Here is a 56146-nt window from a genome sequence, read left to right on the forward strand (position 1 = left end):
CACCCGGTTCTTCGCCTCCGCCAGGACGGCGAGCGCGATCTGCCGGTGCGCGAGCTCGGGCCAGACCTCTTCGGGCTTGGTCTTGGCCAGCCGGTCGCAGGCCGCGCCGAGCTCCTGCCGGGCGGTGTCGATCGCGCCGAGGTCTTCGTACTTGGCCCGCAGCTCCTGCTGCGCCGCCTCGCCGTAGGTGTCGTACCGGGCGATGGCACTGGCGAGCGCCCGCACGTACTCGGTCTGCTGCCGGGCCTCCGGCGGTTGCGGGTCGCCGCCGGCGCCCGCCTTCAGCTGGGCGAGGCTGTCCCGGTAGCGGACGATGTCGGCGTCCTCGAACCGGATCGTCCGGGTCGAGGAGCCGCCGGCGACCGCCATCGGGTCCAGGTAGTGCCCGAGCCGCTGGCTCAGCAGGCGGACCTGCTCGTAGGCGTTCTTGCCCCCGATCCGCGCGAGCAGCTTGGTGGCCGGGTTGTACCGGTGGTCGTCGGTCGTGTCGCACTTGACGACGAACCGGAAGCCCTCCTCGACGCGGGACGGCACGCACCCCGGAGCCGGGCACGGCTCCTCGGTGGCGAACGGCGCGACCGGGCCGGTCATGCTCTCCTCGTACCGCACGAAGAGCCCGAAGTGGCGCTGGTCGTCGTCGCACGGGTCACCGCAGTGCACCCCCGGCGACGACACCCGCAGCTCGCGCACGAGCGCCTGCACGTCGACCTTCTCGCTGCAGGACAGCACGATGTCGTTGCCGCAGCAGTCGAGGGCGTGCCCGGGGTGTACGAGCACCGTGCCGCCCGCGCACGAGTCGCAGGACACCTCGAGCCCGCACACGACGCCCGGGCCGGACAGCGTCCGGTTGTGCAGCCGGTCCTTCCCGGCCACGTAGTCGGTCAGCAGCGTGAGGTCGTCCTCGGTGAGCAGCTGCCCCGCGAAGAACCGCGGCCGGACGAACGCGGCGGGGAAGGCCGGCGCCCCGCCGCACCCGCACCCGCAATCGGTCTTGCTCATGAACGCTCCTCGGTGATGAAGAACCAGCTCTCGAAGACGTCGCCGCCCGCGCCGGTGCCGGACGTCCACGGCCCGATACCGGTCGGCGGCACGAGGCAGCCGGTCGGGTCGGGCTCGGGCTTCGGGTCGTGGCCGTGGTCGGTCTCGGTTTCGACGTCGGCGTCCGCCTTCGCGTGGCCGATGAACGGGACGCGGCCGCCGACGTTGGTGCCGTCGACGGGACGGCAGCAGTGGTCGAGGATGAACGCGGCGCGGACGGTGATCAGCACGCGGTCGCCGTCCTGCAGGGTCTCGCGGGTCGTCTGGCGGTAGCGGAAGTGGTCGGTGAATTCGCCGTCCTTGTCGGTGGGCTCTTCGAACTTGCCGCCCATGTACCAGGTGTCGGCGTTGCGGCCGGCGCCGCCTTCGATCACCTGGATCTCCACCACGCCGCGGCGCAGGCTGTCGACGCGGACGCCGTCGGAGAACTCGACGACCAGGCCGCCCGAGTTCTTCTGCGTGCCGAGCAGCTCCTTGGCCTCGTTGACCGTGTAGGTGTGGCCGTGCTTCCAGTTGACGCCGGTGATCACGGTCGGCACGCGGCGGCCGAAGAACCGGCGGACGTCGAGGTGGATCTGCTCTTCGCGGACCGGCTTCGCGAAGTCGACGTCGTCGATCCTGGCCAGCCACAGGACTTTGTGCTCGCACCGGGTGCAGCAGGTCTCGCAGCGCTCGTCCTTCGGCGGCGTCCTGGTGGTGACGCGGACGCAGTAGCTTTCCTCGGTGTAGCCGAAGTCGCAGTCCGAAGTGTCCGCGCAGGCGGAGTTGAACACCGTGCGGGTCGGCTCGACCGGGCGCTCGGTGTACTCGACGCCGACCCACACCGTCGTCCCGGTGCGCTCGTCCTCGGGCAGCGCGTCCCACAGGTCGATCGCGCAGCTGCCGGGCACGAGCACTTCGTTGCCGTCGCAGTCGACGCCGAGCCCGCTGGTGATGTGCACCTTGGCGTGGTGCTCGTGCTTCTCCTTATCGTCCGACGGCGGCGCGGGTTCCACGAACAGCCCGCACACCACGCCGTAGCCGAGCAGGCAGCGCATCCGCAGCTTCAGCTTCTCGCGGAAGTACTCCTGCTCCCGCTGGAAGTCGCGGGCGGTGAGCAGCTGGCCGTGGAAGTACCGCAACCGGCGGAAGGGCTGTTCCTCTGTCGTTGCCTCGGTCATCTCTTCCCTGTCCTCTCAAGACACTCGCGTGTGGACCCCGACCGCGGACACCACGCCGACGCTCACCCCGTGGCGGGCGCCCCGTGGCCCGGGCCTCAGTACTCCGTCGTGGTTCAAGCGCACGCCGCCCACCACCGGCGGCGGCAGCGGGACGAACGCCGTGTCGACCCCGACCGCCGACCGCGTGCCGACCACGAACCCCGTCCCGCCGGCGCGCACCGATCCCCTCGTGTGCGCGGGCGCCTGCCGGACCACCAGGCGCCGCACCGCTTCCTCGTCGGCCGCGCCGGCCGGCAGCAGGACCCGGAACCGGTGGGCGTGCTCGGTGAGGGGGTCGGTGTCCGGGTCGCCGAACGCCCGCAGCGGCGTCGCGCCCAGCGTCGAGGTGTCCAGCCGCAGCCGTGACGACGAGCGGCCGAACAACCGCACCGAGCCCAGGCCGCGAGCCGTCGGCGGCGCCGCGGTCGCGCGCACCTGCGCCCAGTGGCGGTCGCCGGCCAGTTCGTCGATGACCGGGGTGGTGGCGAAGACGATCTCGATCGCGTCCTTCAGCGCGCCCGGCGTCCCGCGCCGCCGGTACAGCCCGGGCGCGGCGGTGATCAGCCGCCGGCGTGTTTCCGCGTCCCAGCCCGCTTCGAACGACAGGCCGAGCAGCCCGGCCAGCCACGGCAGCGCCCCGTCCGGCACGCCGTCCGGGTCGAGCAGCGCCGGGTAGCGCTCGACGACCCGGTCGATCTCGGCCGTGGTCGCGTCGAACAGGGACAGGAACCGCTCGGTGAAGTCGTCCGCCGCCGGGTCCTGCCGGAACGCCGCGGGCAGCAGGTCCGCGCTGGTGGACCGCGGGAAGTCGAGCCGGATCCGGTGCAGGACCGGCGTCGCCGACGAGTCGCCCGACAACCGCGCGCGGACCGTGAGGTAGCGCCCGGGCGGCTGGTCGACGAGGAAGTCGGTGACCCCCGCGGGCGCGGTCTGCCAGTCGCTGTCGGCGAACTTCTCGTCTTCGGAGACCACGATCGACACCGACACCGCGGTGCCCGCCGGCACGTCCGCGTCGACCCGGACCCGGTGCCAGCGGCAGCGCGAGATCCCGCTGTCGATCCGGGAGGTGGTGAACTCGCCCCGGGTGACGAACGGCCCGGCCTCCGGCGCCTGCTCTTCCCACGGCTGCCCGTCCCAGTCGTAGCAGGAGGTCACCTCGCCGTCGGGACCCGGCTCGCGCAGGCAGAAGCCGTCGTCGTCCGCTCGGACGAGACCGCTGGGCGGCAGCGCGGCCGCCAGCTCGTCCACTGTGGACTCGTGGCCGTCGCGGTAGATCCGGAACTCCCCGGCTTCCTCGGTGAGCAGCCAGATCGTGCGGCCGGGGCCGGTGCGGACGCCGATGATCTCGCCCCGGACGTGCGTGCGCACGACCTCGCAGAGCCGCCCGTCGGCGCCGTAGCGCCACAGCCGGTCGCTGCCCGCGCGGGACACGAGCACCTGCTCGTCCTGCGCGAGCGCGACGACCTTCGCGCGCCGGAGCCCGATCACCGCGACCAGGTGGTCGCCTTCGTTGCGCCACACGAAGACCCGGCCGGCGTCGACCACGGCGATCCGGTGCCCGCGCGCGGCCACGGCCGTCGGCGCGCGCAGCAGCCGGGGGTCGCAGTAAGGCGCCCAGACGGGCAGCCAGCCACCCGCGCAGGTGTCCCGGCGCAGCAGCCGCGCCCCGGACAGGAGGTACCACGCGCACGGCTGGCAGCCGGGCGCCAGCCGGGGATCGGGGAACCACGGCAGCAGTTGCGCCCGGGTCGGGCCGTCCGGGGACGCACCTTCGTAGGCGAGCCGGACGCCGGCCTCGTCCTCGAACCCGACGAGGTTCGCGACGACGTCCTGGTCCCACCCGACGACGTCGTCGAGCAGCCGGAAGGTGACGGTGGTCGGTGTGCACGTCATGCGGACTCCTCCACCGGGATCAGCAGCGGGCGCTCCGGCCACACCAGGTCGTCCGGCGGGATCGCGTGGTCGGTGCACGGCGGCAGCCGCAGCCCGTCGGCGGTCAGCGCAAGCCCGGACACCGCGAGCACGCCGTCCACCGCGAGGAGCCGGCGCACGAGCGCGGTGTGGCGCACCGCGCCGCCGAACGGCCAGCCGCCGCCGTTCTCCCCGCCCCGCAGGGGATCCAGGTAGGTGGTCACCGCGTCCGCCGCCCGGGCCAGGACGGCGGCCCGGTCCTGGCCGGTGTCGAGCACGACCCGGGCCTCGACGCCGATCCGCCGGTACGCGACCGGGCCGGTGACCACCGTGACGCCGGCGGGCGCCACCTCCCGGGAGAGGTAGCCGGCCACCGCGCGCAGGGTCTCGGCGGTCGGTACCGGCGGTTCGGTGCCGCCCGCTTCGAACGGCGGCACCACGAGGACTCCGACGACACCGGGGATGGGCGTGCCGGCGAAGTCCGGGTGCAGGCCGGGCACCCCGTTCGCGCGGGCGATCGACGCTCCCGGCGCGCGCAGCGCCAGCAGGCCGTAGTCGGCCGGGGCGACGGCCCGACCGCGGGAGCGCAGCTCCCCGACCCCGCGGCGCATGACGTCTTCGTCCGGCTCGGCGTCCGCGCCGCCGGTGGCGGGGAACGGGTTGCCGACGCCGGTCACGAACGGCCGCGCGGTGACGACGCCGTTGACCGCACCGGCCCCCACCGCGCCCGCCGCGCCGCCGCCGACGCGGTAGCGCACCGCCCGGACGTTGCGGAAGCCCGGCGGCACGGCCGCGCCGTTCACGCCGTCGCCGAAGGTGACGACACCGGTGTCGTAGTCGACGACGAACACGTGGTCGTCCGGGCCGTAGGCGGCGAGGCTCGGCACTTCCTGCCACGGCGAAGCGCCCTCTTCGGTGGTGCCGAACAGATCCATCCCGGGGTCGTCGTCGACCTCGATGACGACCGTGCCGGCCAGGATCGGGACCTGGCTCAGCCGCAGCCGCCGCCGTTCGGACGGGTTCGCGGGGTCCTGGATCGGCTCCAGCGGCTCGTCGAAGATCGTGCGGGCGGCGGTCGCGGCCACGGTGTTCAGCCGCAGTCCCGACACCAGCGGTGGCGCGACCGTGAACATGCCCTGCGCGACCTGCAGCCGCAGCCAGCGCAGCGGGGGGCTGGGGCGCGCGGTCGGCGGGGTGCCGGGGGCCCAGGTGCGGGGCAGCCGCAGCTCCACCGTGCCGCTCGCGCGCAGTCCCCGCGTCTCGTCCCGGACGACTTCGGCGGGCCGGAACCGGCCGCCGTCCAGCACGTCCCAGCGCAGCAGCGGCTGGGGCGCCAGTGGCAGCGGGGTGAGCCCGCCGGCGGCCGCGGGCACCGGCGGCGCGGCCGCGACCACGAACCCGAGCGACAGCGACGGGAACGGGCTCGCGGTGCCGTCGAGGCCGAGCCACAGCGCGTTGCCCGGCCGGGGCTCGGTGCCGAACGGCGCGAACGGGCGCCCGGGCCCGTTCGGGCCGAGCGGCACCGGTTCGAGCGCCCCGCCCCGCTGCACCGCGAGCACGCTCAGGGTGGCGGGGGTGGCGTAGAGGTCCTGGTCGGTTTCGTAGACGACGTCGCCGCCGGTACCGGTCGCGGCGGCCTGGAACCCGGCGGGGACGAGCACCGAAGCGCCGTCCGGCGGGGTCACGGTGAACTCGAGCAGCGCGGCCGCCGCGGTGGCGGGACGGCGGCGCACGCCCGCGGTGTTCAGGTGCTCGGCGAGGATCTTCTCCGGCAGCCGGTTGACCCGCAGCAGCACGGGTTCGGCCTGGGTGCCGAAGAGCCGCACGAGCGCGACCCCGGCGTCCTGCCGGTCGAAGCTGGTCCAATCCGGGGTGTAGCCGGGGATGCGATCGCGCACGGCGGCCCGCACCGCTTCCCGCGTCGCGTCGACGAGCTCCGGCTGCACCCCGGACGGCCCGGGGCCGGGGACCATGCGCGCTTCTTCGTCCGAGTCGCGCGCCCACCAGACGTCGGTCATCGCACCCCACCCCCCGGTTCGCCCGAGCGCCCCAATGTGGCGTTGGGTGCGTCCAGCGCACCCAATGTGGCGTTCGGTGCGTCTGACGCACCGAATGCCACATTGGGGGCATGTGACCCGCCCGATCCGCGAAACTTCACAGCAACCCCTCCCCCGGTTCCACGGCGGGCACCACGCGCGTGCGGACCTCGCGGGCGACCGGGAGGTCGCCGGGCCGCAGCGGTACGTCGTCGCACGTCTCCGCGGGCTCGGCGCCGTCGAGGCCGATCGCGACGGCGGTGACGGCCGCCAGGTCGCCGAGCGCCTGCTGCGCCGCGCGCAGCAGCGCCGAGGGCCGCAGGGGCTCGCCGAACGGCCAGCCCGTCTCGTCGTCCCCGCCTGCGAGGGGGTCGAGGAACCGGCGCAGTGCGGTACCGGCCACAGTGGACACCCGGACGCGGTCGGCCGGCGTGCCGGACAGGTCCACCCGCAGCCGGACGTCCCGGTACACCGGCGGCCGCACGAACACTTCGGCCGTGAGCAACCGGGCTTGGCCGAGCCGGTCCGCGACCGCGCACAGCATGCCCGGGTCCGGTTCCGGGGCGGGCACGACGTCGTCGCCGTCGCGGGGCACCGACGGGACGATGTGGACGGTCACCGCGCCGGGCACCCGCGCGCACGGGAAGCCGGGGTGCTCGCCGACCGCGGCGTGCGCGCGGCCGACCGAAACGCCCGGCGTCGTGGTGGCCAGGGTGACGAAGTCTTCGGCCGTGACGGCCCGGGTCACCTCGCCGAGCGCGCCCGCGGCCCGGTCGCGGGCCTGGGCCACCGTTTCCGGGTCCGACCCGCCGGCGGCCTGGACCGGGTTCGCCGCCCGCACCGGCACCGCGAGCTCGACCGGCAGCCAGTTGTCCGTCAGGCCGCCGTTGCCGTCGCGGCCGCCGCCGATCGTGTAGTCGACCCGGACGGTGCCGCCCGGGCGCGGGATCCGCCCGGTGAGCCCGTCGCCGAACACGAGCGCGCCTTCGTGGCGGTCCGGCACGAAGATCCGGTCCCGGCCCGAGCCGAAGGCGAAGCCGGCCGCCGCTTCCCACTTCTCGCCGGCCAGGTGCAGGGTCGCGGCGAGCAGCCGGCCGGCCGCGTCCGGCAGCTCGAGCCGCTGGCCGGGCAGCTTCAGCCACTCGCCGGTCTGGTCTTCGAGCCCGGTCACCGTGCGGTGCTCGGCGTGGCGGGCACCCGAGGCGTTGACCGCCAGGCGCCGCAGCCGCGGCGGTGCGGAATAGGTCGCGGCGCGGGTGGCCACGAGCAGCCCGGAGTCCATTGTGGACCACTCGGCCGGCGGCCGCAGCCGGACCACGCCGGAGCGCCGCAGGCCGCCGGTGCCGTCCTCGACCTCGGCGAACTCGCCCGAGGCGTCGCCGCTGGGCCGGAACCACGACCACGTCAGCTCGGCCGGCGGCCGGACGACGGGGAGCGGGGGTGGCGCCCAGGACGGCGGCAGCGGCGAGTCCAGCTCGAACAGCAGGGACAGCCAGCCGTCCGTGGGGTGCGAGCCGGCCAGCGGCAGCGTGAACCGGGCCGACGCCGGGGAGCCGTCGCTCGCCAGCAGCGGCACCCCGCGCCCGGCCAGCAGGTCGGCGGTGCGGTCGCGGTCGGTGAACACTGTCGCCTCGCCGTCCAGCGGGAAGGCGGTCACCTCGTCGTCGAGGGTGAAGCGGATGGCTGCGGCCGGGTCGCGGGCCAGCACGGTGCCCGCGGGCACTACCGTCGGCGTGTCCTCGCCGGTGGTCAGCGCGAGGACCGTGGCCGCCGCCCGCGCGGGGCGGGGTGGCTCGACACCCAGCAGCTTCAGGATCGCGACGACGAGCTCGTCCGGGGCCTGGTCCAGCCAGTAGAGCCGCTGCTCCAGCAGGTAGGCGAACAGTTCCAGCAGCGTGACGCCGGGGTCGGCGGGCGCGTGCAGCGTCCACGTGCCGTCCGACTCCGCCGGGATGCGGCGGGTGATGGCCGCCATCATGTCGGCCCAGGTGAGGTCGTCCAGCTCCGGCACGGGCAGCGTCATGGCGTCCCCGTCAGGCCGAGGTAGAACGGGAACACCAGGTTGGCCTTGGTGTTGGTGCGCCGGATCCGGTACTCGACCGAGATCGTCACGTGGGACTCGTCGGCCGGGTCGGCCTCGGCGAGGACGCTCGCCAGCTCCACCCGCGGCTCGAAGGTCTTGACGGCGTCGGCGATCGACCGTTCCAGCCCGCGCAGGTTCTGCGCGCTGCCGGGTGCGAAGACCGACTCCGGCACCGTGGTCCCGAAGTCCGGCCGCATCACGCGCTCGCCGGTGGCGGTGAGCAGCAACGCGCGCAGGCAGTGCTCGATGCTCGTCTCGCCGTCGGCGTAGGACAGCCGGCCGGCCTCGTCGGGCAGGATCGGGAACCGCCAGCCGGTGCCGAGGAAGGGTTCGCTCACTTCGCGAACACCTCCTTCGCGAGCACCGTCGGCGAGAGCGGCGTCGCGGGCCCCGTGTTGGCGCCCACCACCGGGTGGGTGTGGTTGATGAACGCTTCCAGGAGCGCGTTGCCGAGGACGACGGGCTCGGACGCGCCGCCGCCGAGGTCGACGTGGCTCGCGTCGACCGTCACCGTTTCGGCCGTCAGCGTGATCTCGCCGCTGTCCTTCAGCACCACCGTCGCACCCGACGCGGTGCTGATCGTGATCTCCTTTTCCTTGTCGTCGAACAGGATCCGGTGCCCGGCCTTGGTGCGGATGATCTTCTGGTCGCGGCCGTCCTTGTGCGCCACCGGCGGTTTCTTCTTGCCGTTGTAGAGCCCGCCCAGCACGTACGGCTGGCGCATGTCGCCCTGGAAGAACGCGACCAGCACCTCGTCGCCGACCTCGGGCACGAACACCGAGCCGTAGCCGGCGCCCGCGTAGAGCTGGCTGACCCGGATCCACGGGCTGATCGACGCGCCGCCGTCCAGCCAGTAGTACTTGACCCGGACCCGGCCCTCGTCGTCCCCGTCGTTCTGCACGACTTCCGCCGGCGCGACGCCGTAGAAGCGCTGGTCGGTAGCCATGGCCCGGGGCGTGGTCGCCGTCATCGCTTGTCCCCCTGGAAGATCCGCCGTCCGGTGAAGGTGGTGAAGAAGCCGCTCGAGTTGAGGGCGTGCTCCACCCGTTTGACGAAGTAGGTGCCGGAAAACCGGGTGCCGAGGCCGAAGATCTCCAGGTTGTCCCCGGGACGCAGCTCCGGCAGCCCGGCCACCCGGCCGGTCGCGGTGATGAACTCGTAGGCCCGTTCCCGCAGCAGCGAGATGGCCAGTTCCTTGGCTTCTTCCTGGCTGAGCACCGGCGCGTCGACGATCACCTCTTGCCGTCCGCCCGCCGCGGTTTCCGCCGCCTCGGGCCCGCTCTGCCCGTCGGCCGAGTTCTGCCCGCCGGGCAGGTCCTTCTCGGTCGCGACGTACTCGATCGGCTCCGCCTTGACCGGGTCCCAGCCGTGCACGGTGAGCTTGCTGACCTGATCGGACAGCGTCATCGTCGGGGTGAAGTCGAGGAGGTTGGGCACCAGGCCGGGCGGCTGCCCGCTGGGCCCGGAGGACAGGCCGGGTGCGTAGGCCAGCCGGAACAGCCGGATCGGGCGGCTGTCGCGCCCGTCGGTGGGCTTGATGAAGTACAGCGTCTGCACGCCCGTCGCCGGGTCCGGCAGGAGGTAGCAGTCGAAGTCGATCCGCTTCGCCCGCTCCATCAGGAACTGCGCGTCGGACTGGTTCTTCTGCACCACGAGGTCGTGCCGCGGCCCCTCGTGGGTCGTCTCGAAGGCGAGGTGGTTGCGCCGGGCGATCTGCTCGGCGATCTCCCAGTCGGTCTTGTTGACGAAGTTCTTGTCCTCTTCCTTGGTGGGCTTGCGGTCCTTGAGGTCGAGCATCCCGTCCACGCAGGTGATGGAGACGGTCGGCGACGCGGAGTCCGGGAACTTGGGCGCGAGCGAGCTGATCTTCCCGGTGCCGACGGTCAGCAGCTTGTCCGCGTAGCCGAGCCGGACGGACACGAGCGTGCCGATCTGCAGGTCCTTGGAGTCGCTGTGCTTGAACTTCAGCGCGACGTCGTCCCAGTTGTTCAGCTCGAGGTCGAAGCCGGACATCTCGTCGAGGTCGCGGTGCACCTTGATGTCGAGGATGTCGTTCTTCGTCGAGGGGTCCAGCGTCAGTCCTTCGACGACGACCTCGAACTCCGGCGCGTAGCCGTCCGGGTCGGCGATTTCGGGCTGGGTGCCCGCGGGCACGGTCATCGGCGGTCCCCCCTCACGGCAGCCGGGGCACGGTCAGCACCAGCCCCGGCCGCAGGTCGCGTGGATCGGAGATGCCGTTGGCGCGCGCCAGTTCCCGCCACGCGTCCGGGCGCCGGTACACCGCGGCGGAGATGCGGTCCCAGGTGTCGCCGCGGCGCACGACGTAGCTCTTCTCCACCGTCGGCGAGGACCGCGGCGGGTCCACGGCCTGGTCCTTCGCCAGCCGGTACTCCTTGAGCGTGATGTCCAGCTGGGCCCGCAGCGGGACCCCGTTCTTGGCGAACAGCACGTAGTTCACGTCCAGCTTCTCCAGCACGCCCTTGAAGACCGGGCCGTTCCAGTGGAACCGGACGATCGGCGGCGCGTGCTCGGTGCTGTCGATCCGCATCAGGTCGCGGACGGCGTCCACGTAGGCCGTCCGGACGTCGTTGAGCGTGTCGGAGGTGTCGACCAGCGCCTGCAGGGTCAGCGTTTCGGTGCCGCCGCGGATGAACTGGATCGGCGGCGTCTCCAGCCCGGGGATGGTGATCTCGGCGAACGTGTTGCTCTTGCTCAGCTTGTAGTCGGTCGGGTTGAACCGCAGCGGGATCACCTGCGGTGTCCGGTTCGGCGGCCGCTCGATCTCCAGGTGCGCGTCGGCGCCCTGGCTCACCGAGGAGAACGGCGTGGTGATCACCGGCGGCCTCCCGAATCCCCGATCCGGCGGTCGTTCCCGCTGCGCTCGGCCCGGGCGCACTCCTCTTCGTACCGCCGTGCCCACGCCTGGATGTGCTGGGTGAACAGCCGGGTGAACACGGCGCGGTCGTCGCCGTCCACCACGAAGTGCACCTCGACGTTGTGGAAAGTCACGTTCTTGGGCACGGTTTCTTCTCCTAGAGGACGGCCGTCAGGCCCTCGTGGGCGATTTCCAGTGACTCGATCGCGACCGCGTTCTGCTCGGCGTGCAGGTCCGGGCCGGTCCACTTGGCGGCCAGGCCGCCGTGGAAGAGCCACGACTTCGCGGGCAGCCCGGCCTCGTCGAGCATGATCAGGGCGCCGTCGCGGCGGGCGCCCAGCGAGTCGTGCAGGCCGGTCTCGTACCAGGAGTACAGGAGGCGGTCGCGGACCACGCCGCGCTTGAGGGTGATCGGGTTCCACGAGTGGCGCAGCGGCAGCTTGTGCACCGCGTCGTTGCGCCCGCCCTCGGGGTAGCTGACCACTTCCAGCTGCGCGCCCAGCCCGGTGACCTCCTGGAACGCGCCCGCCGCCACCACCTGCAGCAGGAGGGCCTGCGCCGGCGGCAGGTAGACGTCCGCCGCGGAGAGCGTCACGAGGAAGCGGAACTTGGGCAGCGGCTCGTTCAGCGCGAGCAGCTGGTCGGCCGGTGTCGTCACTGCTCGATCACCTCCAAGCCGCGGTCCTGGCCGAGCACGAGCCGCAGCGCGATGAACTCCATGGGTACCGCCGGCGCGACTTCGACCTCGCACACGACCTGACCGGGGTCCTGCTCCGGCGGGTTGTTGGTTTCGTCGCACACCACCCGGAACGCGTCCTCCGGCCGGGTGCCGGCGAGCGCGCCGGTGCGGAACGCCTCCAGCAGCACCGACGTGATCGCGCGGACCAGCGACAGCCGCAGCTCCGCGGAGTTCACCTCGAACACCAGCGGCGCGGCGGCCCGCCGGATGGCCCGCACCAGCAGGTGCAGCAGCCGCCGGTGGGCGACGTACACCCGGCGCGGGTCGCCCGACAGCGTCCGCCCGCCCCACACCACGAGCCCGCGGCCCCGCAGGCACCGCACCAGGTCGACGCCCGCGCCGAACAGCCGGACCTGCTGCGCTTCCGGGTACTCGACCTCGAGGTCGACCGCGTCCAGCAGCGTCGCGTTCGCCGGGGTGTACGCGGCGCCCCGCTCGGCGTCGAGCCGGGCGACCAGCCCGGCCACGTGCCCGGACGCCGGGACGGTCCGCAGCCCGGCGCCGTCGAGCGACGGGGCCCGCAGCGGCGGGTGGTACACCGCCGCCGCGGCGAGCAGCGCTTCGTCGCCGAAGTCCCGCAGCGCGCCGGTCCACTCGGCCACGTCGTCCACTGTGGACTTCTCCGGCGGTACGTCCAGCAGCACCAGCCGGTCCAGCAGCGGCGCCACGGTGCCGAGCAGGTCCAGCACCAGGTTCGTGTGATCGGCGCCGGTGAGGTCGGCGCCGAGGTCCGGGAGTGCGACCAGCGCCGGCTCCGGCAGTTCGGCCTGCGCCACGACCGCGTCGGCGTACTCGTTGCGCCCCGGCGGGCTGTCCGAGCCGCCGGTGAGCGTGAGGTCCCACGCCAGCGAGATCGGCGCGTCCGCGGGGATCGGGCTCCCCGGCCCGTCCGGGCGCAGCGGCACCAGCCGGATCAGCCGGGACGCGGTGAGCCTCGCGGAGACCTCCCCGGGGGCCATCCCGGCGAAGGTTTCCGCCGGCTCACCGGGCACCAGCACCCGCACGGTCACCGTCGGCGGGCCCGCGACGCTGCTCCCGCGGTACCGCACGGCGACCCGGCCGCCGTTCGCCCACGCACCGGGACTCGCGGCCACCACGAGGAAGTCGTCCGTCCACAGTGCACCGGCGGGCGCGGCCGGCCCGGACACCCGCAGCACCCACGCCGTCCGGCCCTGGTTCTCGAAGAAGCCGCGCAGCGCGTACGGCGTCGCCGACGTGCCGTCGGGCGGGCCGAACGCGCCCACGACGTCGTTCCAGCTCTCGACGCGCACGGGCGTGCCGACCGGGCCGCGCCGGGTGCGGCCGAGGAACACGGCCACGTCGGTGCGCAGCGGCTCGTCGCCGGTGGCCGCTCGCTCGAAAGTCAGGGAGACGCCGGGAAGCGCCGCGCTGGTCATCGCTGCCCGCTCACGTGTCGATGCCGAAGCTCTCGACCGTCAGCACGAGCGTCTCCATGGCGATCTCGTTCTTGGTCGCGTTGAACGACGGTCCGGTGTACTTCGTCGGCCAGGCCCGGTCGAAGTTCCAGCGCATGACCTCCTGGCGGTTCTCGTCGAGCATCACGATCGAGCCGGACGTGCGCCGCACCCGGCCGTCGAGCGCCTCCTTCACCCAGTTCCAGAAGCCGATGTGGCCGGTGATGCCGCGCTTGAACGTCAACGCGCTCGGGAACTTCTTGAGCCCGACGAGCTTGCGGACCGTGATGTCCTCGCTGCCGTTGCGGTACTCGATCTGCGGCATTTCGATGTCGAACCCGCTGGCCTCGGTGAACGACCCGCTCACCGCGACCCCGTCGTCGCTGACGTTGGTCACGATGACCAGGAAGTTGTACGCGGCATACGGGTCGTCGCGCGTCACAGGTGGCATGTCCCTTGCCTTTCAGTGGTCAGACGAGCTGGGGCTCGCGGGTCTTCTGCTGGATCCGGAAGATCACGAACTCCGCCGGGAACACCGGCGCCACCCCGATCACGCAGATGAGCCGTCCGTTGGCGATGTCGTCATCGGTCATCGTGGAGCGGTCGCACTGGACGAAGAACGCCTCGTCCGCGGTGGTGCCGGCGAGCGCGCCACTGCGCCACACCGTGGTGAGGAAGTTCGCGACCGTCTGCCGCACCAGCGCCCACAGCGATTCGTCGTTCGGCTCGAACACGACCCACTGGGTGCCTTCGTCGATCGACTCTTCGAGGAACAGGAAGAGCCGGCGCACGTTGACGTACTTCCACGAGGTGTCCGAGGACAGCGTGCGCGCGCCCCACACCCGCTGGCCGAGGCCGGGGAAGAAGCGCAGCGCGTTGATCCCCCGCGGGTTCAGCAGGTCCTGGTGCCGCTTGGTGACGTCCTGGGCGATGCCGTCGGTCAGCCGGATGCCGCGGATGACCGCGTTGGCCGGCGCCTTGTGCACCCCGCGCTCGACGTCGGTGCGGGCGTAGATCCCGATGATGTGCCCCGACGGCGGCACCTCGACGAACTGGTTGGTCGAGGGGTCGTTGACGACCAGCCACGGGTAGTACAGCGCGGCGTACTTGGTGTCGAACGGTTCCCGGAACGCCTGGATGCCCTCGATGTCGAGGCCGTCGCGCGGGTCGAGGACGGCGAACCGGTCCTTGAGCTGCTCGCAGTGCGTGACCAGCGCCGATTCGACGGTGCCCGCCCACACCCCGGGCACCGCGCAGATCGCCACCTCGTCGATGTCTTCGAGCGCCACGATGCCGGTGCGCTTGCCGCTCCCGCCGTCCGTGCCGACGAAGTCCCCGACGTCGAGGCCCCCGAACGCGTCGTCGCCGTCGTCGGCCAGGCTGAGCCACGAGCCGGTGGCGGGCGTGGGGAACTCGGTGGGATCGGTGCTCAGGTCCAGCGCGGTCGCCCGCACCAGCCGCGACCGGCTCGCCAGCGTGCCGGTCACCGTGCCGGGCGCGTCGCCGGCCAGGCGCAGGTTGCGGAACGTCTCGGTCACCGAGCCGCCGCCGGGGTCGCTGAACCGCGTGTCCACTGTGGACTCGACCAGCTGGAGCCGGGCGGTCTCGAAGACCTCCGCGGGCGTGTCGGCGTCGAACGTCACGAGGTCGTCGGGCTCGATCGCCACGACGTTCAGGGTGCTGAGCTGGGTGCCGGTGTCGAGCTGCGTGACCGCGCCCTCGTACAGCCGGCTCGAGCCGCTGATCCGCAGCTTCGGGCCGGCGGCGGCGTTGGCCCGGCGCACCCGGCGCACGGTCAGGCCGGTCTTCCACGGCGCGTGCGTGGTGCCGTCGGGGAAGGTGAGCGTCACCTTCCCGGCGTCCGGCTGCGCCACGGTGACCGGGAACCGCCGGTCGTTGATCAGGACCCAGACGTCGTGCGGCAGCTCGTCGGGGTCCAGCCCGGGCACCGCGTTCACCTGGATCGACGCGGCGTCGCGCTCGGCGTCGGCGGCGAGCGCGGTGATGAGCAGCGCCCCTTCGTTCGGCTCGGGCAGCACCGGCAGCGACGCGCTGACCGACGGCGTGATCCGCACCTGGACCGCCTTGCCCCAGGAACCCGGGCTCGACGCGGAGAACCGCAGGCTCGGCGTGGCCACCCGCGGGGCCTTCTGCACGTAGTCGCCGCGGGCCGCCTTGACCTCCGCCGGCAGGCCGGTGCCGAGCGTGACCCGCGCCTTGGCGGCGTCGTACGCGGTGATCGTCACCGCGCCGATCTCGACGTTGTCACTCCCGCGGAAGACCTTGAGCTGGTCCGTCCCGGTGAAGCCGACCAGGTGGGTCAGCTCCAGCACCTTCGAGCCGGCCGCGGCGTCCCGGGTGATCGCGCTGACCAGGCCGGTGCCGAGCGTGCCGGACGCCGCCTGCGCGGTGGCGCTGGCGACCCGCTTGACGTAGAGGCGCTGGCCGCCGTTGTCGAAGAACCCCTTGACCGCCAGCGGGAACAGCCACCAGCGGCCGCCCTCGGTCGGGTTTTCGGTCCAGGCGTCCCGGATCGCCGGGTCGGGCTCGGGCAGGAACCCGCCGAAGATCGTCTGGAACTCGAGGAAGTTCGTGACCAGCTTGGGCTTCCCCTCGGTCGGGCCGCGCTGGGTGACCCCGACCATGCCCGCCGTGCTGGTGCTCACCCCCGCGATCGGCCGCGGCCCCGCGTCGACCTCCTCGACGTAGACGCCGGGGCTCAGGTACTCGGGCATGGTTCAGCTCCTTCTCCACTACCGCTACTGCTCGACGATTTCGATGACGTGACTGCTGTTCCGTTCGGCGGGCAGCCGGACGTCCAGCGCTCCGGTCCGTCCCGGCCGTTCGGTGGCCGTCAGGTGGAAGACCTGTTCCGGCGGCGGCCCGGCGACGAGCTCGCCCTCCCAGCGCAGCGCGAGCCGGAACGCGCCGGCCGCGCTGGTCAGCGTCCGCTCCAGCCACGCGACGCCGTCCCGGCTGGTGACCCCCCGCGCCTCGACCAGGGCGTTGGCCACCGGTACGCCGTGCGCGACGACGACGCCGTACACCGTGCGCACGCCCGGCCCGTACGGGTAGGCGGCGCTCGGCAGCAGCCGGACCACCCGCGGCTCGCCGGTGACCGCGGGCGGGGTGTCGTCGTCGTACGGGTACGCGGTGAACTCGACGCCGGTCAGGCTCGCGTCGAAGTCCTCGCCGTCCGCCGGGTAGAGCGGCGCGAACCCGATGGCGCCGAAGCGGACGCGGAACCGCTCCGGCTGCGCGCCCGGGCCCCGGCGCCGGCCGAGCTCCGGGTAGGCGATCACGGCGCTCGGGGTCCGGATCGGCGGGGTGTCCTGGCGGACCCACGCGTTTTCCGCCGGGTCGAAGCGCTCCAGCTCGGTGCTCACGTCGGCGGCCCGCGCACGCTGGGCGAATTCGTCGAAGGGCACGAACCAGGCCGGGCTGTGCAGGACGGAGGATTCGAGGGGGTAGAAGCGGGTCATGGCACCGGCGCCCCGGTGATCGTGCGGCTGCGGACCAGCCGCAGCTCGGACACGTCGAGCGAGTCGAGGTTGACGACCCGGACCTCGTAGTTGAGGGACAGCCGGTAGGGCTTCTGGATCGCGTACCAGATCCACGACTTCTGATCGAGCGTCAGCGGCGTCAGCGTGAACTGCAGCGCGTCCGTGGTGCCGGCCAGGCTGCCGGTGAGCTCCTCGCCCGCCCAGATCGCGTCGTCGTAGAAGACCTGGAGCGCGCGGCCGATCATCTGGTGCTGCGTGGCCTGGCTGCCGCCCCACGGCGTGATCAGGTACCGCAGCAGCAACGCCATCGGCGGCTTGCGGCTCGTCGGCGGCGCCGGCGGCAGCGACCGCACCGGCGGCCGGTTGCGCGAGGTGGGGTCTTCGGCGATCTCGTACAGGAAGACGGTGAGCGTGGCCCGGCTCGGCCGGTCCTCGAGGTCGCTCAGCACCGCGGTCGGCGGGTCGTTCGGATCGAGCCCGCGCAACGCCTCGGTGAGCCGGTCGACGATGATCGTCGACACGTCGGCGACGACGCCGAAATCGCCCATGCCAGTCCTCCCCTTGGTCCTGCCGCGGCAGCATCGCAGGGGTGGCGTGGCCGGTCCGCGACCCGCGCGTCGCGCGAGCGTCACGACGGCGTTCCCGGAGCGGGCGTTGACGTGCCCGCACACGCGGCGGCGACGCCGCGGTGACAGGGCTGCGCGCATCCTGCGTCGGTGGAGGTCCCCGAGGAACGGTCCGGCAGCATGGTCCTGCGTGCGTGGCTGGAAGGCGGCGACCCCGGCGCCCTGCGGGTCCGCATCCTCTCCACGATCGGCACCGAAGAGGCCAGGCCCGTCGCGGTGACGTCCCGCGAGGCGGTGCACGCGGCCGTGCAGAGCTGGCTGGACGAGCTGGGAGCAGGGCCGACAACACTTTCGTGACGCCTCGACGACGGCGCATCGACGATGATTTCCCGTAACGTATTCCCTGCGGGTCGCGAATTGCCCCACAGTGGGGTCGATCCGATCGGTTGGGGCGTAGGTTGGGGAACCGATGCGCGTTGAAGCAACACAGATCGTGACACTGCGGCTGCTCAAAGGATTCACGCTGCTGGTGGGCGACGACCCCGTCGCGCTGTCGTACAGCGCGCAGCGGCTGCTCGCCTTCCTCGCGCTGCAGGACCGCCCGCGGACGCGGACGTACGTGGCGAGAACGCTGTGGCCGGAGGCGACGACGCCCCGCGCGAACGCGAACCTGCGCTCGTCGCTGTGGCGCGCGTCGCGCACCGGCCACCGCGTCATCGACGCGTCCGCGCAGGAAATGGCGCTGGCGGGCGGCATCACCGTCGACATCCACGACGCGGTCGCCCGCGCGCACTGCCTGCTGGACAAGACGTGCCTGTGCGACGACATCCTGACCCGCCAGACCCGCGACGACCTGTCCGCCGACCTGCTGCCCGAGTGGTCGGACAACGAGTGGGTGCTGATCGAGCAGGAGCAGTACCACCAGTTGCGGCTCTACGCCTTGGAAGCCATGGCCAAGCGCCTCACCACGGCCGGCCGCCACGGCGAGGCGGTGGCCGCGGGGCTCGCCGCGGTCCGCGCGGAACCGTTGCGGGAGAGCGCCCACCGCGTCCTCATCGACGCCCACCTCGCGGCGGGCAACCGCGCGGCGGCGCAGCACCAGTACGAGCAGTGCCGCTGCACGCTGCTCGAGGAACTGGGACTCGAGCCGTCCGACACCCTGCGCAGCCTCTTGCCGAACATGACCGCGCATTAGTTCCGGCGCGAAACAATGGGTATTGCCCTTTCGGGCGAATCCGATCAGGCGCATTTCCCGATCGGGCGCCACGACGATTTCGGTACATTCCGGGTTCCGGGCCGACGAGATCCGTTCGGCCCGGACCGTGATTCACCGACGGGCTCTCACCGCGGCGGAGCGGACTCGGCCGATCGGCCGAGCCCGCCGACGACCCGGACCGGGGTCAGGCCGGCCGCTCCGGGTCCAGCGAGTTGCCCGCCGGAATGTGCCCGCAGCTCGACGGGGCCCGCCGGCCCGCGAACCGGTCCGCGAGCCAGCCGATCGCCGCCGGGGCCCACGCGGCCGCGCCGCCGACGTGGCTGAGCGCGTTGTACTGGACGTACTTGATGGAGTCGTTGCCGGTCGCGCAGTACTGGCGGGCCAGCGCGCGCACGTCGCCGGCGACCATCACACCGTCGCCGGTGCCGATGCCCGGCAGGTTGCTGGTCGTCCCCTCGAGGAACCCGGCGTTGCCCTGGGCGATGAAGCCCGGGACCGACGGCGTCGGCGCCGAACCGAGGTTGACCTTGTTCACCGCGGCCACGAACGGCGGCACCGAGTTCGGGTTCGCGTACTCGGGCTTCGCGATCTTCTGCCACGTCAGCCCTGGGTACCGCCCGAGCGCGCTGATGATCGACGCGTGGTCCAGCTCGTCGAGCACCTTCAGCCCGTACTCGCTCGCGTACGGACGCAGGTCGATGCCGAAGCCGCGCGCGACGCCGATCAGCGCCATCGGGATCACCCCGGACCACACCGGGCTGCCGCTGACGTACTTCAGGTTGTGCGCGGGGTCGACGAGCACGCCGCCTTCGGTGAAGCCGACGAGGTTCTCGTTGACGTCCGGCGCGTAACCGGGCGCGAGGGCGGCCGCCCAGCCGGTCGCGATGGCCCCGCCCGAGTAGCCGAGGAGCCCGAACTTCGTGCGGCCGTCCATCCCCGTGGCGGCCGAGCTCGTCGCGGCGCGGATCGAGTCGAGGGTGGCCGTGCCGTACTCCGGCCCCGCGGCGAAGTCCGCGGTCTGGCCTTCGGTGTCGGGCACGACGACGTTGTAGCCCAGCAGCAGCGACGGGAGCAGCAGGAGCGACTCGCCGTTGGGCAGCAGCCCGCCGAGCGTGACGTCCCCGGCGATCGCGCGTGACGGCGAATCGGCGGGGTCGAGCGAGTCGTAGGCCGACTGGTACGAAACGGCTTTCGTGCGATCGCCGGTGATGCTGCGGACGACCGAGGTGACGTTGGCGGCCGGGCGGCCCTGCGCGTCGGTGGTGCGGTAGAGCAGCTGCACGGCCTGGACCGGCGTGGCGAGGCCGACGACGTGGTAGGCCAGGGTCCGGGTCTTGAGCACGGTCCCCGGTGCGAAGGAAGACAGCGGCGCGCTGCCGTCGTAGCGGTAGAAGGAATCGGACGCGGCGGTGGCGGCGGTCGCCGGCGTGGCGGCGGACACCAGCGCGAGCGCGGCGGCGAGCACCGCGAGGCGAACGGGCTTTCGGGTCATGACTCCCCTTTGAATCATGAAGTGGATCACTCGACGACGCCAAGCTACCAGCGAGTAGGTACGCGGTACAGCCGCGTACCCGAACCTCACCCACCCGTGGGGGACTACCGCGGGCGCCGGTCCGGTCTTAGCGTGGCGTTACCGGGTTCTCGGCGGAGGAGAGACGATGCACGGCACGCTCGACCTCGAGGTGGCTGCCCGGCCGCACTACACGTTGGTCACCGTCACCGGCGGCCTCCACCTCGGCAGCTACCGCCGGTTGCGCGACGGCCTCCTCGAGATCGCGGCGGACGGCCCGGACGCGGTGATCGCCGGCGTCGGCGACCTCGACTTCAGCGAGGTCGCCCCGGTCGGGGTGTTCGCGCTCGTCGCCCGCCGGATCCGGGTCTGGCCGGGGATCCCGCTCGCGCTGGCCACCGGCACCGCGGATCACGCGCGAGCGCTGCGAGAGCACGGCATCCACCGCGAGGCCGCGCTCGGCGAAGACGTCCCCAGCGCGGAACGAGCGCTGGGCAAACCGGCCCGGCGCCAGGCGGAACTGGTCCTGCCCCGCGGCACCGAAGCCCCGGCGATCGCCCGCGCCGCGGTGCGCCGGGCGTGCGCCGAGTGGGACGTCCCGCACTTCGTCTACGACGGCATCCTCGTCGCCGGCGAGCTCGCGACGAACGCGGTCCAGCACACGACATCCGCCGCCACGCTCCGCCTGGACCTCCGCCACGGCCGCCTGACCATCGCAGTCCTCGACGACGACCCCCACCCGGCCGTCCTGGGCCCCCGCCCCCGCCCCGGCTCGTCCGGCCTCGGCCTGCACCTGGTGGCGCATTCGGCGCAGAAGTGGGGCAGCAGCCCGCGGTGGTCCGGCGGGAAGGCCGTTTGGGCCGTTCTGACGAGCGAACGCCGCACCAGCGCACCGGAGTGACCGGACCCGCGACCACCCCCGGCCTGCACCCCGCCACGCACTCCGCGCCTGCACCTCGCCGCGCACTCCGCGCAAGTCGCCGAACGCGGCACCGCCGCACCGGAGTGACCGGACCCGCGACCACTCGCGCCTGCACCCCGCCGCGCAACCGCCGCACCGCCGCACCGGAGTGACCGGACCTGCGACCACCCCCCGGCCCGCACCTCGCCGCGCACTCCGCACAAGCCGCCGAACGCCGCACCGCCGCACCCGCCGGCACCGGACCCGCGACCACCCCCGCCAACGACCTCGCCGCACTCCGCGCAAACCACCGAACGCCGCACTGCCGCACCCGCCGGCACCGGACCCGCGACGACCCCTGGCCTGCACCTCGCCACGCACTCCGCGCAAGCCGCCGAACGCCGCACCGGACCCGCAACCACCCCGCGCCTGCACCCCGCCGCACACTCCGCGCAAGCCGCCGAACCGCCGCACCAGCGAACTCCGCACTGCCGCACCGGCCCAGCTGGCACGGCCCGGCGCGCCGGAGTGAGCGGGGTCAGCAGGGCTCCGGGTCCATCGCGATCGGCTCCGCCCGCACCGTGCACGGCCGGATCGTGCCGCTGCCGCAGTCGATCCGGGCCCACACCGTCTTGCCGGGTCCGGCGCTGCGCACGCCCCAGATCCGCGAAAGGTCGCGCACCAGCACCAACCCGCGGCCGCGCGGGGTTTCGGGGTCCGAGTCGGCGGGCTCCGGGCGTTCGCCGCCGTCGTCGTGGACCTCCAGCAGCGCCGAGCACGGGAACGGGTCGGCCGAAGCGGTGACCGTGACCGGGCCGGCGCCGTGCTCGTGGGCGTTCGTGGCCAGTTCGGTCACCACCAGCTGCACCGCCCACAGGTGGTCCGCGCCCAGCAGGGGCAGCACCCGTGCGGTCCACCGCCGGAGCGCGCTCAGCGGCGGTACGGCGTCCGGCTCGATCACGAACACCGACCGGTCTTCCGGCCCCGAGCTCATCCCGGTTCCCCGGTCACCGCCCGTAGCGCCTCCGCCAGCGTCGCGAACCCGCGGACGTGCTTGTCGGGCCAGAACCTGGACAATGCGACCGACACCGGGTGCGGCGGGACGACCAGCCACAGCCGGCCGCCTTCGATGCGCGCGCGCCGGGCGGCCTGGGCGAGGGCCCGCAGCCCGGCCGCGCCGAGCAGGGTCACGTGCGACAGGTCCACCACCGTGTCCGCGGCCGCGTCCTGCCACGTCGCGCGCTGCAGCAGCCGGACGGACACGGCGTCGATCTCCCCGACCGCGGTCACGACCAGCAAGCCCGGGCGCGGCTGCGCGCTTTCGACCGTCAGGATCTCCTTCGCCGCCTGCCGCCGGACAGCGGACGGCCCACGCCGGTCCGAGGACATGACGTCCTCCTCCTGTCCCGGGCCGGGCTGCCGGCCCGTCACCCCCAAGTCAAGCACGCCGGCGGGCCGCCCGCGGTGGGAGAACACGGTCTCCGCGCCCCGGATTTCGCCGCCGGAGGCCGCGAATGACTCATTCGCGACCCCCACCGGGAACTTTCGGCAGCTCAGCGCGCGTGCAGCACGGCGGCGCCGGTGACGCGGTCCGCGGCCAGGTCCGTCAGCGCCCGGTCGGCTTCCCCCAGCGCGTACGGCACCGTGCTGACGCTCAGCCGGTGCTCGCCCGCGAAGGCCAGGAACTCCCGCGCGTCGGCCCGGGTGTTGGCCGTGACGCTGCGGACCTGCCGTTCCTGGAACAGGTGCCGCTGGTAGTCCAGTGCGGGCACGTCGGACAGGTGGATCCCCGCGATGGCCAGCGTCCCGCCGCGGTCGAGGGCGGCCAGCGCGGGCGGGACGAGCCCACCGGCCGGGGCGAACAGGATCGCCGCGTCGAGGGGTTCCGGCGCGGCGTCCCCGGCGGACGCGGCCCCCAGCGCGAGCGCGAGTTCGCGTGCTTCGGCACTGCGCGTCACGACGTGCACGGTGGCGCCGCGGGCGAGCGCAACCTGGGCCGTCAGGTGCGCGCTGCCGCCGAAGCCGTAGATCCCCAGCCGGCCACCGTCGGGCACTTCCGCACGGGCGAGCGCGCGGTACCCGATCAGCCCGGCGCACAGCAGCGGCGCCAGTTCGTCGTCGCGGTAGCCGTCCGGCAACGCGAGCGCGTACGCCGCCGGGACGACGGCGAACTCGGCGTACCCGCCATCGGCGTCCCAGCCCGTGTAGCGCGACTCCGGGCACAGGTTTTCCCGTCCCCGCAGGCAAAACCGGCACCGCCCGCACGTGGCGCGCAGCCACGCGATCCCCACCCGCTCCCCGGCGGCGAACGCGGTGACGCCCTCACCGGCCGTGACCACCTCGCCGACGACCTCGTGCCCGGGCGTCACCCCCGGCCGGTGCACGGGCAGATCGCCTTCGGCCACGTGCAGATCGGTCCGGCACACCCCGCAGACCAGCACCCGCACCAGCATTTCCCCCGCCGCGGGCCGGGGCACCGGGACCCGCGCCCGGTCCAGCGGCCGCGAGGCCATCGGCCCGGGCCGGGTGACGCGCCAGGCCGTCATGGTCGCGGGCAGGTCCACGGCTCAGCCTCCTCGGATCGGTACCGCCAGCATGCCGCACCGCACGCCCCGAGCACCCGGCTCACCTCGCCGCTGCTCCCTGCGAGGCCGCCGCCAGCATGCCCCACCGCACGCCCCCGCCACCCGGATGTCGCCCGCCCCCGAGCACCCCGCCCTCCTCGGTGCCCGCACTCCCCAGCGAATCCGCGGCAGCGGGCGCGCCGCCACGCGCGAACGCCACCGCCGCCGGGGCCTCGGTCACCGCCGCGCGGAACCCACGCCTCTCACGAGCGTCCACAGTGGACGGGCAGCGGACCACCGGGATCACTGGTCCGGGCGGCGAAAGGGCAGCGTCGGGGGCCGTCAGTACCCGATCCTGCCCACCGGATATTGACCGGCCGCGAAGCGCTTACCTACGGTCCGTTCACTCTGTCCGGCGGACGCGCGGCGGCCTGCCACGCGAAACCCCGCCCTTCCCCAGGAGGTGCCATGCTGTCGAGGCGTACCTTCGTCACCGCGGGCCTGCTCGCCGCGGCGAGCACGCCGCTGTGGTCCGCCGCCACTGCCCCGCGAGCCCGGGCCGCCGCGGCCTTGCCGTTGACGCTGAAGAACAATTCGGGCAGCGGCACCGTCTACGCCTACATCAGCGGCGCGGACACCTCGGGCCGCCCCGGCTTCGTCACCGCCGACGGCCGGTTCCAGGCGCTGGCCAACCCGTCCTCGCCGGTGACGCCGGTCCCGGACTACGCCATCCCGCTCGGCGGCTCGGGTTCCCAGCTCACGGTGACGCTGACCGACTACCTCATCGGCGGGCGCGTCTGGTTCTCGGTCGACAAGAAGATCCAGTTCTTCGTCAACCCGGGCCCCGGGCTGGTCCAGCCCGGCTTCACCAGCTCGGACCCGAACTGGCAGACGAACTGGACGTTCGCCGAGTTCACCTACAACAGCGCGAACCTCTACGCGAACATCAGCTACGTCGACATGGTCGCGCTGCCGGTGTCGATGGCCACCACCGGCGCGGCGGGTTCGCAGTCGGTCAGCCCGCTGCCGAACGGCGCGCTCGGGAGCATCGCGGACGGGCTGCGCGCCCAGCACAACACCGACGGCGCGCCGTGGGACCGGCTGGTCGTCACCGACAGCTCGGGCAAGGTGGTCCGGGTGCTCGCGCCGGGCCACTCCCCCGTCGACTTCGGCGGCTACTGGACCAGCTACCTCAACGCCGTCTGGGACCACTACCGCTCGACCCCGCTGACGATCAACGGGCAGGGCGGGATCGGCTCCTACACCGGCACGGTCAGCGGCGACGCGATCGTGTTCGCCGGCCTGAACACCAACGGCGTGCCGTTCACCAAGCCGAGCGCGATCGACATCTTCGGCTGCGCGAGCGGGCCGCTGTACAACTCCGGCGCGGACGCGCGCGGCGCGGTCGCGGCCCGCCTCGCCGCGGCGCTGAACCGCAGCAGCCTCCTAGTCGGCGGCGGCAACAACCAGCCCGACGGCGTCGCGCCCGCCAACTACTACAAGGACGCGACGACCAACCACTACGCCCGCCTGGTGCACCAGTACGCGACGATCGGCTACGCCTTCCCGTACGACGACGTCGGCCCGACCGGCGCCCAGCCCGTCGACGGCCACCTCCAGGACCCGGCGCCGACGTCGTGGACGGTCTCGCTCGGCCCGGGCGCGGGCGGTGGCACGACTCCGCCCGGCAGCGGCGGCACGAGCGCGTACTCGACCATCCAGGCCGAGGCCTACAACGCCCAGAGCGGCACGCAGAACGAGTCGTGCAGCGAAGGCGGCGTCGACGTCGGCTGGATCGCGAACGGCGACTGGCTGAAGTACGCCCGCGTCGACTTCGGCTCGAGCTCGCCGCACCAGTTCGTCGCCCGGCTCGCCTCGGGCGCGGCCGCCGGGGTCAGCGGCGCGATCAAGGCGCGGCTGGACAGCGTGACGGGCCCGGTCGTCGCCGAGATCGACTTCGCGAACAACGGCGGCTGGCAGAACTGGCAGACGGTGCCGGCCAACATCACCGGCACGGCCACCGGGGTGCACGACCTGTACCTGGCGTTCTCCGGCAGCGCGTCGGACTTCGTCAACATCAACTGGTTCACGTTCACCCGGTAACGTCACCGGCGGGTCCCCATCCACCGCCCGGCCGGCTCCGAATGCCGGTGACCGTGACGAGGAGGGGACGTGCCCGTGTTGCTCGACGTAGCCGCCGCCGTGCTGCCCGGTGTCCGCCGGGTCCGCGCGCAGAAGGAACCGTACGCGCGGGCCTGGGCGGAAGCGGGGCGCACGGCGGTCGGCTCCGGCCGCCCGCTGTGGGCCGCGCTCGGCGACTCGATGACGCAGGGCATCGGCGCCGAGACGATCACCGGCGGCTGGGTACCCCAGCTGAACGCCCGCCTCGGCGAGCCGTTCGCGGTGGTCAACCTGTCCGCGTCCGGCGCCCGGATCGCCGACGTCCTGGACGACCAGCTGCCCCGCCTGCTCGCGCTCCCGTCCCCGCCGGCGCTGGTGACGGTCCTGGTGGGCGCGAACGACATGCTGACCCCGTCCCGCCGCCGCGGCACCCCGGCCCGCTTCGCCGACCTGCTCGCCCGCCTCCCGGCGGGTCGTTCGGTGGTCGCGACCCTGCCTCGCGGCAACCGCCAGGCCCGGGAGATCAACGCCTTGATCGAGGCGGCGACGGCCCACGGCGAGATCCACCTGGCCGAGTTGCGCGGCCCGGCGCTGGCCCCGCTGCGCGGCAGCCTGGCCGTGGACTGGTTCCACCCGAACGACGTGGGCTACGCGCGGATCGCGGGCATCTTCGAAGCCCCGGTCCGCGCGACTCTCACCGGCTGACCTCGCCCGGCCCACCGGATGCCGTGAATGACTCATTCACCTCATCTGACGACAGGAATGAGTCATTCACGTCATCAGCCGACCCCCGCCCCCGCGCCCGACCCCCGCAATGGTCGCGAATGACTCATTCGGGACCACCAAGGTCGCGAATGACTCATTCGCGACCCCAGCCAGCCAGGCGGCCGGGCCCCTCAATGCGCCACCTCCACCTCAAGCCCCATCAGCCGGACCGTGTGGCGACGGCGCAGCCAGCCGCGTGCGGGGATCGCGTCCGGGAGTTCGTCGAGGAACGCCTTGCGCTGCGCCGAAGTCGCCGTGCGCCAGCGCATCGCCAGTACCGGGCGGACCGGCGCGATGAACCCGCGCACCCGTTCGTGCGCGCCGGCGAGCCGGGCCTGGTACTGGTGGTCCGGGCGGTAGGCGAGCTGCAGGTCGATCAGCGGGTCGGCGCCGCCCGCCCGGTGGCGGCAGCGCGAAAGCCGCCGGGCGAGCTCGTCGATCGCGACCTGCACCAGGCAGGGCATCTGGTCCTGCCAGCGGCCGAGCCAGGGCGCGTGCACCGTCGCCGCGGTCATCTCGTCCGCGAGCACGATCAGGGCCCGGACCGCGGTGCCGGCGAGCTCGACGCGGATCCGCCGCCCGTTCGCGTCGACGAAGAAGTGCAGGACCCGGCCGGCCACGACGGCACCCGAGCGCAGCCCGACCCACTCCCCGACGGCGTCGGGCGAGGGGCAGGACGACACGAAGGTGAACGCGAGGTCGTCGCCGGCGAGGCTCATCGTCACCGGGAACAGGGAACCGAGGTCGTGCATGAACGCCGAGCCGATGACGAGTGCGGCGCGGGAGCCGCCTCCGGTCATCGCCGCCTCCTCCCGTGCGTGCGCGGGCTACACCTGCAGATCGGCTTCGATCCGTTTGAGGTAGTGGCGGGCGAGCGCCAGGTTCGCCCGCTCGCGGTCCAGCACCAGGTAGAGGAACAGCGAATTCCGCGACGAGTTCATCAGCCGGATCAGGTGGTACTGGCGGTGCAACGTGATCAGGATGTCCTCGATGGTGTCGTTGAGCGCCAGCGAGGACATGACCCGCAGCTTCGACCGGACGACCTCGGTGTTGCCGGCGGCGGCGACGTCGAGGTCCAGCCACTCGCCGCCGCCGCTGGTCCCGAGCGACATGCCGCTTTCGTAGTCGACCAGCGCGACGCCGACGGCGCCGGTGATGGACATGGCTTCCTTGAGGGCGGTGTCGATGTTCATCATCATGCTGCTTCCTTCCATTGTGCGGCTTCTCCGCTACGCGGCCAGGATCGTGCCGATGCGCTCGATGACGGGCCGGGCCTCGAACAGCAGGCGCCCGACGTTGAGTCCCTTGTCCCCGAGCACGACCATCAGCGCCAGCCGCCCCACGGCGTAGACGGCCATGTAGCCGTCGCTGCCGAACACGACGGTCTGGCTGAGCGTGCCTTTCCCGGTCATCTCGGCCGCCTGGCGCGCGATCCCCAGGTCGGCGGCGGCGAGCGCGGAGATCTTCGCCGGATCGAGGTGGTCGTCCGCGTCGGCGATGATGGGTATCCCGTCGACCGCGGCGAGCACCGTGCCGGTCACGCCGGCGACGTTTTCCCGGAGTTCGCGCAGTTGGGTGGCCAATGCTTCGAAATCCAAAAGTCATTTCTTTCTGGTTCATCAGCCATTCGGGTTTCTTCCGCCGAGCGACCCTACCGTCCTCGCTACTGCGCGCCAATAAGCACGGCAACGCCTAGAGCACTACTACACGATCGAGTGAAACGACACGGCGTTCGTAACAGAATCGAGTAACCACCGGGAATCGCCGGTCATTGATCACCGGAATCGCGGAATCGATGTTCGCCATTCCCGGGCGGCCGCGTGAAATGCCGCGACGCGGTTCGGCGGCGGCAGCGGCCGAACACCACCGGGGAAAGACGCCGGCGCCGCACCACGGCCGTCCGGCGGCCCGCGGCCATGGCCCGCCACCCTGCGCGACGGAGCTCGAAGCCCCTAGGGCAGCGCGAAACCTAGTTCCCGCCCGCGCTCCCGCAACTCCGCCCGCGCGTCCGGGTGCGCGACGCGGTCCACGATCTGCCGGGCCTGCTCCGCCGCGTCGTGCCCCCAGATCGCCGCGACGCCGTGCTCGCTCACGAAAAAGCTGTGCTGGAACGACGTCACCGGACCGGCCAGCCGCGGCACCACGGTCGACACGTCCGCCTTGGGGTGCCACGACGGGAGCGCGATGATCGCCCGGCCGCCCGGGGAGTGCAGCGCGCCGACCACGAAGTCCGTCTGCCCGCCGAAGCCCGAGTAGATCGTTCCGCGCACGCGGCTGGCGTTGGCCTGCGCGTACAGGTCGACCTCGAGCGCGCTGTTCACCGACACCAGCCGGCGCTGGCGGGCGATCACCGCGGGATCGTTCGTCTTTTCCGTGCGCAGCAACCGGACGCGCGGGTTGCGGTCGACCCACCGGTACAGCTCCGCGCTGCCGAACACGAACGACGCCGTCACCGGCTCGGCCGGGTCGAGCGCACCGGCGCGGTCGAGCGCGAGCACGCCGTCGCTGAACATCTCCGACCACACCGCGAGCCCGCGGCGGCCGGTCAGCGCGGCCAGCGTCGCGTCCGGGATGCCGCCGATGCCCAGTTGCAGCGTCGCGCCGTCGGCGACCAGGCCGGCCACCCGCTCGCCGATCTCCCGGGCGGTGTCCCCCAGCGGCCGCGGCACCGGCGACCGGAGCGGCTCTTCGGCCTCGAGCGCGAAGTCGATCTCGTCGAGTTGCAGCACGCCGTCGCCGTGGGTGAAGGGCATCCGCGGGTTCAGCTGCGCGACCACCAGCCCGCCGCGGGCGCGGGCGGCTTCGATCGCCGCGGGCAGGATGTTGACCTCGGTGCCCAGCGACACGACGCCGTCGACCGGCACCGACGTGTGCACCAGCACGACGTCCGGCGGCAGCGCCTCCTTGAGCAGCTGGGGCACCAGCGACAGCCGGGACGGGAAGTACCGCAGCCCGGCGCGGCCGCGCATCCCCGGCCCGACGAACGGGGTTTCGAGCAGCACGCCCGGCCGGTCCGGCAGGCCGCTCTGCGCGTTCAGCGCGAACAGCCGGTACTCCGCCAGCGCCGCGTCGAGGACGGCCAGCGCCCGGGACGGCGTCGCGAAGTTGCCGCTCACCACCACCCGCGGCACCGGCGCGGGCACCCCCGCCAGCACCGCGCCCAGCTGCTCTTCCGAGAGGACCCGCATGCCGCCATCCGATCATGGTCCGGCCTTCAGCCCGGCATCGGCACCGCTTTCTCCGCGGCGCGGCTGACCTCCTCCCAGCCCGCCCAGGTGGCCATGCGACGGCGCGAAAGGTCGAACGCGAGGTCGTAGACCATGCTGCCGAGCAGCAGCCGCAGCGGCGGGTCGTCGCTTCCGACCAGCTTCAGCACGGCTTCGGCGGCCAGCCGCGGCTCGCTGTCGACCGAGCCTTCGGCCCACTGCTTCGCGAGTTCCTCCCGCAGCTCGTCGTACCGCGGTTCCGGCGTGGTCGCGGTGCTGCTGGTGTAGAGCCCGGTCCAGTAGCCGCCGGGCTGGACGATGGTGACCTTGACCCCGAAGCCGGCGACCTCGGCGGCCAGCGCCTCGCTCATCCCCTCCAGCGCGAACTTGCTCGCGCTGTAGAGGCCCGTGCTGGGGAAGCCGCCGAGCGCGCCGATGGACGAGATCTGCAGGAGGTGCCCGCTCCCCTGGGCCCGCAGGTGCGGCACGACGGCCTGGCTCACCCAGAGCACGCCGAAGAAGTTGAGGTCCAGCTGCGCGCGGGCCTGCTCTTCGGTGAACTCCTCGACCATCCCGGCGTAGAGCGAGCCGGCGTTGTTGACCACGACGTCGAGCCGCCCGAAGTGCGCGGCGGCGCGGTCGACGGCGGCGAAGACCGCCGCCCGGTCGGTGACGTCGAGCGGGAAGGCCAGCAGCCGGTCCGGGTGCGCGGCGGCGGTTTCGGCCAGCGGCGAGACGTCCCGCGCCACGCCGATCACCCGGTCACCGGCGGCGAGCGCGGCTTCGGTGAAGGCCCGGCCGAGCCCCCGGCTCGCCCCGGTGACGAACCAGACGCGACGGGTTTCCATGGTGTCTCCTCTCGCGAGACGGACCGGCCCGTCTCGTTGGCGCCCAGAATGCCATGGGCTCGAGCCCGCCGTCAAGACGGTCCGTCTCGTCTTGCGAGTGCTAAGGTGCCCGCGTGCCCGGACCCCCCGACCCCACCCGCCGCAGCGAAACCGCGCGGCGCGCCATCCTCGCCGCCGCGCTGGACCTCGCCGGGACGCTCGGCTACGCGAAGCTCAGCATCGAAGGCATCGCCCAGGCCGCCGGCGTCGGCAAGCAGACGATCTACCGCTGGTGGCCGTCGAAGGGCGCGTTGCTGTTCGACGCCTTCCTGACGCTCGCGGGCGAAGGCGAGGACGCGGCCCTGCCCGACACCGGCGACCTGGCCGCGGACCTGAAACGGGTGCTGCGAGCCACGATCACCGAACTCGAAGACCCGCGCTACGACCTCCCGATGCGCGCCCTGCACACGGAAATCGTCCACGACCCGGCCTTGGCGGCGGACTACGCGAAGCGGCTGGACGGCCCGATGCGCGAGCTGAAAAAAGCGAGACTGCGCAGCGCCCAGCGGACCGGCGAACTGGCCGCGGACCTCGACCTCGACGTGGCGATCGACCTGCTGTGGGGCCCGCTGCTCAACCGCTGGCTCCAGCGCACCGGCCCGCTGACCCCGGAGTACACCGACCAGGTGGTGGACACCGCACTGCGCGGCCTCCGCTAACGGGCCCGGAACCCGCCCGGCGCCACCCCGAACTGCCGCTTGAACGCATGGGAAAACGCGAACGGCGAGCCGTACCCCACCTTCGCCGCGATCGACGGCAGCGGCAGCTCCGTGTCCTGCAGGAGGCGGGCCGCCGTCGTCAGGCGCCACCACGTCAGGTACGCCATCGGCGGTTGCCCGGTCAGCGCCGTGAACCGGCGGCCGAGCGTGGCCCGCGATAGTCCGACGCGGGCGGCCAGGTCCTCGATCCGCCACGGCGCCGCCGGGTCCGCGTGCAGTGCCTCCAGCGCCGCGGCGATCTCGGGGTCGCGCAGCGCCCGTGGCCAGCCCGTGCCCGGGTGCCCGGCCAGCCAGGCGCGGACGAGGTAGACGAGCAGCAGGTCCAGCAGACCGGTCAGGACCGCGGCCGAGCCCGGGCGCCGGTCGGCGACCTCGGCGCCGAGCAGATCGATCGCCGCGCGCAGTTCGGGGTGGCGGCCCGGCTCGGCGGGGAGGTGGACGACGTCCGGCAGGCTCGCCAGCACCGGGTGGCGCCGCGCGCGGGCCAGTTTGTACTTGCCGCACAGGAACTCCGTCCGCCCGTCCGGCTCGGCGACCGCCGTCTCGAACGGCACCGCGCCGGTCGCGTCCGGCGTCGCCGACAGCGTGTGCGGGCTCCCGTGCGGCACCAGTACGACGTCCCCGGCCCCGAGCGGCACCGGCTCGCCGTCGTCCGGGACGAGCCAGCCGCTGCCGCGCAGCAGCACGTGGAACCCGGCGCCGTCGTAGGGCGCGAACCGGTAGCACCACGCGGACCCGGCGCTGAGCCGGTTCGACGTCGGCTGCCCGATCCGGACGGCGGCGATCGCATCGCTGAGGAGGTCCACCGGCTCAGCCTAGAGCCGATCTCGTATCGAATCGAGCTTTTCACGCATGGAAACGCTCACCCAGGCGTCCTAACGTCGAGTCATGCACATCGGTGAAGTCGAAGTCGTGAAGGTCGTCGAGTGGGCGGGTGAGATCGCACCGGCGCGGACCATCGTCCCCAGCCCGCCCGAGCTCTGGGCGGACAACGCCGGCTGGCTCGCGCCCGACCACTGGAACCCGGAGACCGGCGGCTACGTCGGCGCGGTCCAGACCTGGGTGCTGCGCAGCGAAGGCCGCGTCATCCTGGTCGACACCGGCGTAGGCAACGACCGCGACCGCCCGCAGATCCCGCTGTTCGACCACCTGGCGACCCCGTTCCTCGACCGCCTCGCCGCGGCGGGCGTCCGGCCCGAAGACGTCGACGTCGTCGTCAACACGCACATCCACTACGACCACGTCGGCTGGAACACCGAGCTCCGCAACGGCGACTGGGTGCCGGCGTTCCCGCGGGCGACGTACCTGATCCCCCGCGCGGACCAGGTGTACTTCGACCCACGCAACGCCCACCGCCGCCCGGCGCCGCGCACCGGCCGCGACCGGCTGCGCCGGGAGGGCAGCCTGCTGGTCTACGCCGACAGCGTCGCGCCCGTGCTCGGCCGCGCGGTGCTGTGGGAGGGCAGCCACCGCATCGACCGGAACCTCACCCTCACGGCGGCGCCCGGCCACACGCCCGGTTCGTCGGTGCTGCGCGTCGCGTCGGGCCGGGACCGCGCGGTGTTCGTCGGCGACCTGCTGCACAGCCCCGTGCAGATCCTCGAACCGCAGCACAGCAGCTGCTTCTGCGAGGACCCGAGCCAAGCCGCCACCACCCGGCGCGCCCTTCTCGGACAGGCGGCGGACAGCGGAGAACTCGTCGTCCCAGCGCACTTCGCGGGCCCGGGGGCGGCGGAGATCCGCCGCGACGGCAGCCGTTTCGCGATCCGCCGCTGGAGCTAGCCCTCCCCAGCGCAGTAGCGGCCGGGGGTGCAGCCGACCAGGTCGGTGAACGCGTCGATGAAGCTGCTCGGATTCGCCCAGCCCAGGCGGATCGCCGTGTCGGTGACCGACGTGCCGTCGCCGAGTTCGAGCACCGCCCGCTGGACGCGCAGCAGCGTGCGCCACTGGTGGAAGCTCATCGACAGCTCGCCGGCGAACAGCCGGCTCAGGGTCCGTTCGCTCGAACCCGTCCGGTGCCCCAGCTCCGCCAGCGTCGCCGGGCCGGCCGGATCGGCGTGCAGGAGGTCGGTCACGGCCTTGAGGCGGGCGTCCTTCGGCTCCGGCAGGCGCAGCGGTTCCCGCCGGGCGCGGGCCAGCTCCGAGACGACGACGTCCAGCAGCAGCCGCGCGCGGGGCCCGTCGGCCGGCCCGTCGTCGGCGAGCAGCGCCAGGTAGGCCTCGCGCAGGAGCGGGCTGGCCGCGAACACCGAAGGCACCGGCGGCAGCTGCCCGGCCAGGTCCGCCGGCACCCGCAGCAGCCGGATGTCGGTTTCGCCGTGCGAGCGGCTGCGGTGCACGTGGAAGGGCGGCACCCAGGTGATCCGGTTCGCCGGCGCGACCCAGGTGCCGGCGTCGGTCGCGGTGACCAGCGCGCCCGAGGCGGCGTACCGGAGCTGGCCGAAGTCGTGGAAGTGCGCGGCGACGACCTCGCCGTGGGCCAGCGGGCCGCAGTCCGCCGCGCCGTCGGCCAGGAAAACCGGTTCGGTCACCACGCCCACCCTAGCGCTGGCGGGTTATCGGAACTTCCTGGCGCGGCAACGGTGGTTCGCGCCCGGCGCGGCGATCAAGGTGGGTGTCATGCGAGTCATCACCCAGCACGCGTTCGGCGGTCCCGAGGTCCTCACCGTCGTGGCCGCGCCCGAGCCGCGGGTCCTGCCGTCCGAAGTCCTCGTCCGCGTCGAAGCGATCGGCCTCAACCCCCTCGAACCACGCCTGCGCGCGGGCGAATTCCCGCTGCTCGGGCCGCCGCCGTTCGTCCTCGGCTGGGACGTCAGCGGCGTAGTCGAGGCGGCGCCGGGAACGTGGCGGTTCCGGCCCGGCGACGAGGTCTTCGGGATGCCGCTGTTCCCGCGGCCGGCCGGCGCGTACGCCGAGTTCGTGGCCGCGCCGGCCCTGCACCTGACGCGCAAACCGGCGGCGCTCTCGCACGTCGAGGCGGCGGCGCTGCCGGTCGCCGGCCTGACGGCGTGGCAGGGCCTGGTCGACCTCGGCGGCGTGACCGAGGGCGACCGGGTGCTGGTCCACGGCGGTGGCGGCGGCGTCGGCCACGTCGCGATCCAGCTCGCGAAAGCGCTCGGCGCGTACGTCGTCACCACCGCCGGCCCGGACAAGCGGGAGTTCGTCGAAGAGCTCGGCGCCGACGAAGTCGTCGACTACACGGCGGTCGACTTCGCCGAGGTGGTGCACGACGTCGATCTGGTCCTCGACACCCTCGGCGGCGACGCGGCGGCGCGCTCGCTCGGCGTGCTCCGCCCCGGTGGCCACTTCGTGACGGCGGTCGCCGACGAGGACGCGGAGCTCGCCGCCGCGTTCGAAGCGGCCGGACGGCGCTTCAGCGGCATCGCGGTCGACCCCGACCCGGTCGGCCTGCGTGCCCTCGCCGGCCTCGTCGAGCAGGGCAAGCTCCGCGTCCACGTGCAGGAGACCTTCCCGTTCGAGCGCATCGCCGACGCCCACCGGCTGATCGAGCGCGGGCACCTGCGGGGCAAGGTCGTCCTGACCGTCTGAAAGCTCAGCGCAGCGGTTCGAGCGCCTTCGCCAGCGGCTCCAGCACCGCCGGGGTGTGCGGCGGCGGCAGGTACACGATCGCCAGGTCCAGACCGGCCTCGCCGAGCGCTTCGGCCTCGGCGGCGACCTTCGCGTAGTCGCCGTCGGGGCCGAGGCGGACGTGCGAGGACAGCGTGATCTCGGCGGGATCGCGCCCGATGTCCGCGCAGTGGGCGTGCAGCACGTCACGCTTGTGGGCGAATTCTTCGGGCGTCCCGCCGACGAAGTTCCAGTGCTGGGCGTACTTCGCGGTCGTGCGCAGGGTGCGCTTCTCGCCGCTGCCGCCGATGCAGATCGGCGGGTGCGGCGTCTGCACGGCCTTCGGCTCGCAGCGGGCGTCGGTGAGCTGGTAGTGCTGCCCCTGGAACGTGGTCGTCTCCTGCGTCAGCAGCCCGACGAGGACCTCGCACGCCTCCTCGAACCGGTCGCTGCGCTCCTTGACCGTGCCGAGCTCCATGCCGTACGCGCCGGACTCCTCTTCGTTCCAGCCCGCGCCGATGCCGATCTCGAGCCGGCCGCCGGAGACGATGTCGAGCGTCGCGGCCATGTTCGCCAGCAGCGCGGGGTGGCGGTAGTGGATGCCGCTGACGAGCGTGCCCACCCGGAGCCGTTTGGTGGCCTGCGCGAGCGCGGTCAGGGTCACCCAGCCCTCCAGGCAGGGCCCGGTCGGGTCGGAGAAGATCGGGTAGAAGTGGTCGAACGTCCAGCCGGATTCGAACAGCTCGATCTCGTCGGCGGCCTGCCACACGGCGAGCATGTCCGCCCATTCGGTGTTCTGCGGCGAAGTCTTGATGGCGAATCGCATGATCTTCATCGTAAGCCTGGAGCTCCTCCAGCACGGTTCGGAGTTTTTGTCGGTGGCCCCCGGTAACGTCCTTCCCGTGAACGCTCAGGAACGCATCCAGGAACTCGCCGACCGCATCGTGGTGCTGCGTGACGCCTACTACCGGGGTTCGCCGCTGGTGGCGGACGCGGAGTACGACGCGGTCGAGGACGAGCTGCGGAGCCTGATCGAGGCGAACCCGGAGCTCGCGCCCGAGGTGAACCCGCTCGAGCAGGTGGGCGCGCCGGCGGTGCTGCACGCGCCGATCCGGCACTCGCGCCCGATGCTGTCGCTGGAAAAGGCGACCAAGCCCGAGCAGGTCGCGGCGTTCTTCGACCGCTTCCCCGGCCAGCCGGTCGTGGTCATGCCGAAGCTGGACGGCCTTTCGCTGGCCGTCGTCTACGAGAACGGCAAGCTGGCGCGCGCGGTCACCCGCGGCGACGGCACGACGGGTGACGACGTCACGGTCCTGGTGCGGGCGCTGACCGACGGCATCCCCGACCGGGTGAACGCGCCGGGCCGGGTCGAGGTCCGCGGCGAGGCCGTCATGCTGCGCTCGACGTTCGCCGCGTACAACACCGCGCACCCGGACAAGCCGCTGATCAACCCGCGCAACGCGGCCGCGGGCACCCTGCGCGCCAAGGATCCCGCGACGGTCGCCGAGCGGCGGCTGCGGTTCTTCGCCTTCGACCTGCACACCGACCCCGACAGCGCGGCCACCGACCTCGGGCGCGCGCTGGCGGCGCTCGGGTTCACCGCGGCCGACATGCGGCACTGCGACGGCGCCGAAGCCGCGCAGGCCGCGATCAGCACCATCGAAGAGCAGCGCAACGAGCTGGACTACGACCTCGACGGCGCCGTGCTGCGGCTGGCCGACCGCGACGCGTACGCCGCCGCCGGCACCCGGTCGAGCTCGCCACGCGGCGCGCTGGCGTTCAAGTTCGCCGCCGAGGAGAAGACCACCGTGCTGGCCGACGTGGTCTGGGACGTCGGCAAGACCGGCAAGATCGCGCCGGTGGCGTGGCTCGAGCCGGTGTTCGTGGGCGGCACCACGGTCACGCGCGCGACGCTGGCGAACCAGGAGGTGATCCGCGCCCGCGGCATCAAGATCGGCGACACCGTGCTGGTGCGCCGCGCCGGGGACGTCATCCCGTTCGTCGCCGGCGTGCTCGACGCCTCGAAGCGCACGGGTGCCGAGCGGGAGATCGTCCCGCCGGACGCGTGCCCGTCGTGCGGGCAGCCGCTGACCGAGCAGGGCAACAGCCGGGAACTGTTCTGCACCAACGTCTCCTGTCCCGCCCAGACCGTGCGCCGGCTGATCCACTGGGCGTCGCGGGCGGCGGCGGACATCGACGCCATCGGCGGGGTGTGGATCGAACGCCTGGCGGAGGCGGGGATCCTGGAGCACCCGTCGGACTTCTACGGGCTGACCAAGGAAAGACTGCTGGAGTTCGACCGCGTCGGCGAGGTCTCGGCGACGCGGATGATCGAGTCGATCGACGCGAGCCGCGCGGTCGGCCTCCGCCGCGCGCTGATCGGGCTCGCGATCCCGATGGCTTCCGAGGGCACGGCGGCCCGGCTGTGCCGCGCCGGGTTCGGGTCACTGGAAGCGGTCGCCGAGGCGGGCGAGGAGGGGCTCGTGGCGGTGGAGGACATCGGCCCGAAGGTCGCGGCCTCCCTGATCGAGCACCTCACCCGGCTGCGCCCCGAACTCGAACGGCTGCGGAAAGCGGGCGTCTCCCTGGACGTCCGCGAAGAGGACCTGCCCCCGGTCGTCGCGGCCGGCGCGCCGCTGGCGGGCAAGACGGTCGTGGTGAGCGGCGCGATCAACGACCCGCGCTCGGGCGAGAAGGTGGCCCGCCCGACGTTCCAGCGCCTGTGCGAAAAGGCGGGCGCGACAACGGCTTCGTCGGTTTCGGCCAGCACGGACTTCCTCATCACCGGCGCCGACGTCGGGGCCAGCAAGCTGACCAAGGCGGAGAAACTGGGCGTCGAGGTCGTCGACCAGAGCGTCATCTGGGAGCAGCTGATCGAGGCGGGCATCGTGTAACCGGGGGTGGTCACCCGGTCGTGGCGGGCCGGTGGGGACGACACTGGGTGGGTACATCGCCGCGTTCGGGAGGGACCCACGATGACGACCGACCCGCTGTTCGCCCGCCAGCTAGGCGTGCACGGCTTCCTCACCGCCCGCGGCTGGCACCTGGCCGGCGGCCGCGACCCGGGCCGCGACCGCTTCGCCGACGACCCCACCGCGGGCTGGCACTACCCCGCCAGCTTCGGCGGCCGCCACATCAACGAGGTCGCGACCACGACCCCGGTCCGCCTCCAGAGCTACTTCACCTTCGACGACAGCGGCCACGAGACCTTCGCCGTAGTCGCGGCGGGCAACCTCCACGCGAACGGCTGCCCGGTCCACGACACGGCGGAGCAGTTCGTCCCCTTCACCCCCACCGGCGAGGCCGACCTCGACCACATCGCGAGCTTGCTCGACGACCTGGAACCCCGCGCGGCTTCCCTTGACCCCCGCGCAGCCATCGAGTGCCTGTACTTCGGCCCCTGCCCCCACTGACCCGCCCGGCACCGGCCACCACGTCCGCACTCAGCACAACCCGCCGACCGGGTCGCCCAGTCCCGACCCGCGATGCCGGGCGCCGAGCCGCGGTCCGGTTCGCAGGGTGACTTCGCGCACCCAAGCCCCGGCCGTCAGGGTCTCCCGCCGCCGCGGCGGGCGGCCAGGAGCTGCCCGGCCGCCACGTCCGTGCCCACAGGGAAGCGGCGGCCGCGTCACCGGCGAAGGTCCCGTCATGACGCCCACCACCCGGTCGCAACGGCACGCCGGGATCTTCGCCGCGCCCCTGCGGTCAGAATCGACACCGTGAACAACGCCGCGATCACCTTCGGGCCCGCCCTCGTGGCCGTGCTGGTCCTCCTCACCGCCGCCGGGGCCGCCGTCGTGCGGTGGGGGGAACTCGGCCAAGGCCGGGCCGTGGTGGTCGCTGCCGTCCGGGCGGTTGCGCAGCTGGCGCTCGTCTCGCTCGTGATCACCGCCGTCCTGCGGTCGATCCCGCTCACCGGGCTGTTCGTGCTGCTCATGTTCGCCATCGCCGCGATCACGTCCGCGCGGCGCGCCGGGGGCTGGGCGAACCTGCCGTGGACCGCCGCGGCCATCGCGGGCGGGGTTGCGCCCGTGCTCGCGCTCGTTCTCGGGGCCGGCGTGGTCCCGGCGAAGCCGATCGCCGTCGTGCCGATCGCCGGCATCGTCATCGGGGGTGCGATGACCGCGACCTCCCAAGCCGCGCGCCGGGCGCTCGACGAGCTCGAGGCCCGTCACGGCGAGTACGAAGCCGCCCTCGCCCTCGGGTTCACGCCCCGCCCTGCCGCGCTGGAGATCTGCCGTCCTTCGGCCGGGCACGCGCTGATCCCGGCGCTCGACCAGACCCGCACCGTCGGCCTCGTGACGCTCCCCGGCGCCTACGTCGGCGTCCTGCTCGGCGGCGCGGGCCCGATCGAAGCGGGCCTGACCCAGGTGCTCGTCCTCATCGGCCTGCTCGCCGCGGAAGCCGTGTCGATCCTGGTGACCGTCCAGCTCGTCGCGGCCGGAAAACTCGGCTCCCGGCAGGAAACCGGCTGACAACGCGCGGCGAATGGGCGTACCCGCGCCGCCACCGACCTGCGATCATCGGGTACCGGGCCTTCTCCGAAAGGAACGCCGGTGCCATGTCGATCATCGTGTTCGTCGCCGGCGCCGCATTGCTGATCTTCAGCGCGGAAAAGCTCGTCGTGTACCTCGTCGGCGCGGCGGCCGGCTTGCACGTCTCCCTTTTCCTGCTCGCGATCATCTTCACCGGAATCGAATTCGACGACGTCGCCCTCGGCATCGCGCTGAACGTCGAAGACCTCGGCGAAGTCGCGCTCGGCACCGTGTTCGGCACGGCGATCTCGATGATCGGCATCGTGCTCGCGCTCGCCGCCATCATTTCGCCGACGAGAGTGGACATCCCGCGCCCGTACCTCGTCCTCTTCGCCGCCGCTCCCCTGATCCTGATCCCGTTCGTCGCGTTCGAAGCCCTCACCCCGTTCGACGGCGTGGTGTTCGTGCTGCTTTTCGCGGCTTTCCTCGGTTACGTGATGAGCCGGGAACTCAAGCGCACCACGCCCGTCTTCCGCAACGCGGAGATCCTCGAAGCCGGCGCGCCCTCGGACAGCACCAAGCCGCCGGTACCGCGCCCGATGCCCGGCTGGGCCGCGCTCGGGCTCGCCGTCGCCGCGCTGGCCGGGCTCGTCGCCGGCGCCGCGATCACCGGCTACGGCTCCCGCGGGATCCTAGCGGACTTCCGGCTCCAGGGCGCCCTCTTCGGCGCCACCATCGCCACCCTCGTGCTCACCCTCGAAGACGTGTTCCTCACCGTCGAACCCACCCGCAAAGGCGCGCCCGAACTCGGCGTCGGGAACGTCATCGGCAGCGTCGTCTTCGGCCTCACCGCGAAGCTCGGCATCATCCTGCTCGCGGGCGGCGGCATCGTCGTCGACGGCGACGTCCTCTCCTGGCACCTTCCGGTCCTCGTCACCATGACCACCCTCGCCACCTGCTTCCTCTGGACCCGGCGGCTGAAGCGGTGGCACGGGTTCCTGCTGCTCGCCCTCTACATCGCCTACTGGGCCCTCAGCTTCGCGCTCTTCGGCGGGGCACCCATCGAGCCGGACTAGCGGTCTCGATCGCGCGCTCGACGAGGTGGTGGTCGGGCGAGAGGTGGCAGACCGGATCGGTGCGCGCGGCGTCGCCGGTGAGCTGGAACGCCTGGCAGCGGCAGCCCCCGAAGTCGACCTCGCGCCGCTCGCAGCTGTGGCAGGGCTCCGGCAGCCAGTCCGTCCCCCGGAACGCCGTCATCACCGGCGCCCCGGCCCAGATCCGCGCCAGCGAGTCCGTCCGCACGCTCGCCTTCGGCAGCGGCAGGGACTGCGCGGCCGGGCACGGCAGCACGCCGCCGTTCGGCGTCACGGTCAGCTGCCGCGACGCCCACCCGCCCATGCAGGGCTTCGGGTAGCGGCTGTAGTAGTCGGGCAGGACGTAACGGACGTCCATGCGGTCCCGCAGCCGTTCGCGGGCCGCCCGGACGACGGCTTCGGCGGCGTCGAGCTGCGCCCGTGACGGCAGCAGCGCGGCACGGTTGTGCCAGGCCCAGCCGTAGTACTGGGTGTTGGCCAGCTCGACCCGGTCGGCGCCGGCCTCCTCGGCCAGCGCGAGCAGTTCGGCGACGCGGCCGATGTTTTCCCGGTGCAGCACCACGTTCACCGTCAGCGGCCAGCCCAGCTCCTTGACCACGCGCATGGCCTCGACCTTGCGCCGGAAGGACGCGATACCGGCGATCCGGTCGGACCGCACGGGTTCGTCGGCCTGGACGCTGACCTGCACGTGGTCCAGCCCGGCGGCGCGCAACTGCTCGGCTCGGCGCCGCGAAAGCCCGAGCGCGCTGGTCACGAGGTTGGTGTACAGGCCGAGGTCGTGGGCCTCCGCGACGATTTCGACGAGATCGCGCCGCAGCAGCGGTTCCCCGCCGGACAGGTGGCACTGCAGCACGCCCAGGTCACGGGCCTCGCCCAGGACGCGCCGCCATTCGCCGGTGTCCAGCTCGTCGGCGTAGCCGTCCAGGTTCAGCGGGTTCGAGCAGTACGCGCAGGCCAGCGGGCAGCGGTAGGTGAGCTCGGCCAGCAGGCCGAAGGGGCTATCCATCGGCGAGCTCCACGCAGCGCCGGGCGAGGAGCCGGGTCAGGAACTCCCGCACCTCGTCGCCGGGAACGCTCCCGTACCGCGTACCCAGCTCCGCCACGACGTCGGCGACCGTGCGCCGCCCGTCGCACAGCCCGAGGATGTCCGCGCCGCTGCCGTTCAGCACCACGACCGTCTCGGGGAGCAGCAGGATGGGCCGCTGCCGCGCCCGGTCGAAACCCAGCCGGACGTGGCGGGCCAGCCGTGGGCGATCCTCTGTGGACACTTCGGGCACGGTCACTCCGGGTACGCTCGGTCGATGGCGTCCATCAGGCTCCACAGGACGTCGCACTTGAACGACAGCGCGTCGACAGCGCCCGCCTGGGACTCCGCGGTCAGGCAGTACGCGGTGACCACCTCGAGCGCGTGCTCGCAGTCGCGCGGAGCCTGCTCGAGGCGGGCGCGGAAGTAGGCGAGGCCGTCCGCCTCGATCCACGGGTACCACCGCTCGAACGCCGCCAGCCGCTGTGCCATCAGGCCGGGTGCGAACAGCTCGGTGAGCGACGACGCGACCGCCTCCACCCACGGGCGGGTCCGGGCGAAGCTCACGTAGGCGTCGACCGCGAACCGCACCCCGGGTACCAGGTGCCGGTGGTCCCGGATCTCTTCCCGGGTCAGCCCGGCGGCCTCGCCGAGGCGCAGCCACGCCTCGATCCCGCCCTCCCCGGCGTGCCGGCCGTCGTGGTCGGTGATCCGGCGGATCCAGCGGCGGCGCACCTCGACGTCGGGGCAGTTGGCGAGGATCGCCGCGTCCTTGCGGGGGATGTTCTCCTGGTAGTAGAAGCGGTTGGCCACCCAGCCGCGCAGCTGCGCGGGGCTCAGCAGGCCGGCGTTCATCCGCACGTGGAACGGGTGCTGGTCGTGGTACCGGCGCGAATGGGCGCGCAACGTCTCGGCGAAGGTCGTCCCGGCTGTCGTCGTCACGGCCGTCACACCTCGGCCTCGAGGCCGTCCATGGCCACCTCCATGCCGCTCGCCGCCACGGCGCGCCGCTCGGGCGAGCCGGGGAGCAGGATCGGGTTGGTGTTGTTCAGGTGCACGAAAACCACCCGCCGCACGTCCAGCGCCGGGAGCCGGGCGAGGGTGCCGTCCGGGCCGTCGAGGGGCAGGTGGCCCATCTCGCGGGACGTCTTGGCCGCGAGGCCGAGCCGGGCCAGTTCGTCGTCGCGCCAGCAGGTTCCGTCGATCAGCAGGCAGTCGCAGCCCTCGATCTCCGCGCACACGGCCGCCGTCAGCGCCGGGAGGCCCGGCAGGTACACCAGGGTCCGGCCGTCGCCGGTCAGCCGGTAGCCGACGACGCGGCCGTGGTCCGTCCCGGAGCCGAACCGGTCCCGTTTGGTGGTGGGCACGTCGAACGCGCGGCAGGAAAGCCCGTCCGCCAGCGCGATCGCGGTGCCGGGGACCACCGCCCGCCAGTCGACCGGGCAGTAGCGTTCGAGGGTGCGGAGCACGCCCGAACCGTCGGACAACGTCTTGTGCACCGCCGGGGTCGCGTACAGCACCAGCGCGCGGGCCTCGCGCAGCAGGAGCAGGCCGAGCGTGTGGTCCAGCTCGGCGTCGGTGAGCAGCACCGCTTCCACCGGCGACGCGCGCCCCTCGCGGGGATGGAGCGCGGGGAACGCCTCGATCTGCGCGCGGACGTCCGGTGAGGCGTTGAGCAGGAACCACCGCCGCCGGTCGGCGCTCACCGCCACCGACGACTGCGTGCGCGCGGGCGCGGCCCCGGCCCGGACCGCCGTGCACACGAGGCAGCCGCAGTTCCACTGCGGGGAACCGCCGCCCGCGGCCGAACCCAGCACCCGAAACCACATCCCGCACCTCCCGTCCGACACGCCCGGTCGCGAGTGGGACACGTGGGTCCCACCCACGACCGGGCCCGGTGTCAGTCGTCGAGCTGGGCGACGTACATCGTCACCTCGGGCGCGACGGCGATCTCGTCGAACTCCGGCGTCTCCCACACAGCGAGTTGGGGCTCCATCGATTCACCTCCTCCGGCCCGGTTTCCCAGCGGTGTCAAGACGTTTCCGGCAGGGCGAAGACGAGCAGCGCGCTGCCGTGGCCCGCGCCGAGCATGCCGGGGAGGAAGCCCTCGGCCCAGCCGCCCCAGCCGACCGGCACGGCGATGTACTGCCGCCCGTCGATCGCGTACGTCGTCGGGCTGCTGTGGTGGCCACTGCCGCACTGGAACTGCCACAACAGCTTCCCGGTGCGCGCGTCCAGCGCGTTGAACTCACCGGAGGGCTCACCGGCGAACACCAGGTCACCGCCGGTGGCGAGGGTCGACGCGCACATCGGGAGCTCGTTGCGCCAGCGCCACTTCTCCTCGCCGTTCGCGTCGAAAGCGCTTACCGAGCCGGCCATGTCCTCGATGTCGACCGCGACACCCGCACCCCAGTACGGGATGCCCTCGCGGAACTCCCGGCGCCGCCGCGTCGCCGTGGCGCCGGTGTCCTGCACCGGGACATAGAACAGCCCCGTCTTCGGGCTGTAGGACGCGTGCGTCCACTCCTTGGCGCCGGCCGGACCCGGGTAGAAGTGGACCGGGACGCCTTCCTTCTCCGGGTACACCTTGGCCGTGACCTTGCCGTCGCGCGTGATCGCGCCCCAGGTGATGCGGTCCACGAAGGGGGTGATCCGCACCAGCGAGCCGTTCGTGCGGTCGAGGACGAAGAAGTAGCCGTTCTTGTCGAAGTGCCCGAGCAGCTTGCGCCCGTCGTGCTCGAACAGGATGCATTCGGCGATGCTGTCGTAGTCCCACAGGTCGTGCGGGGTGCACTGGTAGTGCCAGCGGATCCGGCCGCTGTCGACGTCGACGGCGACGATGCTGTCGGTGTAGAGGTTGTCCCCTTCCCGGACTTCACCATCGAAGTCGGGCGCCGGGTTGCCGGTGCCCACGTAGAGCAGGTTCGTCTCCGGGTCGAACGTGCCGGTGAGCCAGCAGTTCGCGCCGCCCCGCGCCCAGGCTTCGCCGTCGGCGGGCCAGGTCTCCGAGCCGGGTTCGCCTGGCTTCGGGACCGTGTAGAGGCGCCACTGGTGGTCGCCGGTCTCGAGGTCGAACGCGTCGAGGTGGCCGCGCACGCCGAACTCGCCGCCCGAGCTGCCCACGATGACCAGGTTCTTCACGATCAGCGGGGCGACCGTGGCGCTTTCCCCGGCCCGCACGTCACCGTAGGTCTTGACCCAGACCCGCTTGCCGGTGGTCGCGTCGAGCGCGATCAGCCGCGCGTTCGCCGCGACGAAGAACACCTTGCCCGCGGCCACCGCCACCCCGCGGTTGACGTTCCCGCAGCACAGCGAGACGTCGAAGGGGACAGCGTGCTTGTACCGCCAGATCTCCGTGCCCGTCTTCGCGTCGAGGGCCCACACCCAGCCGTCCCAGCCGGAGAGGAACATGACCCCGTCGACGACGATCGGGGCGGCTTCGAAGGAGTAGGTCGACGCGCCCGCGATCAGGCCGGTCGTGCCGGCCTGGAAGACCCACGCGGGGACGAGCCGCTTGACGGTCTCGGTGTTGATCTGGTCCAGCGGGCTGTACCGCTGCCCGTTGTAGGCGCCGTAGTAGGTGAGCCAGTTGTGGGGTTCCCGGCGGGCGTTGAGGATGCGCTCGTACCCGAGCCGGGCCACCACCGGCGGGGCGACCTCGCCGCCCGCGACCTTGCCGCTCAGCTTTCCCTGGTCGATGGCCTCGCCCGCGTCCACGTACTCGACAGGCATGTCTTCCTCCTCACTACGGCCGTGGTTGCTGGGGTCGGTCGAGGCGGGCCTCCGGCGGCGCGTCACCGAGGACGACGATCGCGCCGGTCAGCCCCCGGCCTTCGTCGTTGCCCGTCGGTGAGCTGAACCAGTAGTAGCCCGGCCCGTCGAGGTTGAGCGTCGCGCGGCCCTTGGAGTGGTTGACCAGCCAGATGAACTTCCGGTCGCCGTTGCTCGGCAGCAGCGCGCAGTGCGTGTTCCGGTCGTCGTTGATGAGCTCGAGTTCGAGGTCACCTTCGTGCGGCATGACCAGAATGGACGGATCCCAGGTCAGCTCGTCCGGGTTGATGCGGATGGTGGCGTGCAGCCGGCCGTCCCGTCCTTCGGTGGCCTGCCCGATGTTCCCGGTGCCCAGCACGGCGCCCAGCGCCGCCTTGTTCTGCGCGTCCAGCCCGATCTTGTTGAGCAGGTCGGTGCGCTCTTGGATGCTCGTCATCGGCCTTCGTCCTCCTCACCGGATCTCCGTGGCCGAAAATCAAGCTACGCCGGGAGAGGCGGGCGAGCGGGCCCCGCGCCGTTCACCCGCGACCGGCTACCGTTCACACCCGATCGCGCACCACTGGCGATCGAGGTTCATGACCTTGTCCCACGCGGCCACGAAGTCACGCACGAACTTTTCGCCGTCGCTCGCGTAGACCTCGGCGAGCGCGCGCAGTTCGGCGTTCGCGCCGAAGACGAGGTCGACCCGGCTGCCGGTCCACCTGACCTCGCCCCGGTCGACGCCCTCGAAGAACTCCCCGGCCGCCCGCCACCGCACGCCGGGGTCGAGCAGGTGCACGAAGAAGTCGTTGGTCAGTTTCCCCGGCCGGGTCGTGAAAACACCCAGCGGCGACTGCCCGTGGTTCGCGCCCAGGACGCGCAAACCACCCAGCAGCACCGTCATCTCCGGCGGGCTCAAGCCCAGCAGGTTCGCGCGCTCGACCAGCTGCCGCTCGTTCCCCCGGTAGTTGCGGAATCCGTCGGTGACCGGTTCGAGCGCGGCGAAAAAGCACGCGTCGGTCCACTCCTGCGTCGCGTCCGTGCGACCCGGCGTGAACGGGACTTCGACTCCGGCCGCGTGTTCGACCGCAGCGACGCCGCCGAGCACGATCAGGTCGGCCAGCGAAATCCGGCTACCGGACGCTTCCCGCACTTCCTCCAGCGTCCGCACCACCCGCCTGAGCTGCCCGGGTTCGTTGACCTCCCAGCGGCACTGGGGTTCCAGCCGGATCCGGGCGCCGTTCGCGCCGCCGCGCTTGTCGGTGACCCGGAAGGTCGAGGCGGACGCCCACGCCGTCGAGACGAGCCGGCCGACCGGCAATCCGGAAGCGAGGATTTCCCTTTTGAGGGCGGCGATTTCGCCCGGGGAGACGAGTTCGTGGTCCACGTCCGGTACCGGGTCCTGCCAGCGCAGCCGCTCCGCCGGGACCCACGGCCCGAGGTACCGCTCGCGGGGACCCAGGTCGAGGTGCGTCAGCTTGAACCAGGCCCTGGCGAAAGCGCTTGCGAGCCGGTCCGGGTGCGCCAGGAAGTCCCGCGCGATCGGCTCGTAACCCGGGTCCACGCGCAGCGCGAGGTCCGTCGTCAGGATCGTGGGCGCGTGGGTCTTCGCGGGGTCGTGGGCGTCGGGGACGGTCCCGGCACCGCCGCCGTCGCGCGGGATCCACTGCCACAGCCCGGCCGGGCTCAGCTCGAGGTCCCACTCGTAGCCGAACAGCGTCTCGAGGAAGCTGTTGTCCCACCGGGTCGGGGTCGGCGTCCACGTGCCCGACAGGCCGCTGGAGATGGTGTCCGCGCCCTTCCCGGTCCGGTAGCCGCTGCGCCAGCCCAGCCCCTGCTCCACCAGTGCGGCCCCCTCGGGACCGGGACCGAGGTGGACGTCCGGGTCGGCGGCGCCGTGGGTCTTGCCGAACGTGTGCCCGCCGGCGATCAGCGCGACGGTCTCTTCGTCGTCCATCCCCATGCGGCGGAACGTTTCGCGGATGTCCCTGGCCGAGGTGAGCGGGTCCGGGACGGTGTTCGGGCCCTCCGGGTTGACGTAGATGAGGCCCATCTGGTCGGCGGCCAAGGGGTGGTCCAGTTCCCGGACGCCGCCGTGGCGCTCGTCCCCCAGCCAGGTGTCCTCGGGACCCCAGTCGACGTCGTCGGGCTCCCAGGTGTCCTCGCGCCCGCCCGCGAAACCGAACGGCGTGAAGCCCATCGTCACCAGGGCGCGGTGGCCCGCGAAGACCATCAGGTCGGCCCAGGAGATCTTGCGGCCGTACTTCGCCTTCACCGGCCAGAGCAGCCGTCGCGCCTTGTCGAGGTTGCGGTTGTCCGGCCAGCTGTTCTGCGGGGCGAAGCGCTGCATGCCCGCCGACGGGCCGCCCCGGCCGTCGGCGATCCGGTACGTCCCCGCGCAGTGCCAGACCATCCGGAGCACGAGCGGCCCGTAGTGGCCGAAATCGGCGGGCCACCACTCCTGCGAGGTCGTCAGCACGGCGTCGACGTCCTTCGCCAGCGCGTCGAGGTCGAGGGTCCGGAACGCGGCGGCGTAGTCGAAGTCCTCGCCCAGGGGACTCACCGGCTCCCGGCGGAGCACGGTCAGGTCGAGCCGGTCCGGCCACCATTCGCGGTTGCGGTCACGCACGAAAGTCCTCCGCGGCTCAGATGTTCAGCGCGCGGCGCACGGCCGGGGCGTTGCGCCGGGAGACCGGCACGAGCTCGGCCGGCCCGCCGTCCATGATCAGCAGCAGTTCGCCTTTGAGCCCGCGCTCGATCTCCCGGACGCGGCTGAGGTTGACCACGTACCGGCGGTGCACCCGCAGGAAGCCGGCCCCGGCCAGCTCGGTGTCGAGCTTGTCCAGGCTCGGCGACGCGGCTCGCAGGCGGCCTTGCGCGGTGGACAGCCACACGTCGTTGCCCTCCGACTCCGCGAGGGCGACTTCCGGCAGCGGCAGCAGCACCATCCGGTTGTCGCGCACCCCGACCAGCCGGCGCGGCGGCGCGTGCGGCTCTTCGGCCTGCGGCAGCGGCGTGCCCTCGGCCACCCCGAACGACACCAGGTGCCCGATCAGGTGGGCGGAGGAGAAGACGGGCCGGATGCTGATCGCGGTCGGCTCGTCGGCGAGGTGGGTGAAGATCCGCGTCGAGCCGACCCAGGCGGGGTTGCGGGCCGCCTGCTCGGTGGCGTGCCGGGCGGCGCCGATCAGGTCCGGTAGCCCGGGGTTCCACCGCAGGCTGGCGTCGATCGCCGGGGTCGCCGCCGGCACGCCCATGAGCACGCTCGCCTTGTCGTCCGCGATCACCGCCTTGCCGGCGGTGTCCACCGCGGCCAGCGGCGTGCCGGAGCGGGCGCCGGCCTGGGTGTAGGCCGCGACCAGCTCGGCCCCGCTGTCCCGGGCCCGCCTCCGCAGCGCGCGCTGGGTCTTGGCGACGGCGTTCGCCAGCCACCCGCCCGCGGACGGCGGCAGCCGGCTGCGCCAGCAGGAGAGGTTCAGCCCGCCGATCGGCTCCCCGGTCACCACGTCCCGCACCGCGATGCCCGCGCTGACCCAGTTGTGGAACGCCTGGCACCAGTGCTCCGCACCGCTGATCAGCACCGGGCCGTGCGCCTCGAGCGCCGTCCCCATCCCGTTCGTCCCCGCCGCGCACTCCGACCAGCAGAACCAGGGCACCAGGTTGAAGTCGGTGGCCCGCGCGAGCGTGGCCTGGTCGCCCCACTCCCCCAGGATCCGCCCGGCGGCGTCGGTCACGCTGACGACCCCGTGCAGGCTGCCCATTTCGTGCGCCACCGAGGCCGCGCGAAAACCGAGCTCGGCGAAGACGACGTCGTGTTCCGGCGCGTGCTCGAGCCCGGCGGCGGCCACCGGCGCCTCCGTCAGGTGCGGGTCGACCCGGTACCGCTCCCGGCAGCGGTGCCACGAGATCGCCACGAGGGGCCGGACGCCGGGGACCTGGTCGTCACCCCGCACGAACCGTTCCCACGCCTCGAACACGGCTCCCGCCGCTTGTCCTTCGAACCGGTGTGCATCGATCATGGTGGAGAACCACCTTCGGCCCATCATCGCCGCGCCGCGATCGGCAATGACCACTTTAGGGACCGGGGCGGGATTCCGTATGTCCCTCGCCCAGCGGAACCGATACCCCCGAACGGCTGCGGGGCGGCGCCGGCGCCGCCCCGCAGCCGGCCCGTGCTACTGGATCGAGAACGGTGCCGACACGTCCACCGCGTACGGCGTCGTGCTGTTCTTGTTCAGCTGCAGCACATAACCGCCCGGCACCACGACGGGCGGACCGGACGCGTTGATGTCCGCCGCGCTTTCGGCCAGCGTGGCCGCCGGGAAGGAGACGCGCACGACCTGGGACCGGCCCGGGTCGAGCGTCACCCGCGCGAAGCCGACCAGCCGTTGCGGCGGGACGACCACCGGGCTCACCGGCTGGGCCACGTACACCGGCACGATGTCCGTGCCGGCGCGGGTTCCGGTGTTGGTGACGGTGAACGTCGCGGTGGCTGTGCCGTCGCGGGCGACCTTCGGCGTCACCGCCAGGTTCGTGTGGGTGAACGTCGTGTACGACAAGCCGTACCCGAACGGGAACTGCGGGTTGTAGGCGTTGCCCTGACCGGACGCGGTGCTCGGCAGCTGGTCGAAGAACTTCGGCTGGTCCCCGAGCGGGGACGGGGCCGTGCCGGCGAAGTCACCGCCGACGGCGGGCGCGTCGGACGGCCAGCTGATCGGCAGCTTGCCCGCGGGGTTCGCCTTGCCGAACAGCACGTCCGCCACCGCCGTGCCGGCTTCCGTGCTGCCCTGGTAGGCCATCAGCACCGCGTTCGCCTTCCCCGCCGGGCCCAGCCCGACCGGCCGGCCCGCGACGACCACGACGATCACCGGTTTCCCGGTCGCCTGCAGTGCCGAGATGAGCGCCTGCTGGTCGGGCGGCAGGGCGGGAGCCGGGTTGTCGCCGAGCCCTTCCGCGTACGCCTTCTCCCCCACCACCGCCACGTAGGCGCTGGTGTCCGCCGCCGCCGCGACGGCGCTGGCCTGGTCCGGCGCGTAGACCGCGGCCGGGTTCGCGGCCCGGATGCCGCCCAGCACGGTGGTGCCCGGCGGGATCTGGTTCTCGGGACCCATGCAGCACACGTGGCCGGCACCGGCCACGCCCTGCCAGCTCACGCTCCAGCCGCCGAGCTGGTTGGTCATCGAGTCCGCGCTCGGGCCGGTCACGACGACCTTCGCCCCGGACGGCAACGGCAGCGCGTTGTTTTCGTTGCGCAGCAGGGTGATCGACTCCCGCGCGGCCTTCAGCGTCTGGTCGCGGCCCGCGGTCACGGCGGCGTTGGCGGCGTTCGGGTCGACGCACGGTTTCGCCGGGTCGGCCACGCACGGCTGGTCGAACAGGCCGAGCTGGAACTTCAGCGTGAGGATGCGGCGCACGGCCTGGTCGATCCGCGCGCGCGAGATCTTGCCGGTGTCGACGGCCTGCAGGATCGCGGCCTGCCACCCGGCCGCGTCGGAGACCTGCATGCTCATGTCGACGCCCGCGTTCACGGCGGCGGCGATCGCCCCCGGCAGGTCCGGCGCGATGTGGTAGGCGGTCTGCAACGCGGTGACGTCCTGGTAGTCGCTGATCACGACGCCCTGGAAGCGCAGCTGGCCGCGCAGGATGTCGGTCAGCAGGTAGCGCGACGCGGTGGCGGGAACGCCGTTGATCGAACCGGAGTTGACCATCACCGTCCCGGCGCCCGCGTCGATCCCGGCCGCGTACGGCGGCAGGATCGTCGTCTGGAGGTAGTTCATGGGGAGCAGCGCTTCGGTCCGGTCGTGGCCGTTGATCGACTGCGAGTAGCCGGCGAAGTGCTTGACGGTCGCGCTGACGTTCAGCTCACCGCGCTTGCCGGGCGTCTGCATGCCCTTGATGTTCGCGGCGCCCATCGCGGCCGAGAGGACCGGTTGCTCGGCCCACGTCTCGTAGGTGCGGCCCCACCGGTTGTCGCGCGCGATGTCCTGGACCGGCGCGAAGTTCCAGTTCCAGCCGGTGGCGCGCAGGGCGTCCGCGGTCGCCTTGCCCCCGGCCTGGGCGAGCGCGGGGTCCCAGGTGGCGCCCATGCCGAGGGACTGCGGGAACAGCGGCGCCTGCCACGGGTGGCCGAAGCCGTGCACCGCGTCGATGCCGAAAACGACGGGCAGGTGCAGGCGCGAGTTCTTGATCGCGAACTGCTGGATGGTGTTGTACTCGGTGGCCCAGTCGTAACCGGTGTTGCCCACACCGCCCTTGCCCGTGGTGTCGACCGGGTTTTCGGTGCCGCCCGCGAGAATCGAACCGACGTGGGCGTCGACCAGTATTTTTCGCATGCATTCGGGATTCGGCAGGTTGAATCCGTTGTTGCCGCACGTCGTGCCGTTCGAGTCGGTCAGCGTGGTGACCAACTGCTGGTCCATCTGGCCGACCTTCTCGGGCAGCGTCATCGCGCGAAGCAACGCCTCCACCCGCGCCGGCACCGGCCGATGGCTGTCGAGCCAGGGCGTGACGGCGGGATCGGCACTGCTACTGGCGGTGAACGCGGGAACCGCGAGAAGGACCGCCGCCGCGAACACCGTGACGGTGGCGCGGGTACTGCGTCTGTGGTTGCGGAACACCTGACCTCCTTCAGCCGTGGTCGGCGCGGACCGGCCGCATTTGGCGCGAGCGCACGGTAGGACGTCCGGCCAGGACTGTAAAGCGCCGAACGCACACCACGCGGCGGCAGCGGTTCGACCATCCGGGTGGCGGTCCAGTCCTGAGCTAACCCACCCCGGCACGCCGAGCGTGCTGCGGACGGCACCACGCGGCTCGGATGCCGCACCCGAAGGAGGACACAGGATGCAGTCATCGATCAGCAGGGCCGCCGTTGTCGCGGCAAGCAGACGTGCGGCCAGAACGATGGCGATCGTCGGCGTCGCGGTCGGGTTGGCGATCCCCCTGGCCGGCACGGCCCACGCAACCGCAGCACGGGACGGCCACTGCGACGACGGGGAGTTCTGCCTGTACTGGGACCCGGTGGGCGCGGACGACGGCGGATCGGTGTCGGACTTCGCCGTCGGCGACATCCCCAACCTCGGTCCGACCCAGCCGACGTGCTACGAGTTCCGCGGCGACGGAGTCGGCGAGGGCGAATGCGTCTGGCGCCTCGCGGACTCGGCGTGGAACCGGACGGACCGCAACGTCCGGGTGTTCACCAACGTCGATTACAAAAACACCTCGGACCTGTTCCTCGCCAACAGGCAGCGGACGAACCTGAACCTCGCGTTCAGGCGGAACGAGTCCATCGACTTTCTCTGACTCGGCATGGCCGCGCTTCTCGGCACATCTTTCCACGCGCCGATGGAATCACGAGCTCGCCGAAGTGTTCCGGCACGAGCGGATACGGAGTGATCCGCTACCAGGTGTGTTTCCGCTACAACTGCGACAGCAACAGCTGCCATGTTCTCGGCTACCTGGGCTTGATCAACACGGCGACGACCGCGCGGACCGTGGCGTGGGACATGGACTACCGGCTGCAAACCACCGGAACGCTCAAGCACGATGACGTCGGCTTCCCGACTCTCGCCGCCGGAGAACAGCGGACGATCTATTCCGGCAACCCGCAGGTGTCCTCGATTTGCGGAGGTCACGTGCAGTGGGTCCACTATCTGGTGGTCAAATACGGCAGCGCCGACTGGAGTCCGCAGATATCCACGCTCGACACTCTGTTCTGCGCGTAGTCGGTCAGGCGCGTCGCCAGGCCGGAGCCGCTGGAACTCCTCCTCCGAGATCGGGAGCGTGTACTCGAGCAGCATTTCCCTGGTCGGCCGCCAGCCGTCCGGTGTCGTGGCTCCGGCCGCGGAACGCCGAGGTCGTCGGGCGGCTCGTCGGCCGATCCTTTGCGACGATGCCCGCAAGGCCGCCCCCTGCGAACCCGTCCCGCCGATCGGACCTCAGTGATCACCCGATCTTGGCACACTGATCACATGACACGGTTGACCGCCGAACTCGTCGTCGAGGGTCGCGTCCCGCAGACACCGGCGCTCGCCCCGGACGGGCATCGGCTCTGCTACGTTCTCGCCCCCATCAGCCGAATCGGTGACCACCTCGACACCGCACTCTGGCTCGCCGACATCGACGGCGACGAGGTGTGGAGCCGGGTGACCGCCGACACCGCGACGGAGTCCCGGCCCCGCTGGTCCGCGGACTCGCGCACGCTGTACTTCCTGTCCGACCGCGCCGAGCGGGGCACTCCGCAGCTGCACCGGTTCACCCCCACCGACGGCGTCGTGAGCGCGGTGACCAGCTGGCGCGCCGGCATCATCGACCACCTGCCGCTCGCCGATCCCCACCTGATCGCTCTGCTCGCCGACGACGAGCCCACCGAGCAGGACCTGCGGCGCGCCGAGGACCGTGACGACGCCATCGTCGTCGGCGAACGCGAGCCCCGGGCCCGGCTGCGCCTGCTCGACGTGCGCACCGGCCACGTCAGCACCCCTAGCGTGTTCGACGGCCGGCACGTCGTGGAACTGCGGCAACGACCCGACGGCGGTCCGCTCGCCGTGCTCACCCGGGCCGGCGCCGACAAGGACTACGGCCCCCGCACCGGCCGGCTGCACCTGTTCGACCCCGCCACGGGGACCGCGGAAGACCTCGGGCCGGTCGAGGTCGACGCACAATCCCTGGCGTGGTGGCCGGGCGAGGACGGGTGGCACCTCGGGTACATCGCCCTCACCCCGCCGGTGCTCCACGCCGGCACCGCCGTGTTCGACCTGGCCATGAGCAGCCGGGTCCGCCGCAATCGCACCGCCGGCTTGCCGATGTGCCCCGCCGAACTGTGCCAGACCGGCGCCGCCCCGCTGGTGGTCTTCCTCAACGGCCTCGACACGACACTGGCCCGGCTCGACCCCGACGGTCCCACGCCACTGTCGCAGCACCCCGGCCACCTCGACGCCCTCGCCACCACTCCGGAAGGCACGACGATCGCGGCACTGACGGGTAGCCGGTACCAACCCACGAACGTTCACATCGGGTCACCGGCCGGACCGCTGCGGAAGATCACGGACACCCGCCCCGAACTGGACGGCATCGTGTTCGGTACCCAGCGACCGCTGGCCTATCGAGCCGCCGACGGCCTCGAGCTGGACGGTCTGCTCGTGCTGCCGGCCGGGAAATCCGCCTCGGACGGCCCGTTCCCCCTCGTCACGATCGTGCACGGCGGCCCCGACGACCGGTACGCCGATCGCCTCCAGTTGTTCTCGTTCCCCGGTGCACGGGCACAGTGGCTGGCCACCGCCGGATACGCCGTGTTCCTGCCCAACCCTCGCGGCGGCCAGGGCCACGGTCACGAGTTCGCGGCGAGCGTCGCGGGCCGGGTCGGCCGGGAGGAGTGGACCGACATCGTGGCCGGCATCGACCTGCTCGTCGCCGAGGGCATCGCCGACCCCGACCGGCTGGGCATCGCCGGGGGGAGCCACGGCGGGTTCATGGCCGCCTGGGCGATCGGGCAGACGAACCGGTTCCGCGCCGCGCTGGTCGACGCGGGCATCACCGACTGGGGGATGCTCGCCGCGACCGGGGAGCACGGCCGGCTCGACGGCGCGCTCAGCGGCAGCATCGGGTGGGAGGGGACCGGCCCACACCCGCACGACGCCGTCAGCCCGATCTCGTTCGCCGGCCGCATCCGCACCCCGGTGCTCATCCTGCACGGCGCCGAGGACACCAACGTCCCGCTCGGCCAAGCCGTGTACTTCCACCGGGCGCTGCGCCATTTCGGCGCCGAGCACGAATTCGTGATCTACCCCAGGGAGGGCCACTCGATCCGGGAACGCAACCACCAGCTCGACGTCCTGCGTCGCACCCGCGCCTGGTTCGACCGCTGGCTCCAGCCCTGACCGGGGTTGTTTATGTCACCCCGGCACGGGTAGGCCATCCGATCGAAGCTTCCGGGATGACCCCGGACACCTAGGCGAGAGCGAGTCCGGCCTGTTCGCTTACCGAAAGGAAGGTCGACAATGCTGTCACTGCGCGCCCGTCACCGCCTGCGAGGCGAGCTCTGGATCGTTCCCCTGCTCTGCGTGCTCGCGGCGATCGCGCTGTCCGTGGTCACCGTGGCGATCGACCGGGCCTTCGGCGACCGCCTGATCCCGGCCGGGATCACCGGCAAGCCGGATTCGGTGTCCACCATCCTCAGCACGATCGCGTCGGCCATGGTCACCCTGACCACGCTCGTGCTGACCATCACCACGGTGGCCGTGCAGCTCGCCATGGGCCAGTTCTCGCCGCGGATCGTGCGAGCCCTGCTGCAGGACCGGGCCAGCCAATTCGCCTACGGGCTGTTCGCCTCGACCTTCACCTTCGCCATCCTGGCGTTGCGCGAGCTGGACACCCAGGGTGGCGGCACCGTGCCCGGCCTGACGGTCCTGGTGGCCTACCTGCTCATGCTGGCCAGCATCGTCACCCTGTTCGTCTACATGCACCACTCCGGGAACTCGTTGCGCGCCGCCGGCCTGATCGACCTGGTCGGCGACCACCTCCACGAGCAGATCGACCGGCTCTACGCCGCCGACGACCCCGCACCCACGTCGCGCGACGTCGTCGTCTGCCCCGAATCCGGGATCGTGGTCGACCTGGACCGCCCCGCTCTGGTCGCCGCCGCTCGCGACCCCGATTGTGTGCTCGAACTGGTTCCCATGATGGGTGACTTCGTGCCCGCCGATGCGCCGCTGTTCCGGATTCGCGGGGACGCTGCCCGGCTCGATCACGCGCAGCTCGCCGGGTTCGTCGTCCTGGCCGCCGAACGCACGCACGGCGACGATCCCGCCTACGGCTTCCGCAAGCTCGTCGACATCGCCGAACGCGGCATCGCCCAGCCGTTCACCGACCCCACCACGACCGTCATGGTCATCCACCGCCTGCACGACGGCCTCCGCCAGCTCGCCACCCGGCGCTTCCCGACCGGACGGCACCACGACGCCGACGGCGACGTCCGGCTCATCGAG

At 72.5% G+C, this 56146-nt stretch carries 54 protein-coding genes (2 of these 54 only partly in view); 16 read left to right on the top strand and 38 right to left on the bottom strand.

What is annotated here, in order from left to right; genetic code table 11:
- From SD460_RS31225 to SD460_RS31300, 16 genes are all read right to left on the bottom strand, one after another.
- A protein-coding gene (locus SD460_RS31225; RefSeq protein ID WP_290061262.1) for a hypothetical protein crosses the window boundary here: on the bottom strand, positions 1 to 999 show its beginning. The gene continues 1026 nt to the left of window position 1, outside the view; 999 of the gene's 2025 nt are visible here — the first part of the coding sequence; the start codon lies at positions 997 to 999; the stop codon falls past the left edge of the window.
- Complete coding sequence (locus SD460_RS31230) at positions 996 to 2198, bottom strand: hypothetical protein (RefSeq protein WP_290061261.1); 1203 nt, start codon at positions 2196 to 2198, stop codon at positions 996 to 998. The genes SD460_RS31225 and SD460_RS31230 overlap by 4 nt, the downstream gene beginning before the upstream one ends.
- 15 nt (positions 2199 to 2213) lie before the next feature.
- Positions 2214 to 4130, bottom strand: coding sequence for a phage tail protein (locus SD460_RS31235; RefSeq protein ID WP_290061259.1), 1917 nt, complete (start codon positions 4128 to 4130; stop codon positions 2214 to 2216).
- On the bottom strand, positions 4127 to 6166 hold the full coding sequence (locus SD460_RS31240; RefSeq protein WP_318307127.1) for a putative baseplate assembly protein: 2040 nt from the start codon (positions 6164 to 6166) through the stop codon (positions 4127 to 4129). Before SD460_RS31240 ends, SD460_RS31235 begins: the two co-directional genes overlap by 4 nt.
- Before the next feature lie 136 nt (positions 6167 to 6302).
- Positions 6303 to 8207, bottom strand: a complete 1905-nt coding sequence (locus tag SD460_RS31245; protein ID WP_318307128.1) for a putative baseplate assembly protein — start codon at positions 8205 to 8207, stop codon at positions 6303 to 6305.
- Positions 8204 to 8605 (bottom strand): GPW/gp25 family protein, encoded by a 402-nt coding sequence (locus SD460_RS31250; protein ID WP_290050153.1) that lies wholly within the window; start codon positions 8603 to 8605, stop codon positions 8204 to 8206. The genes SD460_RS31245 and SD460_RS31250 overlap by 4 nt, the downstream gene beginning before the upstream one ends.
- Positions 8602 to 9237 carry a phage baseplate assembly protein V gene (locus SD460_RS31255; protein ID WP_318307129.1) on the bottom strand — a complete coding sequence of 212 codons (636 nt, stop codon included), beginning with the start codon at positions 9235 to 9237 and terminating at the stop codon, positions 8602 to 8604. Before SD460_RS31255 ends, SD460_RS31250 begins: the two co-directional genes overlap by 4 nt.
- Positions 9234 to 10427 (bottom strand): phage late control D family protein, encoded by a 1194-nt coding sequence (locus tag SD460_RS31260; protein ID WP_290050155.1) that lies wholly within the window; start codon positions 10425 to 10427, stop codon positions 9234 to 9236. The genes SD460_RS31255 and SD460_RS31260 overlap by 4 nt, the downstream gene beginning before the upstream one ends.
- A gap of 13 nt (positions 10428 to 10440) precedes the next feature.
- On the bottom strand, positions 10441 to 11103 hold the full coding sequence (locus SD460_RS31265; RefSeq protein ID WP_290050156.1) for a CIS tube protein: 663 nt from the start codon (positions 11101 to 11103) through the stop codon (positions 10441 to 10443).
- Positions 11100 to 11288: a putative phage tail protein gene (locus tag SD460_RS31270; RefSeq protein ID WP_290050159.1), complete on the bottom strand. Its 189-nt coding sequence runs from the start codon at positions 11286 to 11288 to the stop codon at positions 11100 to 11102. Before SD460_RS31270 ends, SD460_RS31265 begins: the two co-directional genes overlap by 4 nt.
- 11 nt (positions 11289 to 11299) lie before the next feature.
- The gene (locus SD460_RS31275; RefSeq protein WP_290050160.1) at positions 11300 to 11800 is read right to left on the bottom strand and encodes a phage tail protein; all 501 of its coding nucleotides are present in this window, start codon (positions 11798 to 11800) and stop codon (positions 11300 to 11302) included.
- A complete protein-coding gene (locus tag SD460_RS31280; protein ID WP_318307130.1) occupies positions 11797 to 13278 on the bottom strand; it encodes a phage tail sheath subtilisin-like domain-containing protein in 1482 nt (493 codons plus the stop codon). The genes SD460_RS31275 and SD460_RS31280 overlap by 4 nt, the downstream gene beginning before the upstream one ends.
- 10 nt (positions 13279 to 13288) lie before the next feature.
- Positions 13289 to 13747 (bottom strand): phage tail protein, encoded by a 459-nt coding sequence (locus SD460_RS31285; protein WP_290050163.1) that lies wholly within the window; start codon positions 13745 to 13747, stop codon positions 13289 to 13291.
- Between the two features lie 19 nt (positions 13748 to 13766).
- Complete coding sequence (locus tag SD460_RS31290; protein ID WP_290050164.1) at positions 13767 to 16031, bottom strand: phage tail sheath C-terminal domain-containing protein; 2265 nt, start codon at positions 16029 to 16031, stop codon at positions 13767 to 13769.
- A 24-nt stretch (positions 16032 to 16055) separates the two neighbouring features.
- A complete protein-coding gene (locus SD460_RS31295; RefSeq protein ID WP_290050165.1) occupies positions 16056 to 16778 on the bottom strand; it encodes a transthyretin-like family protein in 723 nt (240 codons plus the stop codon).
- Positions 16775 to 17347, bottom strand: a complete 573-nt coding sequence (locus tag SD460_RS31300) for a Pvc16 family protein (protein ID WP_290050167.1) — start codon at positions 17345 to 17347, stop codon at positions 16775 to 16777. The genes SD460_RS31295 and SD460_RS31300 overlap by 4 nt, the downstream gene beginning before the upstream one ends.
- 168 nt (positions 17348 to 17515) lie before the next feature.
- Here SD460_RS31300 and SD460_RS31305 point away from each other — a divergent pair, with 168 nt between their 5' ends.
- Together SD460_RS31305 and SD460_RS31310 are read left to right on the top strand one after the other, a co-directional pair.
- Positions 17516 to 17722, top strand: coding sequence for a hypothetical protein (locus tag SD460_RS31305; protein ID WP_290050168.1), 207 nt, complete (start codon positions 17516 to 17518; stop codon positions 17720 to 17722).
- Between the two features lie 136 nt (positions 17723 to 17858).
- Positions 17859 to 18560 (top strand): AfsR/SARP family transcriptional regulator, encoded by a 702-nt coding sequence (locus SD460_RS31310; RefSeq protein ID WP_290050170.1) that lies wholly within the window; start codon positions 17859 to 17861, stop codon positions 18558 to 18560.
- Positions 18561 to 18765: 205 nt separating this feature from the next.
- Here the strand turns inward: SD460_RS31310 and SD460_RS31315 are convergent, their stop codons facing one another.
- Positions 18766 to 20073 carry a lipase family protein gene (locus tag SD460_RS31315; protein ID WP_318307131.1) on the bottom strand — a complete coding sequence of 436 codons (1308 nt, stop codon included), beginning with the start codon at positions 20071 to 20073 and terminating at the stop codon, positions 18766 to 18768.
- 166 nt (positions 20074 to 20239) lie between these two features.
- Here SD460_RS31315 and SD460_RS31320 point away from each other — a divergent pair, with 166 nt between their 5' ends.
- Complete coding sequence (locus SD460_RS31320) at positions 20240 to 20992, top strand: ATP-binding protein (protein ID WP_290050173.1); 753 nt, start codon at positions 20240 to 20242, stop codon at positions 20990 to 20992.
- Between the two features lie 538 nt (positions 20993 to 21530).
- On the opposite strand, the gene SD460_RS31325 is transcribed toward SD460_RS31320, so the two are convergent.
- From SD460_RS31325 to SD460_RS31335, 3 genes are all read right to left on the bottom strand, one after another.
- Complete coding sequence (locus tag SD460_RS31325) at positions 21531 to 21986, bottom strand: ATP-binding protein (RefSeq protein WP_290050174.1); 456 nt, start codon at positions 21984 to 21986, stop codon at positions 21531 to 21533.
- Positions 21983 to 22381 carry an STAS domain-containing protein gene (locus SD460_RS31330; RefSeq protein ID WP_318307132.1) on the bottom strand — a complete coding sequence of 133 codons (399 nt, stop codon included), beginning with the start codon at positions 22379 to 22381 and terminating at the stop codon, positions 21983 to 21985. Before SD460_RS31330 ends, SD460_RS31325 begins: the two co-directional genes overlap by 4 nt.
- 164 nt (positions 22382 to 22545) lie before the next feature.
- Positions 22546 to 23538, bottom strand: a complete 993-nt coding sequence (locus SD460_RS31335) for a zinc-binding alcohol dehydrogenase family protein (protein WP_318307223.1) — start codon at positions 23536 to 23538, stop codon at positions 22546 to 22548.
- 486 nt (positions 23539 to 24024) lie between these two features.
- Here SD460_RS31335 and SD460_RS31340 point away from each other — a divergent pair, with 486 nt between their 5' ends.
- The gene (locus tag SD460_RS31340) at positions 24025 to 25659 is read left to right on the top strand and encodes a beta-1,3-glucanase family protein (RefSeq protein ID WP_290050176.1); all 1635 of its coding nucleotides are present in this window, start codon (positions 24025 to 24027) and stop codon (positions 25657 to 25659) included.
- Positions 25660 to 25728: 69 nt separating this feature from the next.
- Positions 25729 to 26382 (top strand): SGNH/GDSL hydrolase family protein, encoded by a 654-nt coding sequence (locus tag SD460_RS31345; protein ID WP_290050178.1) that lies wholly within the window; start codon positions 25729 to 25731, stop codon positions 26380 to 26382.
- 191 nt (positions 26383 to 26573) lie between these two features.
- Here SD460_RS31345 and SD460_RS31350 read toward each other — a convergent pair whose 3' ends face one another.
- The 5 genes from SD460_RS31350 to SD460_RS31370 all read right to left on the bottom strand — a co-directional run bounded on the left by SD460_RS31350 (position 26574) and on the right by SD460_RS31370 (position 30496).
- A complete protein-coding gene (locus SD460_RS31350) occupies positions 26574 to 27242 on the bottom strand; it encodes a hypothetical protein (protein ID WP_290050179.1) in 669 nt (222 codons plus the stop codon).
- Between the two features lie 27 nt (positions 27243 to 27269).
- Positions 27270 to 27635 (bottom strand): hypothetical protein, encoded by a 366-nt coding sequence (locus SD460_RS31355; protein ID WP_290050280.1) that lies wholly within the window; start codon positions 27633 to 27635, stop codon positions 27270 to 27272.
- 36 nt (positions 27636 to 27671) lie between these two features.
- The gene (locus SD460_RS31360; RefSeq protein ID WP_438860539.1) at positions 27672 to 28040 is read right to left on the bottom strand and encodes a roadblock/LC7 domain-containing protein; all 369 of its coding nucleotides are present in this window, start codon (positions 28038 to 28040) and stop codon (positions 27672 to 27674) included.
- Between the two features lie 354 nt (positions 28041 to 28394).
- Complete coding sequence (locus SD460_RS31365) at positions 28395 to 29630, bottom strand: acetyl-CoA hydrolase/transferase family protein (RefSeq protein WP_290050183.1); 1236 nt, start codon at positions 29628 to 29630, stop codon at positions 28395 to 28397.
- A gap of 26 nt (positions 29631 to 29656) precedes the next feature.
- Positions 29657 to 30496: an SDR family oxidoreductase gene (locus SD460_RS31370; protein ID WP_290050184.1), complete on the bottom strand. Its 840-nt coding sequence runs from the start codon at positions 30494 to 30496 to the stop codon at positions 29657 to 29659.
- 113 nt (positions 30497 to 30609) lie between these two features.
- Between SD460_RS31370 and SD460_RS31375 the strand changes: the two genes are divergently transcribed.
- Entirely contained in the window at positions 30610 to 31194 is a 585-nt protein-coding gene (locus SD460_RS31375) for a TetR/AcrR family transcriptional regulator (protein ID WP_318307133.1), read from the top strand.
- On the opposite strand, the gene SD460_RS31380 is transcribed toward SD460_RS31375, so the two are convergent.
- On the bottom strand, positions 31191 to 32060 hold the full coding sequence (locus SD460_RS31380; RefSeq protein WP_290050187.1) for an AraC family transcriptional regulator: 870 nt from the start codon (positions 32058 to 32060) through the stop codon (positions 31191 to 31193). The two genes, SD460_RS31375 and SD460_RS31380, sit on opposite strands and share 4 nt — an antisense overlap.
- 82 nt (positions 32061 to 32142) lie before the next feature.
- Here SD460_RS31380 and SD460_RS31385 point away from each other — a divergent pair, with 82 nt between their 5' ends.
- Complete coding sequence (locus SD460_RS31385) at positions 32143 to 33036, top strand: MBL fold metallo-hydrolase (RefSeq protein ID WP_290050188.1); 894 nt, start codon at positions 32143 to 32145, stop codon at positions 33034 to 33036.
- Here SD460_RS31385 and SD460_RS31390 read toward each other — a convergent pair.
- Complete coding sequence (locus tag SD460_RS31390) at positions 33033 to 33785, bottom strand: AraC family transcriptional regulator (RefSeq protein ID WP_290050190.1); 753 nt, start codon at positions 33783 to 33785, stop codon at positions 33033 to 33035. The genes SD460_RS31385 and SD460_RS31390 overlap by 4 nt on opposite strands.
- 88 nt (positions 33786 to 33873) lie before the next feature.
- Between SD460_RS31390 and SD460_RS31395 the strand changes: the two genes are divergently transcribed.
- On the top strand, positions 33874 to 34803 hold the full coding sequence (locus SD460_RS31395) for an NADP-dependent oxidoreductase (RefSeq protein WP_290050192.1): 930 nt from the start codon (positions 33874 to 33876) through the stop codon (positions 34801 to 34803).
- Positions 34804 to 34807: 4 nt separating this feature from the next.
- Here the strand turns inward: SD460_RS31395 and SD460_RS31400 are convergent, their stop codons facing one another.
- A complete protein-coding gene (locus SD460_RS31400; protein ID WP_290050194.1) occupies positions 34808 to 35647 on the bottom strand; it encodes an LLM class F420-dependent oxidoreductase in 840 nt (279 codons plus the stop codon).
- A 76-nt stretch (positions 35648 to 35723) separates the two neighbouring features.
- Here SD460_RS31400 and ligA point away from each other — a divergent pair, with 76 nt between their 5' ends.
- From ligA to SD460_RS31420, 4 genes are all read left to right on the top strand, one after another.
- Positions 35724 to 37715, top strand: a complete 1992-nt coding sequence (gene ligA / locus SD460_RS31405) for an NAD-dependent DNA ligase LigA (protein WP_290050196.1) — start codon at positions 35724 to 35726, stop codon at positions 37713 to 37715.
- An 81-nt stretch (positions 37716 to 37796) separates the two neighbouring features.
- Positions 37797 to 38234 (top strand): hypothetical protein, encoded by a 438-nt coding sequence (locus SD460_RS31410; protein ID WP_318307134.1) that lies wholly within the window; start codon positions 37797 to 37799, stop codon positions 38232 to 38234.
- A gap of 306 nt (positions 38235 to 38540) precedes the next feature.
- Positions 38541 to 39296, top strand: a complete 756-nt coding sequence (locus SD460_RS31415) for an ABC transporter permease (RefSeq protein ID WP_290050198.1) — start codon at positions 38541 to 38543, stop codon at positions 39294 to 39296.
- 86 nt (positions 39297 to 39382) lie between these two features.
- The gene (locus SD460_RS31420) at positions 39383 to 40372 is read left to right on the top strand and encodes a sodium:calcium antiporter (protein WP_290050199.1); all 990 of its coding nucleotides are present in this window, start codon (positions 39383 to 39385) and stop codon (positions 40370 to 40372) included.
- Here SD460_RS31420 and pqqE read toward each other — a convergent pair.
- The 10 genes from pqqE to SD460_RS31470 all read right to left on the bottom strand — a co-directional run bounded on the left by pqqE (position 40329) and on the right by SD460_RS31470 (position 51781).
- Complete coding sequence (pqqE, locus tag SD460_RS31425) at positions 40329 to 41396, bottom strand: pyrroloquinoline quinone biosynthesis protein PqqE (protein ID WP_290050200.1); 1068 nt, start codon at positions 41394 to 41396, stop codon at positions 40329 to 40331. The genes SD460_RS31420 and pqqE overlap by 44 nt on opposite strands.
- Positions 41389 to 41673 (bottom strand): pyrroloquinoline quinone biosynthesis peptide chaperone PqqD, encoded by a 285-nt coding sequence (gene pqqD / locus SD460_RS31430; RefSeq protein ID WP_290050201.1) that lies wholly within the window; start codon positions 41671 to 41673, stop codon positions 41389 to 41391. Before pqqD ends, pqqE begins: the two co-directional genes overlap by 8 nt.
- Entirely contained in the window at positions 41670 to 42365 is a 696-nt protein-coding gene (pqqC, locus tag SD460_RS31435; protein WP_438860540.1) for a pyrroloquinoline-quinone synthase PqqC, read from the bottom strand. The genes pqqD and pqqC overlap by 4 nt, the downstream gene beginning before the upstream one ends.
- Positions 42362 to 43243: a pyrroloquinoline quinone biosynthesis protein PqqB gene (gene pqqB / locus SD460_RS31440; protein ID WP_290050204.1), complete on the bottom strand. Its 882-nt coding sequence runs from the start codon at positions 43241 to 43243 to the stop codon at positions 42362 to 42364. The genes pqqC and pqqB overlap by 4 nt, the downstream gene beginning before the upstream one ends.
- A gap of 71 nt (positions 43244 to 43314) precedes the next feature.
- Positions 43315 to 43410 (bottom strand): pyrroloquinoline quinone precursor peptide PqqA, encoded by a 96-nt coding sequence (pqqA, locus tag SD460_RS31445; RefSeq protein ID WP_290050205.1) that lies wholly within the window; start codon positions 43408 to 43410, stop codon positions 43315 to 43317.
- Positions 43411 to 43445: 35 nt separating this feature from the next.
- Positions 43446 to 45146 (bottom strand): PQQ-dependent dehydrogenase, methanol/ethanol family, encoded by a 1701-nt coding sequence (locus SD460_RS31450; RefSeq protein WP_290050206.1) that lies wholly within the window; start codon positions 45144 to 45146, stop codon positions 43446 to 43448.
- 13 nt (positions 45147 to 45159) lie between these two features.
- Complete coding sequence (locus SD460_RS31455; RefSeq protein WP_290050208.1) at positions 45160 to 45621, bottom strand: MSMEG_3727 family PQQ-associated protein; 462 nt, start codon at positions 45619 to 45621, stop codon at positions 45160 to 45162.
- A gap of 96 nt (positions 45622 to 45717) precedes the next feature.
- Entirely contained in the window at positions 45718 to 47793 is a 2076-nt protein-coding gene (gene katG / locus SD460_RS31460; RefSeq protein ID WP_290050209.1) for a catalase/peroxidase HPI, read from the bottom strand.
- A 16-nt stretch (positions 47794 to 47809) separates the two neighbouring features.
- Positions 47810 to 49183: a DNA-binding protein gene (locus tag SD460_RS31465; RefSeq protein ID WP_290050211.1), complete on the bottom strand. Its 1374-nt coding sequence runs from the start codon at positions 49181 to 49183 to the stop codon at positions 47810 to 47812.
- A gap of 156 nt (positions 49184 to 49339) precedes the next feature.
- The gene (locus SD460_RS31470) at positions 49340 to 51781 is read right to left on the bottom strand and encodes a glycoside hydrolase family 3 N-terminal domain-containing protein (protein ID WP_290050213.1); all 2442 of its coding nucleotides are present in this window, start codon (positions 51779 to 51781) and stop codon (positions 49340 to 49342) included.
- Between the two features lie 283 nt (positions 51782 to 52064).
- Between SD460_RS31470 and SD460_RS31475 the strand changes: the two genes are divergently transcribed.
- The 4 genes from SD460_RS31475 to SD460_RS31490 all read left to right on the top strand — a co-directional run.
- Complete coding sequence (locus SD460_RS31475; RefSeq protein WP_290050214.1) at positions 52065 to 52463, top strand: peptidase inhibitor family I36 protein; 399 nt, start codon at positions 52065 to 52067, stop codon at positions 52461 to 52463.
- Positions 52464 to 52552: 89 nt separating this feature from the next.
- Positions 52553 to 52885 carry a hypothetical protein gene (locus SD460_RS31480; RefSeq protein ID WP_290050215.1) on the top strand — a complete coding sequence of 111 codons (333 nt, stop codon included), beginning with the start codon at positions 52553 to 52555 and terminating at the stop codon, positions 52883 to 52885.
- A gap of 246 nt (positions 52886 to 53131) precedes the next feature.
- Positions 53132 to 55039, top strand: a complete 1908-nt coding sequence (locus SD460_RS31485; protein ID WP_318307135.1) for a S9 family peptidase — start codon at positions 53132 to 53134, stop codon at positions 55037 to 55039.
- Between the two features lie 120 nt (positions 55040 to 55159).
- Positions 55160 to 56146, top strand: partial view of a DUF2254 domain-containing protein gene (locus SD460_RS31490; RefSeq protein ID WP_290050218.1) — the 5' portion only. The gene runs 294 nt beyond the window's last position; only the first 987 of its 1281 coding nucleotides appear in the window; it begins with the start codon at positions 55160 to 55162; its stop codon lies beyond the right edge, outside the window.

This window comes from Amycolatopsis solani (genome assembly GCF_033441515.1).
GTDB lineage: Bacteria > Actinomycetota > Actinomycetes > Mycobacteriales > Pseudonocardiaceae > Amycolatopsis > Amycolatopsis solani.

Coding starts and splice junctions, on each gene's coding strand:
- SD460_RS31230 (WP_290061261.1), bottom strand. CDS start 2,198: ATGACCGAGGCAACGACAGAGGAACAGCCCTTCCGCCGGTTGCGGTAC.
- SD460_RS31235 (WP_290061259.1), bottom strand. CDS start 4,130: ATGACGTGCACACCGACCACCGTCACCTTCCGGCTGCTCGACGACGTC.
- SD460_RS31240 (WP_318307127.1), bottom strand. CDS start 6,166: ATGACCGACGTCTGGTGGGCGCGCGACTCGGACGAAGAAGCGCGCATG.
- SD460_RS31245 (WP_318307128.1), bottom strand. CDS start 8,207: ATGACGCTGCCCGTGCCGGAGCTGGACGACCTCACCTGGGCCGACATG.
- SD460_RS31255 (WP_318307129.1), bottom strand. CDS start 9,237: ATGACGGCGACCACGCCCCGGGCCATGGCTACCGACCAGCGCTTCTAC.
- SD460_RS31260 (WP_290050155.1), bottom strand. CDS start 10,427: ATGACCGTGCCCGCGGGCACCCAGCCCGAAATCGCCGACCCGGACGGC.
- SD460_RS31280 (WP_318307130.1), bottom strand. CDS start 13,278: ATGACCAGCGCGGCGCTTCCCGGCGTCTCCCTGACTTTCGAGCGAGCG.
- SD460_RS31285 (WP_290050163.1), bottom strand. CDS start 13,747: ATGCCACCTGTGACGCGCGACGACCCGTATGCCGCGTACAACTTCCTG.
- SD460_RS31290 (WP_290050164.1), bottom strand. CDS start 16,031: ATGCCCGAGTACCTGAGCCCCGGCGTCTACGTCGAGGAGGTCGACGCG.
- SD460_RS31295 (WP_290050165.1), bottom strand. CDS start 16,778: ATGACCCGCTTCTACCCCCTCGAATCCTCCGTCCTGCACAGCCCGGCC.
- SD460_RS31300 (WP_290050167.1), bottom strand. CDS start 17,347: ATGGGCGATTTCGGCGTCGTCGCCGACGTGTCGACGATCATCGTCGAC.
- SD460_RS31315 (WP_318307131.1), bottom strand. CDS start 20,073: ATGACCCGAAAGCCCGTTCGCCTCGCGGTGCTCGCCGCCGCGCTCGCG.
- SD460_RS31320 (WP_290050173.1), top strand. CDS start 20,240: ATGCACGGCACGCTCGACCTCGAGGTGGCTGCCCGGCCGCACTACACG.
- SD460_RS31325 (WP_290050174.1), bottom strand. CDS start 21,986: ATGAGCTCGGGGCCGGAAGACCGGTCGGTGTTCGTGATCGAGCCGGAC.
- SD460_RS31330 (WP_318307132.1), bottom strand. CDS start 22,381: ATGTCCTCGGACCGGCGTGGGCCGTCCGCTGTCCGGCGGCAGGCGGCG.
- SD460_RS31335 (WP_318307223.1), bottom strand. CDS start 23,538: ATGACGGCCTGGCGCGTCACCCGGCCCGGGCCGATGGCCTCGCGGCCG.
- SD460_RS31340 (WP_290050176.1), top strand. CDS start 24,025: ATGCTGTCGAGGCGTACCTTCGTCACCGCGGGCCTGCTCGCCGCGGCG.
- SD460_RS31350 (WP_290050179.1), bottom strand. CDS start 27,242: ATGACCGGAGGCGGCTCCCGCGCCGCACTCGTCATCGGCTCGGCGTTC.
- SD460_RS31355 (WP_290050280.1), bottom strand. CDS start 27,635: ATGAACATCGACACCGCCCTCAAGGAAGCCATGTCCATCACCGGCGCC.
- SD460_RS31365 (WP_290050183.1), bottom strand. CDS start 29,630: ATGCGGGTCCTCTCGGAAGAGCAGCTGGGCGCGGTGCTGGCGGGGGTG.
- SD460_RS31370 (WP_290050184.1), bottom strand. CDS start 30,496: ATGGAAACCCGTCGCGTCTGGTTCGTCACCGGGGCGAGCCGGGGGCTC.
- SD460_RS31385 (WP_290050188.1), top strand. CDS start 32,143: ATGCACATCGGTGAAGTCGAAGTCGTGAAGGTCGTCGAGTGGGCGGGT.
- SD460_RS31395 (WP_290050192.1), top strand. CDS start 33,874: ATGCGAGTCATCACCCAGCACGCGTTCGGCGGTCCCGAGGTCCTCACC.
- SD460_RS31400 (WP_290050194.1), bottom strand. CDS start 35,647: ATGCGATTCGCCATCAAGACTTCGCCGCAGAACACCGAATGGGCGGAC.
- SD460_RS31410 (WP_318307134.1), top strand. CDS start 37,797: ATGACGACCGACCCGCTGTTCGCCCGCCAGCTAGGCGTGCACGGCTTC.
- SD460_RS31420 (WP_290050199.1), top strand. CDS start 39,383: ATGTCGATCATCGTGTTCGTCGCCGGCGCCGCATTGCTGATCTTCAGC.
- pqqE (WP_290050200.1), bottom strand. CDS start 41,396: ATGGATAGCCCCTTCGGCCTGCTGGCCGAGCTCACCTACCGCTGCCCG.
- pqqB (WP_290050204.1), bottom strand. CDS start 43,243: ATGTGGTTTCGGGTGCTGGGTTCGGCCGCGGGCGGCGGTTCCCCGCAG.
- pqqA (WP_290050205.1), bottom strand. CDS start 43,410: ATGGAGCCCCAACTCGCTGTGTGGGAGACGCCGGAGTTCGACGAGATC.
- SD460_RS31450 (WP_290050206.1), bottom strand. CDS start 45,146: ATGCCTGTCGAGTACGTGGACGCGGGCGAGGCCATCGACCAGGGAAAG.
- SD460_RS31455 (WP_290050208.1), bottom strand. CDS start 45,621: ATGACGAGCATCCAAGAGCGCACCGACCTGCTCAACAAGATCGGGCTG.
- SD460_RS31465 (WP_290050211.1), bottom strand. CDS start 49,183: ATGATCGATGCACACCGGTTCGAAGGACAAGCGGCGGGAGCCGTGTTC.
- SD460_RS31475 (WP_290050214.1), top strand. CDS start 52,065: ATGGCGATCGTCGGCGTCGCGGTCGGGTTGGCGATCCCCCTGGCCGGC.
- SD460_RS31485 (WP_318307135.1), top strand. CDS start 53,132: ATGACACGGTTGACCGCCGAACTCGTCGTCGAGGGTCGCGTCCCGCAG.